Origin of the sequence: Novosphingobium resinovorum, assembly GCF_001742225.1 — a bacterium.
In the GTDB taxonomy this organism is placed as follows: domain Bacteria; phylum Pseudomonadota; class Alphaproteobacteria; order Sphingomonadales; family Sphingomonadaceae; genus Novosphingobium; species Novosphingobium resinovorum_A.
The window spans coordinates 112,674-170,344 of the sequence record NZ_CP017078.1; the positions used below are offsets into that span (position 1 = coordinate 112,674).

Here is a 57,671-nt window from a genome sequence, read left to right on the forward strand (position 1 = left end):
CTGCATATGAAATATGGGCACAGCGCTTCTCTGAAGCCTGCGATGGCTACTTCGACAGCATCGATTCTGGTCAACGAAGCGCCGCCGTCGAGATCGCGAAGAAACTCGGATACTCCGATCCGAGCGATGACGTCGAATACGATCCCAACGTCTGCAGCCGCTCGGGGATCGATAACGCCTACTGCCACTGCGGCTACCACGAATGACCCATAACATCACGGAGGTTCCGGTTAGCCGGAACCTCCCTTTTTTTGTCTGATGCCGTCCCGACCGCTGCGCGACCCCACCCGGCTCGCTCGCCTTGGCCTGTCGGCCAGGGCTACGCATCGCCGGGGCCCGCCACAAAAGGAATGGCCGCCCGAATGGGCAAGCCCATTCGCGCGGCCATCGGTCGTTTGTTCGGTGGCGAAACGGCTCAGGCTGAAGCCTGAAGCCGCTTCTCCACTTCATCCACGCCCAGCGTCTTCACCGCCTTCATGATCCGCTCAAGTCGATCATGCTGGAGCTTGAAAAGCCCCGCCTTCTCGACCGTCCCGATCGCCGCTTCCCGCACCTTCTGCTGATGCGCCTTGCGACGCTCCACCAGCTTGCGTTCCTCGGCTTCGATCGCGGCCATTTCCGCGTCCAGTGACTTCGCCATTACTCGTACCTTTCGGTCAGGCTGATCGGCTCTGAACCCGGCCACCATAACCGCTCTCACGCCATGCGAAAACCCGCGACGTACACCCCTACGACCACCTTTCGAAATTGTCCCTTCACCCACGGAGAAATCATGCGCCATCTGCCCCATTTCACCCGCGCGAAGCGCTCTATTCCCTCCGGCGTTTCCGCCTCACGGCGGCCCGGTGCCCCCCGGAAACCGGAATCATATCCGCACCAGACGAACGACGGAACAGACCGAGGCTCCAACAACGATATGTCAGCTACATTAGCACACCCTACGCAACGTGGTTGCAGGATTATGGCGTTATTACAATGGGTTGTGGCAATATTTAGTGTAATCCCAATCACTCCTATATGTAATCTCATTCACACCCATTGCTATTTATCAAATATATCAGTGGCTTGACTGGGTTTACACGGGATTACATGGACCTTTGGCACCTAAATAAACTTGCTATCCGTAGGGACCGTGGGTAGTAAATGACCGCTTTCCGCAAAAGCTCACCATCCCCTCATTCGAGAGGGTGGTTTGAAAATGAGAAGTACCCAGCGATCCGTAAGGTTCGACAAACACGATCTTGACCGGCTCGACGCGATCGCTGCCGACCAAGACAGATCCTTTGCCGATCTCGTAAGGTTCATCGTCAAGCGTCACCTGGACGGTGGCGTACTCGATAATGCCAGCCACCTCCGACTAGCGAGAGTGTGTGAGTACACACAGGCTGCCGTCGACACGATCCTGCGCGAAGAACACCCCGATCATCGAAAACTCGTCCTAGAGGAAACGACCCGTCGCATGGAGCGCTATCATGGCGCGTAAGGACGGCAAAAAAGACCGCGAAGACATTCGCGACGACGGTCGGCCCGTCCCTCTCAAACACCATTCCGCGCGCGGTGACACCCCCCGTAACAACGGCAATTTCGTGCGTGGGAGCCAGTTGCTCAACACCCAAGTCATCATGTGGCTGCAGGGCGCAAAAATGCCCTTCCTCATGTGGCTCGGAATGTTTGCCCTCTCCTACTTCACGATCCTCTCGTTCACGCTCGACGAGAACAACTTCCAGCTCATCTGCATGCGCGTGCTGTCGTGGCTTTGGGACTGGTGTGCCCTCGATCCCATGAAGCAGGCTAACCTGCAGCTTCCCGACCATACCGTGCGGCACACATTCATGGGATACGTCCCCTATGTGCCCGAAGTAGCTCTCGCCTGGCACAAGGCGATGCGCGGCATTATCGGCTCGGCTCTTATCGCCTCCTTCGCGACCATCCCGTCATCCATCTGGTACGTTGATTTCTCCCGTCGCCGGGGCGGCTCTATCATGGAAGAACGCCACGAACGCGGTGCGATGCTGGTGGACCGGGATCTGCTCTACAAGGAGATCAGCCAGCACAACCAAACCAAATTCGTCGAAGAAGCCAAAGACCTCTTCCCGGACCTGTCAGCAAAGGGTGTCCTTGCCCTACCATTCGCGGCTCGCAAGGCAGCCGGAATACACCATCCCTACCACATCGCTGGCATCCCCTACCCGCATCGGCTCGAGCAATCCCACACCATGCTGCTGGGCACCACCGGCACCGGCAAAACTACCGTCCTGCGTAAGCACCTGGAACAGATGCGTGAGCGCGAAGACAATGCCGTCGTGTTCGATCTTACCGGCGCTTACGTCGAGGCGTTCTATCACCCCGAGAGAGACACGATCCTCAATCCCATGGACGTGCGCTGCCCGGCCTGGTCGATCTTCAACGATTGCCAAACCTACAGCGAGTTCACGGCCGCAGCCGCCGCGCTGATACCCTCCGATGGCGGCTCGTCGGAACCGTTCTGGGCCCTCGCAGCGCGTACCCTCTTCATCGAAATGTGCATGAAGCTGATCGAGAAGGGACAGACCTCCAATCAGGCCCTCGCGGACAACCTGATGACCGCTGACCTCAAGCAGGTCCACCGTCATCTGCAGAAGACGATTGCGGACCCGCTGACTGCTCCAGAAGCGGCTCGCATGGCGGAATCGATCCGCGCCGTCTTCAACACCAATGCACAGGCGCTGCGCTTCCTTCCCGACGACGGTAAGCCCTACTCCATCAAGCAGTGGATCACCGGCGACAAGGCCCCCGGATCGATCCTCTTCATCACTTGCACCTACACCGACCTCGAGATGAACAAGGCGCTCCTGACCTTGTGGTCGAACCTTGCCATCCACTCGCTCATGACGATGAAAAAGACCCGCTCATTGCGGACATGGTTCATGTTCGACGAGCTGGGCGCCTTGCACCGCCTTCCTGCCATCGAAGACGGCCTTCAGACTGCCCGAAACTTTGGCGGCGCCATGATCCTTGGCCTTCACTCCTTCGACAAGCTGGTGCAGGTCTACGGCGAAGAAAACGCCCGCAATCTGTCCTCGCTCGCGCGTACCAAGCTGATGCTCGCCGCAGCCGATCTCGACACGGCCGAGCAGTGCGCCCGCTATATCGGCAATCGCGAAATTCGCCAGATGGATGAGGGCTATTCTTACGGCTACAATTCCACTCGCGACGCATCGACGCTGACGCCTCGCAAGCAGATCGAACCACTCGTCATTCCCGACGACATCATGAACCTGCCCTCGATGCACGGCTTCGTGAAATTCCCTGACGGTTTCCCTGCTGCGCGCGTCCGTCTGCAGTGGCAGCAATACCCGCAGGTCGCGGAAGGTTTCATTCGGCGTCCACCGAACAAGCCGGACGATCCAGACGGCAAGGTTCGCGGAGGTGGGGGTAAGCCGAAGGGTGGTGATGACGGTGGGCGTGGTGAATATATCGCGCTTAGCGACGAGGAAATGGCGGCGCGAGATGCGCCGATTGCGCTTGCCGCCAACATCCTTTCGCAACCCTCGGAGCAGGATCGCGAAGCACAGGAGGGACGCGATCCCAATGCGCGTGAAGCCCTTGATCGCATGGACCCTGGTGCAAGCCATTCCGCAACCACCAGAGGCGAGGCGGCCAAGGGGGATGCAGTCGACCATAACGGTCTCGACACACCAGAGCGCTCAGGCATTCGTTCCAACAACGCGGTTTCCATTCGCGATGACCAGGAGGTCGCCTCGCGATCATCACACAGGGACGTTGAGGTTGCTCGCGCTTCGAGCAACCCCTTGGAGAAGGATCTTGGCGTGCGCGAAGCGCGCGACGCAGGCGTTGGCACCGATGCATCCCAGAGCCATCACCACGATCATCCCGATCTTGGTGATTCCGGCATCGGGATGGGGGACTGACGATGCACTCCATCGCAGCAGTTCGTTCCGCTGGTGGTGCCGCCAAATACTTTACCAACGACGATTTCGTTGCCGGGGATTACTACACCAACGAGCAGGCAGGAGAGGTAAGTCAATGGGGTGGTGAAGGCCTTGCCGGCAGCGCGATCGCCGATGGCTCCGCTGTTACCCGCGAAGCGTTCGAGAAGGTTCTTTTGGGTGAGACGCCCACTGGCGAACAGATTGAGGCGAAGGAGAACCGTAGACCGGGCTACGACCTGACCTTCTCGGCGCCAAAATCTGTGTCGATCATGGCCTACATTGCCGGTGACAAGCGGCTCGTGGAAGCGTTCGCATTATCCGTCAAGGATACCATGGCCTGGGTCGAACGGAACCTCGCCGAAGGTCGCAAGACGGTCGACGGCAAGACCACCGCCGTTGCGACTGGAAACCTGGTATATGCCATGTTCCAGCACGACACGAGCCGGGCGCTCGATCCCCAGCTCCATTACCATTCGATCGTCGCCAACATGACACGCATGCCAGACGGCAAATGGCAGGCGCTCCACGCCGACAAAATCTGGTCTAACAACACCGTCATCGGCTCGGTCCAGCATTCCTACCTTCGCGGTAGGGTGGAGGAATTGGGCTATAAGGTTCGCCTCGACGGCAAGCACGGAACTTTCGAGATTGTCGATGTGCCCAAGGAGGTGATCGACGCCTTCAGCACCCGCCGCGAAGAGATCCTATTGAAGTCCGAGCAGCTCGGGATCGTGTCCCCCAAGGGCCGCGACAGCGTCACCGTTAATACGCGCGACCCCAAGCTGAACGTCGAAGACCGTGAAAGCATGGTCAAAGGGTGGGTCGATCGAGCAGAAACTTTCGGCTTCGACGGTAAGGACGTCCTTGCCACCGCTTTGCGCGCCTCTCGCGATCAACCGGAAAACCTCGCCGTCCGTGGCTACAAGGCCATGCTCGAGGTGGTGAACACCGCGCGCGAATTTGTCTCCGGCTTTCTGCGGTCCCCTGAACCACTGGTCGATGCCGGCATTGCGCGTCTGGCCCGCTCGCCTGGCGATGCCCGTGCCCAGCTCGCCGTTGCCTCGGCCGTTCGCATTCTCAGCCAGCGTGAGGCCGCTTTTCAGGTCCATCAGGTTTCCAAGACGGCTCTCGATCTTGGCCTCAAGGGCGTCACGATCGATAACGTCGAAGCGCGGATCGATCGGCTGATCAAGAATGGCGATCTCGTTTCAGGTCAGATCCAACACAAGGGCCAGATGGTTGACGCTGTCACTACGTCCGAAGCGTTGAAGATCGAGCAATCGATCCTTGATCACGTCGATGCCGGCAAAGGTAAAGGCACCTCGATCGTTGACGCTGCCAGTGCGACGTCCCGGCTTCAGGAAGCCGCCTCGCCCCGGGAACTGAATCAGGGGCAACTCGTGGCCGCGACCATGATCGTTTCCAGCGAGGATCGCTACGTCGTCGTCCAGGGCGTCGCCGGTGCCGGCAAGTCTACCATGCTGCAGACCGTTGCCGCCGTTGCTCGCGATGAGGGCAAGCAAGTCCTCGGTCTCGCGTTCCAGAACAAGATGGTCGGCGACATGCGCGAGGGCATGGTGCCCAAGCACCTCACGGCCGACGACATGGAAAAGGCCGGGGTTTCGGCTCAGACGATCGCCTCGTTCATCTGGCAGAACGAGAAATTCCTCAGCGACCCGAGCAGTCCGGGGGCGCAGCAGCGGCGGGACGAACTGGCCGGCACGATCGTCGTCGTCGACGAAACTTCCATGGTTTCCAGCGAGGATATGCTCAAGCTGATGCGCATCACCGAAGCTCTCGGCATCGAGAAGGTCGCCTTCGTCGGCGACCGCCAACAGCTATCCTCGATCGACGCGGGCAAATCCTTTGCCATGGTACAGGCCGGCGGGATCACCATGGCGCGCATGGATCAGAACGTGCGTATCAATCCAGACAACAAGCAACTCCTGACCGTAGCGGCGCTTGCCAACACTGGCCGGGCCGGTGCTGCACTGAAAGTGCTGGGCGATAATGTCAGTGAACATTCCGAACCGGCGAAACAGGCGGCCGAGACATGGTTAGCCCTCTCTGCAGAGGAACGGGCTATTACGGCTGTCTTCGTTTCGGGGCGAGAGGGACGTTCCGAGATCAATACCGAAATTCAGGAAGGATTGCGTCAGGAAGGCACTCTGAAGGGAGATGGCCTGGACGTCACTGTCCATGACCGGGTCAGCAAAGAGCGTGAGCAGTTACGCTATGCCCATCACTATACTGTCGGCCAGACCCTGACGGTGACGGGGCAAATCCGAGAAGTCGGGCTAGGGCGCGGGCAGTATCAGGTCAGCCGCATCTTCGACAACGGCAAGATCCAACTCACAGGCCCCAATGGTCGCAACTTGCGCTTCGATCCACAGAAAATCGATCCCAGCATCACCCGTAGCCGTCTCGAACTCTCCAACCTCGAAACGCTCAGAATTTATGAAGGCGATACAATCCGCTGGACCACCAACGACAAGGATCGCGGTCTGGACAATGCCGCACTGGCAAAGATCGTCTCCATCGAGGGGGGAAGCGTCACCGTCGAAACCGCGAATAACGAGCGCCTGACACTGGAGCGCGGTGATCCCATGCTCAGTAGGATCGGCCTCGCCTACGCCCTCAATATGCACATGGCTCAAGGTGTCACGGCCGATAGGGGGATCGGCGTGATGCTCTCCTATGAGCATAACCTCTCGAACCAGCGCCTTTTCAACGTCCTCGTTACTCGTGTCCGCGATGGCCTCACCATGATCGTCGACGATCGCGAGAAGCTGGAATGGCGACTGAACTCCAATCCCGGCGACAAGACCTCCTCTCTGGAAAGCACCGGGCAGCTGGACATCGATGGTGTCGATGCCAAGCAGGAAGCGGCAGACGCTGCACTTACCGCCGCTTTCGATGCGCTTGACGCAGAGAGCGGTGCCGTTGGCATGCCAAACGGCCCTGGCAGCGAAGCCATTGCTGATTTGGGCGACCTGCCCCCAATGCCCGCAGCCGATTCACACGACGGCTGCGCTGGCACTGGCAGCGATGGCAACGAGAACCCGGCCGCAGGGCGCAGTGACGTTGAGACGAGCCAGGACGGCATGTCCGATCCCGGTTCAATGGATCTGGATGACCTGCCCCCGATGGGACAATCGGAAACTGACTATTCCACCTTCGATACAAGTGCCGATCAGATCTACGACCCCGGCGCTGATGAGCCCCCTGCCCCCGCGCAGGACAAGAAAGACGCCGATCCGCTCCGGCAAGCACTGCTGGATCACCTCGAGGGGGATGGGCTCGGCATCGTCGACACCACCATTGATGACCTCACCGGCATTCCGCCGATGCCTGGCCGTGATGACGGCCAAATTCCGGGCCTGCCCGAAAAGAACCTGGGACTCGATCTATGACCAAAATCATCCCCTTTGACCGCTGTGCCTCCCTACCCTCCGCACCCAAGGGGCTGATTGATCATGGATGAAACCAAAATCGGAATGCTCATCCTGCTGGTGGTGGGATTAGGGCTACTGAAGGCTTTGGCTGGCCTCAACACAGCGCCGAAGCCTGTCTCGAAACCCTTCCTGACCAAACGTGAGGCTGCGATGCTGATCGCTTTGGAACGGGCCCTGCCACATTGCCGCATTCACGCCCAGGTGGCGATGGGTGCTTTGCTCAAGGCCCCTACAAACCCATTGCGAAAATCCCGTCACTCCGATCGCAATGCGTTCTCGCAGAAAATCGTTGATTTCGTCGCGCAGGATCGGGTGTCTGGCGCGATCCTCGCGCTGATCGAAGTCGATGATTACAGCCACAATGCGGCTCGCGATCGCGCTCGCGATGCCATGACTAGCCATGCTGGTTATCAAACAGTCCGCATTGGCCGATCTGTGCAACCCCGCTTCGAGGAGGTGCATCAGGCAGTGTCGTCGCTGCTGATGCCTCCCTTTTCAGCCAACAGCAAGGGCGGCCACAATGGGAATCGATGACCGCGACTATATGCGCGACCGCTACCGAAAGCGCAGAGGGCTAGGTGGCACCCGTTGGAATGACAAGAAGGGCCGCAGCGAACATGACGGCCTCTGGTTCTCTGAGAAGAACCAAGGATTTGACTATCAGAAGAATCGTTGGAGGCCGAAATCCAGTGGTGCGCCGAGATGGCGCAGCGCTGTCGCAAGCCTCATACCTATCCTTTGCCTTCTAACTTACGTCATTCCCATGTGGCGCGACATGAAGCGCAGCGCATGGATTCCTGACACTAACGTCGAGATCCCATTTCCTGAAAGCGGCAGCGTCACGGTCAATCGTTCCATAGATCCGCGATCGGCGACCTCGAGCCTGAAGATCGTGACGGACATGGGGAATGCCGTCATCCAACTCTATGATCCTGCGACCGACACCCATGTCATTTCCGTCTACGTTCGTCGTGGCGACGAAGTCACGATCCCTGTCCCGCCGGGCACATACCGAATGCAGGTCATCGAAGGTGACAAGTGGCACGGCCCTGAAAAATACTTTGGCAGCACAACCACGTTCGAGACCGTCAGCCGAAAAATGACATTCAGCGACGAGCATGGAAGCGGGATCGATCTTCACCGCTCGCGCGCCGGCAATCTCCACACGCGAGCCCATCTCTCAGCGCCGCAACCCTTGAAATAGAGAAATATCCGATGGGTCACCTTATTCTTGTAGTCGGGCTTGTCGGCCCAACTACCACACTACCTTATGCTCAAAAATTAGGCAGGGCGGCACTGGCATCAATGAGTCGTCGCAGGTGACAGTCGCACGCCGCCCTATTATGATGAATGGCAAGCAGGTGACCAGCGACGGCCGACCCATGTTGCACTTCCCGCGAGAATGCCTTTACCTGTCCAAGGACACACTTGTTGAGCAGATTTCCATTGTGAATACCGAATGCCCAATCAGCACATCACCATAACCCGCTCTATCGAAATAGCCGCTCGTGGCTCCATGCTGAAGAGCGCTGATGGCACGTGGACCTTTACTGGTCGAGGACACGATAGAACGCTGGTTCGATGGCGATCGGGATGCGTCGACGCTGCACCGCCTCGGCTGAGCGGCTGCAGATATGTTCGCCGAGCTCTCTACAGGGTCAACTTCATCCTATCCGGTCATATAAAGTGCTAAGCTCATCTGGATTGTCATTGGCGATACCTGTCGGTGAAGCCAGTAGCTCGGGCCACTGTTCTGACCAGTGACAGAAAGGAAGAACTGCGCCGCCCTGGCGCCATTTTACGACCTGGCGAAGATCAACATCGGCCATCAGCCACTGGGCCTGATGGGCCCGTCCAATGGCGAAAACGCCATTGTCGGGCGTGATGCAGTCAGGCGGCCCATAAACTGCCGCGGCGCCGTAATTTTCATCGAGCGAGGGGAGCCAGGGCGCGAGACCAACTGTGGGCGCCTGCACCACATAACATTGATTTTCAAGCGCACGCGCCTGCGCGCCGATCCGCACCCGCCAATAACCCTGCATATTGTCGGTTGCTGAGGGCACGAGGATGATCCTTGCTCCCGCTTCTGCCTGACGACGTGCAATCAGAGGAAATTCGGCGTCATAGCAGATGGATATGCCAACCGGGCCAAAGGGCGTGTCCAATGCTTTTATCTGCGTACCCCCTGTTATGCCCCAGATTTCCCGTTCGAAGCGGGTCATCACAATCTTGTCCTGCCAACCGACACTGCCATCGGGACAGAAGAGCCGCGCCCGGACCGTCTCAGCTCGGTGCCTGCATCGAGAAACCCGGCAGGTTGATAGCCATACGCGGGACAGCGAGTCGAAATGCGTCGGGGGGCCGTTGCAAATGCCGTCCCCCCGTTCATCCATGGAGGGATGGCAATCGGAGCAGCCGACAAACCGGAATCGGTCGGGATCGTGGCGACGCCGACATGCGCGAATGGGTCTGAATACCTTGCCTCGGTCGCGACCGGCAACGCGGACGCAGCAAAGCTGTTGGCCATTTCAAAGGCTACCCAGCGTCGGCTCAGATCATGCGTTTTAAACGCGGGAGGAAACGGTGCAGAAGCCTCCGCCTGGACGAGCTCGCCGCCATCCGGGTCTGTCCGGGTCGTCAGCGGGATCCCGCCTTGGCCGTCGGTAGGCGCCGCCTCCGTCGACATCACGATGACTTGGGCCGTTCTCGAGGATTTTTCGGTTGGACGCGCACCGGCTTCCGTCGCGCATGTTCCGCTGATCAGGGCAGCGCTTATTAGCAGTATCGCTCTCATAACGACCTCCGATTGACCAATCACGGAAGTGGAGATCGAACCGTTTCTAGTTGTCAACCGAGCCGAGCTGGGAAAGCATTTATCGACTATGCTTCGATGGGCACCATCATGTGGTTGATTGACCGACACAGCAGCGGGCTCGGTGGCGCCCGTATTCCCTTGCCCCCAACGCTTCAATCCGCGCTGATCCGCTGGTATGTCGGCGAAGGCTCACGCCAGGATGAGGATGCTGGAATCACCTTGGTGCAGCAGGCGCGCATCGGCGGCAAATGGCTTGCCTGCGACTGTCTCGGTGTCGATTGCACTCCGCCTGTTCTTACGCCGGCATTTCTATCGGAGGCTGAGACCTATTATCTGCGTCGCCTCACCAGCGCCAAACGACCGGAGCACGTCGCCATTTGCCCCTTCTTCCGTGACCAAGTCACCAACCGTATCACCCAGACCCGCAATCCGCTGACGCCGGCCGATCCCCCGGTCGGCTATTTTGAGGTGCTCCGCCCTGCGCCGGAGAAGCTGGCACAGCGCCCCGATAACGACGCGAGTGACGACCGCACGCGCAACGCGTCCATACCGCGGCTGGCAAGACTGCTCTGGCGCTTGATGAACAACGCTAGCCTGCACTTGGTGGCGCCATATTCGGAGGATACCGCCGAGCGGACGATCGGCGAGGAATTCAGGGCGCTTACGCGCGCGGCGGCAAAGATCGAGGTGGCGCCAGGCATCGAGCTGGGACGAGTGCTCTGGACACATGGGGATGCCCTGCACAGCAGAAGGGCCCTTGCCGGCATTCGCGAACTCGGCCGTCGATGGCCACGCGGACACGCTCCGCAAGGGTTTCTGGCCCTCTTTGCCAAGGCATTTCAGGGCTCGACGATCTTCCCGGCCGGTTCGGAGCCGATCGACGTTGCGAACCGCGTCCAGTCGCCCTCGGTGCGCGACAATTCGATCCAGGGGCCGTATCTCGTCATTGTTGTAATAGGACAATATCCAGAAGCTCACGGCTATGCGCCCCTGCGTGCCTATGCCCAACCCATCTATTCAGGCGTGCGGTTCATACCGGTCGAGAGCAATTTCGAGCGGGCAGTGCTGCAAGCGCTTCTCCGCTCAAGGCGCGTTCTCGCACGCGAGGGCGTCGATCTGGCTCTTGAGAAGCCGATCTTCGATCGTCTGACCCCGCTTGGGGCCTGTCGGCCGAATTTTCTTGTAGAAGCGCGCTCGCAGGCGACGGGTGAAATCCGACAGCTTGTGATCCAAGCAATGCCTCTTAACACTGGCATCGGATCGACGCCGGCTACGCAGCGGGCACTCGAGCAGATTGCCCCCGCCCTTCCGATCACCTTGAGGGATGTTGAGGATGATCAGGTTGCGCGGCTCATCGCCGAAGCGCTGCACCGACTTAACTAAGACTGCATGGCTCTACGTCCACGACAATGTCGTGGCGAAGGCGCCCACAATTCCAAGCGTTACCGGGGTCGAAAGCAGGTAGAGCTTCTGCCATCGCCACCAGGTACTAGGAATGAAAAGGAGAAGGCCGCGCCCTGTAGTGAGCGTTGCCCACGCCTGCTCGCGGTAAAGTTGGACGAGAATGAGCCCCAGGGACATGATCATCGCGAGCGCGCAGCAGACCCCTGCCGCCGCATAGAGCGCGATCCAGTTGTGAAGTTCCACGGCCGAAAGATGTGCCACGATCCACAAATCTCCACCCGCTTTGCTGGTAACAATCGACGGAAAGGTCTCGTTCCCACCATCTTCCATCGCTCACAATCACCCTTCCCTTCACGAGGGGAAGCGACCGATGATGCAGCATCGCTCCAAATTGGAGACGATTTTCGGCGATCTCGGCCTGTACTCGGCCTACCACGGTCAGGAGCCTGAGGACCGTGCCAAGCCGTCGACCACACACATCGTAAAGGTATCATGCAGGTATCAGTGCTCGTTATCCTATTTCGTGGCCGGGAACGCATCACGATTCACGACGACAGTATCAAGGCATGGTCTGAGCTTGTTCAGTTTGTCGATGCTTCCTGGAGTGACAGTCACGCTACGGCGCAAATCTGCCCGCCCACCGCAGAGGAAGAGCGCATACAACTATTCTTTTCCGAAACGGGCGCCTCCTACATTCTGGGGGAAGCCGATATTTCAGCGCTTGCAGCGCGCGTTCTGCCCATGAAAGACTGAGAGCACTGGCTCGCTTGCACGGTCGATGACGGGCGAGGCCGGTGGCAGTGAAACCGGTCTTTATTGAGGATGTTCGATGTTCGCGTGCCTTATCATTGGCGATAGCATTGGTGTCGGAATGTCACGGGCGATCAGTGACCGATATGCCGGGCAATGTGATAAGCTGGTCGAGGAGCGGGCGACGGCCAGCCAGATATTGTCCTGGCGATCCCCGAACAAGTTCTACGGGACCACCCTGCTCGCTGTCGGGTCCAATGATGAGCCGAGCCGGCTGCTGGCACTCAAACTGACCAAACTTCGCCAAAATATTCCCACCCAACGAGCGATCTGGATCCTGCCATATTCACGGACGCGCGCCTATCTCATAAACTCGATCGCGGTGAGGTTTGGCGATGAAACCCTGGACCTTGCGCGCTTCCAATCAAAAGACCGCATCCACCCTGTCGATTATCGCGAGGTTGCGGCGGTCCTTCTCCCCTAGCGCTGAGTGACCGGCGGCAAGCATTCCGCAGGCGCGGCAATCGTCTCCGATCCATGATGGAATCATCGGAAGTCTAGGTCTTGCCGAATACACCGAGCTGTAATCTCCATTGCTCCAGATGTTGCAGCGCCGGCCGCAATCCATGTGCCAACGGCCCCAGTCCGTAAAGTTGATAGGAATCCGGTGGCGGCGACGTCGTCCTCGAGACCAGACATGCCGCTTCCAGTTCCCTCAGGCGGACGGTAAGCACGTTGGCGCTGATCCTCGGTATCTCTCGGCGAAGGCGCGTGAAGCGAAGATCGTCTTTGCTCAGTGCTACCAGGATGTGCAGCACCCAACGTGCGCTCAGGGTTTGAAATATCGCGTCGGCTGCAGCGGGGTCTATCGATCGATGAACTTGGCTCTGTGACTCGATACCCATCCAATTGCTCTCTTAACAATCAAGGACGCGGCGGGACTGCGCCAGCTCTTTCGCGGAAGCCGATCCTGGTGCGGCAGGGCGGCTGGTTATCGGCTACGGAAAAAGTGCTGAGACGCGAGTGCGAGCCGCGAGAACCTTAGTTCCAACCGGGGGTTACGGGCGCCTCGGCATGTGTTCATCCGGCTGAAGGGGGACTGTTTCGGGGCGCGGGCGCACCTCTCGACGGCTGGCGCAACCCGGGTTTTGATGAACAACGTCGCATCGAAAGGCATAATAGATTTCCCTCCGTGCGTTCCGCCGAAACAAGCGTGGACCGCATCCCAAATCAACGTGCCGAGATGCGATGGCCATCGGCGTAAGTTTCATCGCTCGAATGTAATACGCACCCCGACGCCCAACCCCTCAGCCTCGGCGCGGCCAATCGTGCTTTTGGCTAAAGCCTGTTCCGCCCCCGATCGAGCCGCGCCTTGCCTCTCCATGGGCGTGCATGAACGGAAGTACGCGCTGTCCGAGACGTTAGCCGGGGAACGAAGGCTGGCACTCGCGCCATATAGTCGCGATACTCACACCCGAATTTTGCGAGCGCCGCCTTCTCCTCATGCCGGGCTAGCCGGATGTACATCACGACCAGCACGGGGAACATGGCGAGCGTCAGTAACGTCGGCCATTGCAGCAACAAACCGAGCATCACGAGGATGAACCCGATATATTGCGGATGGCGGACCCTGGCATAGATTCCCGTCGTCGCGAGCTTGTGAACTCGCTGGGCTGCGTGAAGCGGTGCCCATCCGGCCGAGATCAGCCAGAAGCCCGCGCCGATCAGCACGAAGCTGGCAAGATGGAACGGGCCAAAATGCGGGTTGACCCTCCAGCCGAACATCATCTCCAAGAGGTGGCCGGCATCGTGGCTCCACCAAGCGACGCCGGGGAAATGCGACTGGAGCCACCCCGACAGCAGGAAGATGGTGAGCGGGAAGCCATACATTTCGGCGAAGAGCGCGACGATGAACGCACTGAACGCGCCGAAGCTGCGCCAGTCGCGCCGCGTTGCCGGCTTGAAGAAGCTGAACGCAAAGAGGATGAAAACGGCGGCGTTGACCAGCGCGAGCCCCCACAGACCATAGCCATAGTCGGCGTGCGTCATCGCGACTCTCCTTCGATGCGGCCGTTGGGATTGGCCGGCAAGCCGAGAGGTGCCTGACCGGGCTCAGGGCCATGCTGATGCCCACCATGGCCGTGGTGCATGAACAGGGTAACCGCTGCTTCGAGCCCACGTGGGATGTGGAGAGGCTTCAGTGTACGGTCAGGGTTCTTGCAAAGGCACACTGGTCATGGATGAAGGAGATGATCTGGGGGATCATCCGCCAGGTATCTGCAAGAGCCTGATTTGCGAGGGGATCCTGGAGTTGGTCGATCCATGATGTGCCGTCGATGATCGTGCTTTGGCCAAGGATAGCTGCAAGCGGCAAGCCGAACTCTCGGTCAGACACGAAGGGCTTCCATGCGTCCATGTCCAGATGCATTGCAGTGAAGAAGCCATTGGCGAAGTCTTCCAGCAGGACCTCGCCGTCCTCGGTCCGCATATAGATCGGCGCATAGACCTCAGGGCACTCGGCAAGCTCGATGCAGATCTGGTTGTAGCGCTTGAGGATCGTTCGGCGTGCGGGCGCCGATCGGGCGCTTTGGACGTGTTCGCGCAGGATGCTCTTGAGCCATATGTCCGGATTGATGATGGACGGGCCGGCAGCCAACGCCGCGAGGAAGCCATCGATCGAGGAGACACCGGCGACCGGCGGATCAAGCGTATCGAGCCAGATTTCGAGCTGCTCTAATGAGAGCGTTCTGCCGGATGCGGTTTGACGTTTGAAGCTCATGCTGCCAGCGCTTCTAGCCGATCAGTCGCAGGGCGCCAGTTCCATGCCAACAGGCTGTGCAGATCGTTGATCATTACCTCTTCATTCACGATCCGTTCAAGCACATCGTTGAGCCAGGTGTAGGGATCGAGGCCATTGAGGCGAGCAGTCTGGAGAAGCGAGGCAAGCACCGCCCAGGTCCGGGCTCCTTCCTCGCTCCCCGCAAAAAGGCTCGACTTTCTGCCCTGGGCAACATTTCTCATCCCACGCTCGACGGTGTTGGTATCGACCTCGACACGCCCGTCTTCCAGGAATAGCGTCAGGCCCTTCCAGTGGTTGAGGGTGTAGCGCATCGCCTTTGCCAGATCGGATTTGGGTGAGAGCCTGGGCAGCATGTCGTCGATCTGCGTTTTGATCGTAGCCATCACCTTACAGGTTTCCGCCTGGCGGGCCGCTAACCGATCTGCGGCATTGCTGGCGCGCACCCGGGCCTCGATCGCGTAGACCTCGCCGATCAGGCCGATGATCGCGGCGGCCACCGGCGACGGGGATTTACGGTAGGCGTCCACGAACTTGCGACGGGCATGGGCAAGACAAAAGACCAGCACGATCCCTTCCGCCCCCTTGCGGACCAGCGCCTTGTAGGCGCCATAGCCGTCGACCTGGAGGATGCCCCGATAGCCGGCTAGCTGCTGGCGCGCTTCGGCATGCCCGCGGCCGCGCGCGTGAATGTATGCCACCGCCGGTCGCGCCGGGCCTGACCAGGGACCATCATCGCAGGCATGTGCCCAGAACTGCGTGATCCGGGTTCGTTTTCTTCCTTTCTCAAGGACCGGCATTCGCGTCCCGTCACAGAAAATCCGCGATTGCGCGTGGATGTACGCGAGTTGCAATTCATACAGAGATCTCAGCCACCATGCGATCTTGCGCATCCAGCGGCTTGGTAGGGCGCGATCGAGGATGGCGCCCTGTCCGGCCAGCATCTGAAGCTGCCGGTTGAGAGGGATTGACCATGCAAATCGCGCTGTGGCCATCCAGGCCAGCGTCGAGGTGGTAACCATCGAGCCCGGGATCGCACGCCGGGGCGCTGGTGCCTGAATAACCCCCTCACGGCAATTGCGGCAGGCATAGCGAGGGCGAACGGTACGAATGACGCGTACGATGGCCGGAACCCAGTCGAGGGCCTCACTGGCATCCTCTCCGATTTTGTGGAGTTTGCCTGCGCAGCAAGGGCAATCCAATGTCTGCGGATCGATCACCTGCTCTACCCGCTCAAGATGGGCGGGCAGCGCCATTATGCCGCGCTTCGCGCGCGGGCGCTTGATCACAGGCTTGTCTTCTGGCGCTTCATCGTCATTGGCCGCGACCGTCGGCGTGCTCACAAGATCGCCCAGATCCAGTTGCCCCTGATCTCCCAGAATGACGCTGGCGCGTTCCGATCGATTGCCGAATGCTTGTTGGGCCATGCCTTTGAGGAGCGAGCGCAGTTGAGCGTTTTCAGCCCGGAGTTCCCGCACAAGGGCGGCCATCTGTTCGAGATCTTCGGGAAGGTCATCGGCTCGCGAGGGCATGGCGGATTATACCACACCACCCTTGTGCCGCCACTCAAAACCGCAGATTTCAGCCAAAAACCTTAGGGCGCCTTTCCTCCTGGAACGGCAGCCTGCGCCAGTCCAGGCCCGATAGAAGTGCCACACATTGCGCCCCCGTCAGGGCAAGCGTCCCTCCTTGCAATGGGGGCCAGTGGAACCTCCCACGGTCGAGCCATTTTGTCGCCATAACCGCGCCGGATCCATCATGACGGACCAACTTGACCTTGTCAGCCGCCTTGTTGCGGAAGACAAACACATCACCGGCACAGGCATCATGGCCCAGAACATGTGTCACCAGTCCCATCAGCCGGTTGATCCCGGCCCTGAAGTCGATGGGCTGCGTCGCCACATAGATCCGCACGCTTCCATCGATCGGGATCATTCCCGGATCGCCGCCAGAACGGTGCGCAAGTGCTCCGCCTCGACGGCGCCGCAAATACGAACTGTCACATCGCGCACCACCAATTCCATGCTGGGCGGCGATGCCGGGACGGCCGGCATTTGCGCGTGCTCCTCGCCAACCACCGTCACTGGCACAAGCCGTAGTTCTTCAACGGTCCCCGCCGCTCGCGCCTGCCGGCGCCAATAATGCAGCAGGCCAAGGCCGACGCCGTTATCCCGCGAAACCTGCGCTACCGTTTTTCCGGAAGTGAAGCTTTCCGCAAGAATACGATCGCGCTCATCATCCGGCCATCGCTCGTGCCGACGCCGGACTGGCTCCAAACTAACAGTCAAACGCGAACTTGCACTGTGCGACGCACACGTCAAACCAACGTTTGGCACCGCATCAATTTCGTCAACCACTGCTCGAGCTCCTCAACGTCTCGCGCAGATCTACCCCTCAAAAACCAACCAGAATACGTGGGGTCGGGGCAGCGGTTACTGAACAGGTGCATGAGCGGGCAGGCGAGCAGGATGAGATAGGGCAGCACGCCCAGGAAGTGCGCGGTATGCTCGGTGAGGAGGAAGAAGCTGGCGACGAGCAGGAAGCCGATCAGAACGATCTTGCCGCGCTTGCGCATGCGATGGTCATGTTCGCCCATATCCCGTCCTCTTCTGGTCAACGTCCAGCCAGCATAGGCTCGAGTCCAAGGAGCAAGATATAAGTAGAGACCGAAGTCCGAAGGGCATCGCGCAAGCATGGGTAAGGTGATCGATCGGATCGGCCACCGGCGTTCGCGCGACGCAGCTGTCGGGGAGCAGCGGTCGTGCTGCGGCTTTTGCGTATAGGCGTGCGGCGTCTGCGAACCAATGCTGCGCTCACGAACTAATCGTGAGAGGCAGGCCCGCGTCCATGCACAAGAGAAAGAAACGGCACCATTCCCGCAACCAGTCCGGAGTGACCGTCCTCGAGCGTGAAGCAAGGATCGATCTGGCCAAGCGCCCGGCCGATGGTCTCGGCGTTGCCTTTCTCGGCGCATCGGGAACGGTCACAGGGTCGCGTTATCTGGTGGACGATGGTGAAACTCAGATCGTGGTCGATTCCGGCCTGTTTCAGGGACCCAGGGATCTGCGCCGCCTTAATTGGGCATCGATCCCACCCGAAGTCGCGGATGTCGGCCAGGTGCTGCTGACCCACGCCCATCTCGATCACTCGGGCGCACTACCGCGCATGGCGCGCCTGGGCTGGGACGGGACCGTCCTTGCCACGCGGGCGACCGCGGCCCTGTGCGAGCTCCTTCTTCCCGACAGCGGCCATCTGCAGGAAAAGGATGCGGAGTTCGCCAACCAGCACGGCTTCTCCAGGCACCAGCCGGCGCTGCCCCTCTACACCCAGGCCGACGCGCGTCTGGCATTGCAGCTCTTCCGCCCGATCGAGTTCGGAGCGTGGCATGCAGTCACGGACGGCATCAGGGTGCGCTACCATCGCGCCGGCCACATCCTCGGCGCGGCGTCGATCGAGATCGACTGGAAGGGGCGGACAATCCTCTTCTCAGGCGACATCGGCCGTTACGGCGATGCGGTGATGAAGGATCCCGAGCCGCCCGCGCGCGCCGACTATGTCCTGGTGGAATCGACCTATGGCGATCGGCGCCACGAGCAGGTCGATCCGACAAAGACGCTTGGAGATCATGTCGAACGATGCGTCGAGAGAGGCGGGACGGTGGTGATTCCGGCCTTCGCCGTGGGACGGGTTCAGTCGCTTCTCTATCATTTCTCGCGTCTGCGCGCGCAGGGACGCCTCCGCGACATCCCGATCTTCCTCGACAGCCCGATGGCGATCAACGCGAGCGGGCTGATGTGCGATTTCATGGACGAGCATCGCCTGGCCCGCGCCGAGTGCGAAGCGGCGTGCAGCGTCGCGCACTATGTGCGCGAAGTGGAGGAATCCAAGGAACTCACCGCCAACCCCGCTCCCAAGGTCATCATCTCGGCCAGTGGAATGGCAACGGGCGGCCGCGTGCTCCACCATCTCAAGCGCTTCGCGCCGGATGGGAAGAACCTCATCCTCTTCTCAGGCTTCCAGGCGGCGGGCACCCGCGGCGCCGCCATGATCGGGGGCGCCCGGACGATCAAGATCCACGGCGAGTATATCCCGGTCGAAGCCGATGTCGCCAACCTGACGATGCTTTCGGCGCATGCCGACAGCGACGAGCTCATGCGCTGGCTCGGGTCGCTGCAAGAGCCCCCGCGCCATGTCTATGTCACGCATGGCGAGCCGACCGGCGCCCAGGTCCTGGCGAAGCGAGTCTCGGAGGATCTGGGCTGGGCATGCAGCGTACCGGCGCTGGGTAGCTGGGGCATGCTCGCGTGAAGCCCGGGATCATCGAGGACGCCGAAGTAGAGCCTGTCGCGACGACGCTGCGGGCACACCGCCTCGGCCTGTCCGCTGCCGGAGGTGATCTGATCGCGGTCATGCGCCAAGACTGTCCCGTCTGCCGCTCGGAAGGTCTCGCGTCGCGCGCGCAGGTCGCGCTGCACGCCGGCGGGCGGGAAATCGTCGTCTCGCTGCTGCACAGTTCCGCGGAGGCTCCAGCGCCCGGCGAGATCGGCCTGTCCGAATCCGCATGGCGGCGGCTCGGCGTCAGCGAGGGCGATCCGGTCGAGATCGCGCACGCCCAGCCTCTCGCCTCGCTCGCCGAAGTGCGTCGGCGCATCTATGGCAATCGTCTCAGTGAAGGGGCTTTTTCAGCGATCATGACCGACATCGCCGAGCGACGCTATAGCGATGTCCATCTCTCGGCGTTCATCACGGCATGCTCAGCGGTCCCGCTCGATACGGACGAAACGATCAGCCTGACCAGGGCGATGGTCGATGTCGGCGAGCGATTGCAGTGGTCCGGAGCGGTCATCGTCGACAAGCATAGCGTCGGTGGATTGCCGGGCAATCGCACCACGCCGATCATCGTCTCGATCATGGCCGCGGAGGGCCTGATCATGCCCAAGACATCGTCGCGGGCGATCACCTCGCCGGCCGGCACGGCGGACACGATGGAGGTGCTTGCACCTGTCGACCTCGACGTTTCCGCCATCCGCAAGGTGGTCGAGCGCGAAGGCGGCTGCATCGCCTGGGGCGGCGCCGTCAATCTCAGCCCGGCCGACGATGTGATCATCGGCGTTGAACGAGTGCTCGATATCGATGCCGTAGGGCAGATGGTCGCCTCGGTGCTGTCCAAGAAAATCGCGGCCGGTGCGACCCATCTGGTCATCGATATCCCGGTCGGGCCGACCGCCAAGGTACGCGGAACCGATGCCGCCGATACGCTCGAGCGCGCGCTGAGCTCGGTCGCCCAAGCCTTCGGGCTTCGCACGCGCGTGATGCGCGGCCCCGGCGCGGAGCCGATCGGACGGGGCATCGGCCCGGCGCTTGAGGCGCAGGATATCCTTGCCGTCCTCCAGGGGCAGCCGGGCGCCGAGGATCTCGCCCACCGGGCCTGCGAGCTGGCGGGAGGACTGCTTGAGCTCGCTGACGCGGCCCCGGCCGGCGAAGGCTATGCGCGTGCGCGGGCGTGTCTCGAAAGCGGCGGGGCCTGGGCCAAGTTCCAACGTATCTGCGAAGCGCAGGGCGGCATGCGGGCTCCACCGGTCGCCCGGTTTCAGCAGGATATGATCGCTCCCTATAGCGGCCGCCTGGTGAGTATCGACAATCGCAAGCTCGCGACGGTCGCGAAGCTCGCCGGCGCGCCGGTGGCCAAGGCCGCTGGCGTCGCACTGCAGTGTCGGCTGAACCAGATGGTGGATGCCGGGGCTCCCTTGTGTAGCATTCATGCCGAGAGCCCGGGCGAGCTCGACTATGCGGCGGCCTATGCCGTGAGCGACGGGCCGATCTTCGGGATTGAAGCGCTATGAACCGTCCCGTCCTGTTCGCGCTGCCTGGCAGCGAGGCCCTGGCACAGCCGCTATCCGCCGCGCTCGATGCAGAGGTCGGCACGATCGAGCATCGTCAGTTTCCTGACGGGGAAACCTATCTCAGGGTCGGAAACGACGTCAGCGACCGCGAGGTCATCCTGCTGTCCAGTCTCGATCATCCGGACGCCAAGCTGTTGCCGCTGCTGTTCGCAGCCGACACCGCGCGCGATCTTGGCGCTCGCAGGATCGGGCTCGTCGCCCCTTACCTCGCTTACATGCGCCAGGACATACGCTTCCATGCCGGCGAGGCGGTGACGTCGCGAACCTTTGCTGCGATCCTGTCTCGCCATCTCGACTGGCTGGTGACGGTCGATCCGCATCTCCATCGCTACCATGAATTGTCGGAAATCTACCGCATCCCAACCCAGGTTGTTCATGCCGCGCCGTTTTTGGCCTCGTGGATCAAGCGCAATGTCGCTCGCCCGCTGATCATCGGTCCGGACCTGGAAAGCGAACAGTGGGTCTCGCAGGTGGCGGCCGATGCCGATGCTCCGTTTCTCGTGTGCGAGAAAATCCGATCCGGCGACCGTCACGTCACCATCTCGATTCCGAATGCCCCAGCGTTTCTCGATCGCCAGCCGGTGCTGGTCGACGATATCGCCTCATCCGGTCGGACCCTCACCGAGGCGGCGCGCCAACTGGTCGGCATGGGGTTCGCGCGACCGGATTGCGTGGTCGTGCATCCGCTTTTTGCCGGCGATGCAGCGCAGGTTCTGGGTGGGCTTGTCGAAAGGATCGTCAGCACGAACGCGGTTGCACATGCGTCGAATGATATAGACGTCATGCCAGCGATCGCGGAGGCCGTTCGCCACCGGATTGAATGGCGTGCTGCGCGTCAGTTCTAAGACGGAAATGAACGCCCGGCAAACGCTGTGCGCGTCCTCATCCATTGACCCTAAACGAGTCCGAACCAATCTCCTGAGATCTCCCTTTCGGAGAAAATCGCGGCAGGGAAGGAGGATATGTCGTGTCGCACACACGCTCGTTCATCGATCCCCTCGACGTTGCTGGGCACCTGAAGCTTGAGCCCGAAGTAAAGCGCGCCACCCTGCTATCCTGGGCGTCCGATCGCGCAGCCGTCAAGGGCCAACCCGCCCCCCTCGCCCGCCGGGCGCCAGTAACCCGCTGCCGGTCGACGATGTGATGGAAGCGTAGCGATGGCTCGATCGCGCCGAGGGCGGCGCGGGCAACTCGCATGCATCGTCCGGAGCAGAGACCCGGCAATGAGCCGCAGCGACCGCGGCATTGGTGTGAGCGGAGTAGCCGAACCCTCACAGTTTCGCTGTCCTTCGCCGTTTTGCCTCGCCAAATTTTTACTCTTGACCTGGGACCATAGTCCAACGTGCAGAGAAGTATCCCTTGAAGCGCTGCCCTCGCGGCACTGCGTATTGATCGATCTCGGGGGCTATGGGGAACAAGCGCGTCGTGCATATCGTCGATGACGAAGAGACAATACGAAAAGCACTAAGTTTCACGTTGCGGACCGCAGGGTTTGCCGTAGAAGCCTACGCTTCGGGGCCGGAGTTTCTGTTGAGCGCAGAGGACGCCGAGAAAGGCTGCGTGGTTCTCGACATGCACATGCCCGACATGGACGGCCTGCAGGTTCAGGCGGAGCTGACGCGACGCGGTATCGACATGCCCGTCGTGGTGCTGACGGGCAATGGCGATCCTACGCTCGCCGTACAGGCGATGAAGGCGGGCGCTGCCGACTTTCTCGCCAAACCGGTCGAGAAGGCCGCATTGCTCGGCGCGATCGACCGCGGCTTCAGCTGGCTTGAGAGTATAGCCCGTCGTGCCTCCGAACAGGCCGACGCTCTTTCGAAAGCCGCGAGACTGACGCAGCGCGAACGGGCCGTTCTGAGAGGAATTTCGCGAGGCTATCCAAATAGCCTTATCGCAGATGAACTCGGCGTCACGTCGCGCACGGTCGAGCTGCATCGGGCCAGTCTGATGATCAAACTCAACGCGCAAAGCCTGCCCGACCTGTTGCGGATCGCTTTCGCCGTCGACCTGCACGAATCGACCGAAAACGGGCACCCCTAAAATTCTCGGCCGTGCGATGCCGGATGCTATGCGGATCGGGCCGCGGCCAGTTCGGCGATGATCGGACAATCCGGCCGCTCGTCGCCTTGGCAGCGCTCGGCCAGGTCGATTAGCGTGTCGCGCAGCGCCGTCAACGCCTCGGCTTTGCGCTGAAACTCATCGGCGCGGGCAAGGGCAAGCCGCTTCACCTCCGCGCTGGCACGGCCGGTATTGGCCCAAAGGCTGAGCAACGTGCGGATCTCCTCGATCGGGAAGCCGAGATCGCGGGCATTGGCGATAAACCGGAGGCGATGGAGGTCGCGCTCGCCATAGTCACGATAGCCAGCACCCCGACGCGCCGGCGCCGGGATGAGGCCGATCTTTTCATAATGGCGGATCATCCGCTCAGAGACGCCGCTCTGCCGTGACGTCTCGCCGATGTTCACAGTGCTTTCCGGTTGAGGCGCAGCGCGTTGGTGACCACGCTCACCGAAGAGAGCGCCATCGCCGCCGCCGCGATAATGGGCGAGAGCAGAATACCGAACAGCGGATAGAGCGCACCCGCCGCTACGGGCACGCCCGCGACATTGTAGATGAAGGCGAAGACGAGATTCTGGCGGATGTTCGACATGGTCGCTTGGCTGAGCCGCCGCGCCCGGACGATGCCAGTCAGGTCGCCCTTGAGCAGCGTGACGCCAGCGCTCTCGATCGCGACGTCGGTGCCGGAACCCATGGCGATGCCGACGTCGGCGGCGGCCAACGCGGGGGCGTCGTTGACACCGTCGCCGGCCATGGCGACGACCCGCCCCTCGCGCTTGAACCTGGCGACCACGGCGCTCTTCTGATCGGGCAGCACCTCGGCTTCGACCTCGTCGATGCCCAGGCGTCGGGCGACCGCTTCCGCGGTCGTGCGGTTGTCGCCGGTCAGCATGACCACGCGAATGCCCTCCGCCTTGAGCGCGGCGAGCGCTTCTGGTGTCGTGGCCTTCACCGGATCGGCGATCGCGAAGGCGCCGCCGACTGTGCCGTCGACCCCGATGAAGATCGCGGTGGCGCCATCCCGGCGCAGCGCGTCGGCCTGGCTGGCGAGCGCATCGGTCGCAACCCCTTCGTCGGCAAGGAACTGCGCATTGCCGAGGACGATGCGCCGCCCTTCGACCGTGCCGAGCGCGCCGCGCCCGGTCGGCGAGTCGAAGTCGATGACGTCGCTCGTGACGATGCCGCGATCCTTCGCGGCCTCGACGATTGCCAACGCGAGCGGATGCTCGGACGCCCGCTCGACCGAGGCGGCAAGACACAGCAGCTCGGCTTCGTCGAAGCCGGGCGCCGGCACGACCTGGGTGACGGCAGGCCGGCCTTCGGTCAGCGTGCCTGTCTTGTCGACGACGAGAGTGTCGACCTTCTCCATATGCTCGAGTGCTTCGGCATTTTTGATGAGAACACCGAGCCCGGCGCCGCGGCCGACCCCGACCATGATCGACATCGGCGTTGCCAGCCCCAGTGCGCAGGGACAGGCGATGATCAGCACGGCGACCGCCGCCACCAGCCCATAGGCGAAGCGCGGCTCGGGACCCCAGATGCCCCAGGCGATGAACGCGACGGCCGCGACCGCGATGACCACGGGCACAAACCAGCCCGACACCTGATCGGCCATGCGCTGGATCGGCGCGCGCGAGCGCTGCGCCTCAGCGACCATCTGGACGATGCGTGCGAGCATGGTATCGCGGCCGACCTTGTCGGCGACGATCACCAGCGCACCGGTCTGGTTGAGCGTGCCGCCGATCACTGTGTCGGCCTTTGCCTTGGTGACGGGCATGGATTCGCCGGTGACCATCGACTCGTCGAGCGAGGAGCGGCCGTCCTCGACTACGCCGTCGACCGGCACCTTCTCGCCCGGCCGCACCCGCAGGCGGTCGCCCACCGCAACCAGATCAAGGCTGATTTCCTCTTCGTTCCCATCAGAACCGATCCGGCGCGCGGTCTTTGGTGCAAGGTTGAGCAGCGCCTTGATCGCGCCCGAGGTGCGTTCCCGCGCGCGCAGTTCGAGCATCTGGCCGAGCAGCACGAGGACGGTGATCACCGCGGCCGCCTCGAAATAGACGGCAACCATGCCGTCCTCGCCGCGGAAGGCCGGCGGGAACAGCTGAGGCGCGAGCGTCGCGATGACGCTGTAGATCCAGGCGACCCCGGTCCCCATCGCGATCAGGGTGAACATGTTGAGGTTGCGGGTCTTGAGCGAGGCCCAGCCACGCTCGAAGAACGGCCAGCCCGCCCAGAGCACGACAGGCGTCGCCAGCACGAACTGGATCCATACCGAGGTCGACATCGGCACGAGGCGATGGATCGCGGGAAAGACATGCGCGCCCATCTCGAGGATCAGCACCGGGAGAGCCAGCACGAGGCCGACCCAGAAGCGCCGCGTGAAATCGACTAGCTCGTGGCTGGGGCCGCTGTCGGCGGTCACGGTCGCGGGTTCGAGCGCCATGCCGCAGATCGGACAGGACCCGGGATGGTCCTGGCGGATCTCGGGATGCATCGGGCAGGTCCAGATCGTGCCTTCGGGCGCCGCGACCGGCGGCGTCGGCGGGCCGAGATAGCGCTCGGGATCGGCGATGAATTTGGTCCGGCAGCCCGCGCTGCAGAAATGATAGCTTTCACCGCTATGCTCGGCGTGATGCGCCGTGGTCGCCGGGTCGACGGTCATGCCGCAGACCGGGTCCTTGACGCCGGTCGCCGCTTTAGCGGTGCCGTGGCCGCCGCAGCAACCGCCGCCATGCGCCGCTCCATGTGTCTCGTTCATCGCCTCGCTCCTTTCGACGCCTGACGATCTAGGGTCTGACACCGTGTCAGGGTCAATACGTAATCGCCTAAGCGGCCAAATCGGCGGGCCCGTTCGCTTGGCCGCCATCAGGCCGGGGAGCACGCCGTCGGCATTGGGCTGGGTATCGTCGATGCCATCGAGCCGCTGCACGGTCAGGCGGAAGGCGAGCCGCATGAGACCCGTGCTGTCGGCCATAATCGGCGATTACCAGGCGCCAATCCGGGCGCAGCATGGCAAGCATGGCGGCACGCCACCGCTTCTCCCGCGCCCACAGGCGGATCGCGCGATCATAGTCTTTCGTCGATCCAGTCCCGCGCGGCGGGGTGTACGATTGCATTGGCTTCTCCCAACGCGAGGCGTTCGAAACGATAAACTACATCGACATGGGTGGCGACAGTGTCCCCAGCCAGGCGACCAGCCCGAGAATGACGATCGCAAGACCGCCTTCGACGACGAGGCTCGCGCGCAGCAGCGCCTGCGCCCGTGGCGCGTCCTCTTCCTCGATCGCCTGCGCAAGTGCCGGGGTCAGGCGATAACGGTTGAGCGCGGCCAGGCCCAGCATGCCGGCGAAGAGCAGCAGCTTGGCGATGAGCAGCAGGCCGTAGGTCGACTGACCGAGCGAGGCGATGTTGCCCGGGCCGACCAGAAACCAGCCGTTCACCGTCCCGGTCAGGATCAGCAGGGCGACGATGATCGTGCCGACGAGGGAGAAACCCCGCAGGGCTTCCTCGGCCAGTGTGACCTGGTCCATGTCTTCAGCGGCGACATCATCGGTTGCGAGCCTGGGAAGAACCAGCGCGAGGAAGGCGGCAAGCGCGCCGACCCAGGCGCCGGCGGCGAGCAGATGGATGAGATCGGCCCCCAGTTGCAGCCAGCCCGCCTCGCCTTCGCCGGCCGCGCCATGCCCGCTCCAGGCGAGGGTCGCGAGTGCGACCGCGCCTGCCAGAGTGGAGGCGATGAAGGCAGGACGGGATTGCCGGCGATAGAAGGGGATGGAGAGCAGAAGAACGAGGAGCGCGACGAGGCGCGCCTTCAGCGCCGTTCCCATGGACGTGCCGTTGAACAGCTCTGCGACCATGGAAAGATCAGGCTGGGTGAGCGGCAGCCCGGTCATGGCCGCTGCCTGCAACGCGAACCCCAGCGCCGACAGCAGGAGGGCGAGACAGGCGAGACCGGCCACCATTGCTACCATCGGCAGATGCCGCTGTACCGTCCGGCCGCCGCCGGGCGCATAGAGCGCGAACAGCGGCAGGCCGAACAACAGGCCGAGATCGACGTAGAGCGCCCAGCGGACGGCGACGAGTGCCACGTCGTTCATGGCGTCACTTGACGGTAAAGGCGAGATTGCCCTGGATGCGGTGCGTGTCGGTCGAGACGACGTGCCAGGCGACCTGATAGCTGCCCGCCATGAGCGGCTTGGCGAGCGTCAGCACGAGCGTCTTGTCGCCTTCGACGGACGTCTTGAAGCCGGTTACCGCCATGCGGTGGTTGGGCATGCCGGGCATGCCGGTCATCACGATCTCGGCGCCCGACAGCTTCGGCATCAGACCTTCACTGAAGGTGAGCGTGATACGCGAAGGCGCCGAGACGCTGGCGTTCGCGGCGGGCGTCGAGGACACAAGCTTGGGATGCGCGTAGGCCGGAGCAGAAACACTCAGGCCGACGGCGGCGATAACTGCGAGAGGCGAAAAGAAACGCATTGGAACATTCTCCTGTAGATCCCATGAGACAATACGCAGCCCGAGCCCCCACCCCTCGCAATTATTCTTTTCAATCTACAGCAAGGGTTCCTGGACCATCGTGCGTATTGAAGGATGAAGACGGAGAAGCACCATGGATGAACTTGACCACCTGCTCTCGCGGTTGCGCGATGCGCCTCTCGATCCCAGGCTCGGCGGCCTGGAAAGCCGGGTCATGGCGGAAATAGCGCGCATCCGGGCCATACCAAGCCTTGGCGCTATGACGTTCGGCATCGCGGCCGCAACCGCGCTGTTCATCGGAATTGCCGGCTCGGCAGTTCCGACACGGTCTGCTGATGCCAAACCGCTATCGCCCTTCGATGCTCGGCTCGCGCTTGCGCCCTCGACGCTGCTGAGCTCGCAGTGATGCGCGACCGCCGCCGGCTCCTGCTCCTCGTCCTGGTGACCTTCGCCGCGGCGATCGCTGGCGTTGTCATTGGCCGCGTCTATGTGGTTCCAGTGCGCCCGGTCGAAAATGAGCTGCACGAGCTGCTCCATCGCGATCTGAAGCTGAATTCAGCGCAACACAGCCGACTCGAGACAATCGAGAAGAACTACGCGATCCGGCGTCAAGCGCTGGAGGCCGAATTGCGCGCCGACAATGCGCGTCTCGCGGAAGCGATCGAAGCGGAGCATGGCTATGGCCCGCAAGTCGCAACTGCGGTGGATCGCTCGCACCAGGCCATGGGCGCGCTGCAGAAAGAAACACTTGAGCATATCTTCGCGATGCGGGCCGTGCTGCGCCCGGATCAGACGGACAAATTCGACGACGCCGTGGTGAAAGCGCTGACGGCCAAATCCGAATGACCGCGTGCCTCCCCGACTGCTCGGACGGGGAGCTCGCGGCTCTGGCGCTTGGAGGCCGGCAAGCGGCCTATGGCGAGCTGGTCCGCCGGCATCAAGGTTGGGTTCACCGGCTCGTGCGCAGCCATGTCGGATCTATGGATGAGGCATTGGATGTCACCCAGGCGAGCTTCGTCGCGGCCTTTGCCGCACTCAACCGCTATGACGTAACCCGACCCTTCCAGGTCTGGATGTCCCGGATTGTCATCAACAAATGCCATGACTGGCGGCGTCGGCGAGCGGTTCGAAATTTCTTTGCCCTAGCCCTACCGCTCGGCGAGGCGGACGGCGTCGCCGACGACGCACCGCTGCCCGATCAGGCGATCGGGGCCGAACAGCAGCTCGCGCAAGCAATGAAAGCGATTGCTGCCCTGCCGTCTTCCCTCAAGGACACGCTTATTTTGCGGACGATCGACGAGAAATCGGAAGCCGAAACCGCCGAGATCCTCGGCATCTCCCAGAAGGCCGTCGAGACCCGCCTCTACCGCGCCCGGGCGCGCCTCGCGGAAAGTTTGAAGAAAGTTTGAGGGGCAGGCGGGTGGGCTGCGTATTTCCAATAGGTCCGCCCTCTTTCCGCAAGCTGAGACAAACCGAATGATTTCTGCCCTCGACCGCCGCCAGTTCCTTCGCGGCGCGGCCCTCGCCGGTGGTGGCGCCGCATTATCAGCCTGGCTGCCTGCCTGGGCGCAGACCATCTCGCCGGGGATGCGACCGACGCTACCGACCGTGTCGGGCGAAGACATCACGCTGACCATCGCCCGGCAGTCGATGAGCATCGACGGGCGCCAGTTCCGCGCAATCGGTCTCAACGGCACGGTCCCCGCCCCGCTGATCCGGCTGCGCGAAGGCCAGCGCGTGCGGCTCAACGTCGTCAATCAACTCGAGGAGGACAGCTCGATCCACTGGCACGGGCTGATCCTGCCGGCCAATATGGACGGCGTGCCGGGCGTGTCTTTTCCGGGCATCAAGCCGGGATCGAACTACCTCTACCAGTTCCCCGTCGTGCAAAGCGGCACCTACTGGTATCACAGCCATTCGGGCCTGCAGGAGCAGGAAGGCCATTACGGCCCGATCATCATCGACCCCGCCGGTGCCGATCCGGTCGCCTATGACCGCGAGCATGTCATCGTGCTCGCCGATCACAGCGCACTCTCGCCGCAGGCGATCTTCCGGCGTCTCAAGGTCAACCCCGGCCATTTCAACTTCCAGCGCCAGACGCTGGCCGGGCTGCTCTCGGGCAAGGACCAGCCACTCAAGGACCGGCTCGACTGGGGCCAGATGCGGATGGACCCCGCCGACATCTCCGATGTCACCGGATCGACCTACACCTATCTCGTCAATGGCCATGGTCCGATGGACAACTGGACCGCGCTCTTCACCCCGGGCGAGCGGGTGCGGCTGCGCGTCATCAATGCGTCGGCGATGACCACCTTCAACGTCCGCGTACCCGGCCTGCCGCTCAGCATCGTCCAGGCCGACGGGCAGAATGTGGTGCCCGTCACCGTCGACGAGTTCCAGATCGGTGTCGCCGAGACCTACGACGTCGTTGTCAACCCAGGCGAGGACAAGGCCTATACTCTTGTCGGCGAGGCCATCGACCGCTCGGGTATGGCGCGTGCCACGCTCGCGCCGCGCGCCGGCATGGCTGGCGAGGTGCCTCCCTTACGCAAACGGCCGCTCGCCGACATGAAGGACATGGGCATGGACATGTCCTCGATGCCGGGCATGGAAGGCATGGACATGTCGGGCGGCGCTATGCGGGGCGTCGATCCGACGGCCGAGAAGAACGCGTCCGCGCGCCTCGCGACCGGCGCGGCGGCAGCGATGGCGACCATGGACAACAGCGCCATGGCGGGCATGGACCATTCGGGGATGGATCATTCCGCGATGAGCGGGATGGATCATGGATCGATGGCCGGCATGGACCACGGCGCGATGGGCGCCGATGGCCAGATGGCGGGCATGGATCATGGCGGGCACGCGATGGGTTCGATGAAGATGCGCGACTTCTCGAACGCGCCGCAGGTGAAGCGCGATCCGAGCGTCCAGACCATCTCGCCGATGCCCGTCGACCGCACCGGCGAGCCCGGCCAGGGCCTCACCGACGTCGGCCACAAGGTGCTCGTCTACAAGGATCTGATGGCGCTCGAGCGCAATCCAGACGTGCGCGCGCCGAGCCGCAGCATCGACATCCACCTCACCGGCAACATGGAGCGGTTCATGTGGTCGTTCGACGGCGAGAAAATGTCGGACCATCACGAGCCGATCCCGTTCATCGAAGGCGAGCGGGTGCGCGTCAATCTCATCAACGACACGATGATGGGGCATCCGATCCACATCCACGGCCATTTCTTCGAGCTGGTGACCGGGCATGGCGACCATGCGCCGCGCAAGCACACCGTCATCGTCCAGCCCGGCGGCAAGGTGAGCTGGGACTTCACCGCCGACGCGGTCGGGGACTGGGCCTTCCACTGCCATCTCCTCTACCACATGCATGCAGGGATGATGCGGGTCGTGAGCGTGCGTCCGAAGGGAGACGCGCAATGACCCGCATCCTCACGCCGCTGGTGAGCGCGATCGCCCTTCTCGCCGCCGCACCCGCCTTTGCCCAGGATCATTCGATGCACGACATGCCCGGCATGGCGCCGCCGGGCGGGGCGCGGCCGGCGCAGGAGAAAAAGAAGGACAAGGCCGCCGCGCCGCGCCCCAAGCCCACTGCCAGGCCGCGCGCTCAGAAGCCAGCGCCGGACACCATGCCGGCAATGGACCATTCGCAGCACCAGACCACTCCCGCGGCGCAAGCAAATGCGGCCGGTCAGCCGCAATCCACGTCTCCCGCAATGCCGGAGATGCCGGGCATGGACCACTCCCAGCATCAGGACGGCGCGATGCCCGACATGCCCGGGATGGACCATGCGCAGCATGGCCAGACAGCGACGCCGGGAACGCCCGCCATGCCCGGCATGCAAATGACCGGCACCGCACTTCCGGCCGGCAATGCGCCCCCGCCGCCGCCCCCAGGCGACCACTTCGCCGATCGGGATTTTCCCGGCGGCGAGATGGCGCGCTCGCGCGACATCATGATGAAGGACAGCGGCGGCAACAATTTCGGGCAGGTGCTGCTCAACCTGTTCGAGTATCAGGCGCATAGCGGCCGCGATGGCTATCGCTGGGATGGCGAAGGCTTTTACGGCGGCGACATCAACCGCCTCTGGCTCAAGAGCGAGGGCGAAGGCGAGTTCGGCCGCGGCATCGACAGCGCCGAGGTGCAGGTGCTCTACAGCCGGGCCATCGACCCCTATTTCAATCTTCAGGGCGGTATCCGCCAGGACTTCGGCCGCGGGCCCGACCGCACCTACGCGACGATCGGCGTCGAGGGCCTGGCTCCTGGCATGTTCGAGGTCGAAGGCGCGCTGTTCCTCTCGACCAAGGGCGATGTTCTGGGCCGGGTCGAGGGCTATTACGACCAGCGCATCACCCAGCGCCTGATCTTGCAGCCGCGCGCCGAGGTCAATTTCGCCGCGCAGGATATTCCGGAGAACGACATCGGTTCGGGGCTGGTCAACATAGAGCTCGGCGCGCGCCTGCGCTACGAATTCAGCCGCCAGTTCGCACCTTACATCGGCGTTTCCTATCTGCGCAAAGCCGGAGACACGGCGCGGCTGTCGAGGCTTGCGGGCGAGGACGTCCATGCCACCAGCTTCGTCGCCGGCGTTCGCTTCTGGTTTTAGCATCAGGACGGCTGATGGCGGGGGCGAACAAGAGAGCGGGGCGTTACACTCATACCCAGGTCGGCCGGCGCCGAGCGAAGGAGATACGCCATGGACCATTCGTCCCACATGAACACCCGGAAGATGGGTGCCTATTGGAGCCTTGCCGTTCAGACCGTCATCAGCGGCGTCATCATGTATCTGGTGATGTTCGTCATGATCGACGGGCTCGACAGCTTCTACAACAACCTCAACATGCTCTACATGACGCTGATGATGGTCGCACCGATGGTGGTGCTGATGATCCTCGCCATGCGACACATGTTCGTGTCGAAGGCCGCCAACATCGCGCTGATCGCCGCGTCGCTGGTCGCCTTCTTCGGCAGCTTTGCACTCATCCGCACCCAGACCACGATCGGCGACACGGCCTTTCTGCGCTCGATGATCCCGCATCATTCCGGGGCGATCCTGATGTGCCAGGAAGCAAAGCTCAGCGATCCGGAAGTCATCCGGCTTTGCGAAGCGATCAAGCGCTCGCAGCGGCAGGAAATCGACGAGATGAAGGCCATACTCGCGCGGCGCTGAGTGGCACGGTCGGGCTACGCCCGGATACGTGCGCCCGGCCAGGTATGTGAGCCGGCCGATGGTCGACACGAGGCGCGGGGCGGACGAGATTGCCAGGGAGGTGGTGCGGCTTGCGCCGTTGTTCCTGCGACAGGCTGGCGGCCATGTCCTGACGCTGCTCGATCCTGCCGGGATCGTGCTGAGCTATAATGAAGAAGGCGAGCGTGCCGAATGCTGGCCCCTCGATCGCGTCCTGGGACAGCCCCATGACCTGTTCTACCCGCCCGACGAGATTGCGGCCGGCCGCCCGTGCGCAGACCTGGCGGCCGCCCTTCACGAAGGCACGCTGGAGCGCGAAGCGTGGCGGGTCTGCGAGAACGGAGCGGAGTATCTCGCGCGCCTGACGATCAGCGCCCTGTTCGAAGGCGACGCACATCGAGGCTTTGCCTGCATCAGTCGCGATGTCACCGACGAGGCGGCGGTCCGGGCGTCAATCGAGACCCGCGAGCAGCATCTCCAGTCGATCCTGGCGACCGTCCCCGATGCGATGATCATCATCGACGAGACCGGCGACATCACGTCGTTCAGCGCGGCCGCCCAACGCCTGTTCGGCTATTCGGAAACCGAGCTCGTCGGCCGCAACGTCTCCTGCCTGATGCCCCAGCCCGATCGCGACCGGCATGACGAATATATCGCGCATTATCTCCAGACCGGCGAGCGCCGGATCATCGGCCTCGGCCGCGTCGTGGTCGGCCAGCGCCGCGACGGCTCGACCTTCCCGATGCAGCTGTCGGTTGGCGAGGCCGGTGAAGACGGGCAGCGGTTGTTCACCGGCTTCATCCGGGATCTCACCGCCAAGGAGCAGGATGAGCTCAGGCTCAAGGAACTGCAGGCAGAGCTGGTCCATGTCTCCCGGCTGAGCGCGATGGGCACGATGGCCTCGACCCTCGCGCATGAGCTCAACCAGCCGCTTGCCGCGGTCGCGCTCTATCTCGAGACGATCCGCGACATGCTCGACGAGCGGGACGACGAACCCTTCGTGTCGCTACGGTCGGTGATGGATGATGCGGCACAGGAAACGCTGCGGGCCGGCCATATCGTCCGGCGCCTGCGCGATTTCGTCGCCCGCGGCGAGGTCGACAAGAGCCTCCACGATCTGCCGCAGGTTGTCGCCGAGGCGAGCGAGCTCGCGCTGGTCGGTGCACGCGAGCGCGGCATCCGCAGCTTCTTCGCGGTCGATCCCGCCGCGACGCCGGTTCTCGTCGACAGGGTGCAGATCCAGCAGGTGCTGGTCAACCTGATGCGCAACGCCATCGAGGCGATGGCGGCGTGTCCTGTTCGCGACCTCAAGGTAGCGACCAGGTTGCGCCCTGACGGGCTGATCGAGGTGACCGTGGAGGATACCGGCCCCGGCATCGCCGACGAGGTCCGGGAGCAGCTCTTCACGGCGTTCAAGTCGACAAAGGCCGACGGCATGGGCCTCGGCCTTTCGATCTGCCGGACCATCATCGAAGCGCATGGGGGCCGTATCTGGATGGAGCGCCCCGACCGCGGCGGCGCGCGCTTTCATTTTACCTTGATCCATGCGCGGGCGGAGGAGGAACATGGGGGATAGACGCGTCATCCATCTGGTCGACGACGAGGAGAGCATCCGCAAGGCGGCGAGCTTTGCGCTCAAGACCGCGGGCTACGACGTCGTGACCTATGCCTCGGGCGTGGAGTTTCTCAAGGAGGCGAAGTCGGCGGCCGTCGGCTGCGTCATCCTCGACGTGCGCATGCCCGAGATGGACGGTCTCGAGATTCAGGCCGCCATGGCAGCACGCGGGGTCAATATGCCGGTCATCGTCCTGACCGGCCATGGCGACGTGTCGGTTGCGGTGCAGGCCATGAAAGGCGGCGCGGTCGACTTTCTCGAGAAGCCCTTCGAGAAAGCCGCCCTGCTCGGCGCCGTCAGCCGCGCGTTCGCGCGTCTCGACGATGTCGACCTTCGCACTCTGGAAACCTCTGAAGCCGGCGTGCGGGTCGCTGCACTGACGCCCCGGGAGCGTGAAGTGCTGGAAGGGCTGGCGAACGGCCTGCCCAATAAGACGATCGCCTATGACCTGGGCTGTTCATCGCGAACGGTCGAGGTCCATCGCGCGAGCCTGATGGCCAAGCTCGAGGTCCGCAATTTGTCCGAAGCCCTGCGGATCGCCTTTGCCGCGGGCATGGGCCGCAAGCCGAAGTGACTGCGACCTCTACGTAGCGACGGGACGAGGCGCGATATGCGATCGATGGTGCAATCGTCACACGGGTGTCCGCTTCTCGCAATGCCATCGGTCCGTTCCACTCAGCATGATGGCAGATACACCATCCTCGTCTCCGACGACGATCCCGGCGTGCGGCGTGGCCTCCAGCTGCTGCTGAGATCGCGCGGCTATGCCGTGTGGGGATATACGACCGGCCACGCGCTGTTGGCCGACCCCCGCGCGAAGGAGGCAGACTGCGTCATCCTCGACTATCGCATGCCCGACATCGACGGATTCGCGATGCTGCGTCACCTTCGCGAGATCGGATGGTCGGGACGCGCGATCATGATCTCAGGCTTTCATGACACGCTGCTGGCCTCGCGGGCCGCTGAGGCGGGCTTCGATCATGTTCTCGCAAAGCCGCTGATCGGCAGGGCTTTGCTCGAAGCGTTGGACCGGCACCGCATCGAGACGCTTCGAAAGCATTGAATTGTGGCGGCCGGCCCCCGGCAGCCTCAGCCCGGCGCGATGTGGAAAGCCGATCTGCGCCGTCAAAGCCAGTGGCTACGTTTGAACCGGATGTAGAGCCCAATGCAGACCGCAGCGATGACGCCGAGGATGACGAAATATCCCCATTGCGTCTTCAGTTCGGGCATATTCTCGAAATTCATGCCGTAGATTCCGGCAATCGCGGTAGGCACCGCGAGGATCGCAGCCCGGGCGGCAAGCTAACGGGTGATCGCACCTTGGCGCTGCTGTTCGAGCAGGTGACTCGCCTCGAACACCGAGATCAGGATGTCGCGGATGCCGGTGATGGCGCTCTCAACCCTGAGCATGTGATCGTCGAGCTTCGAAATCTGGTGGCCGTTGTCGGCACCTTCCATGGCAAGCGGGTGAAGGCCGTAATTCCCGGCGATGTCGGCAAGTTCTGTTTCGCTGGGCTGGGACATTTTGATCCACACGAAGTCATCCTTGCCGACGTGCTCGCACGCCGGATCGATCAGGGTCGCCGGCCGTAGCCGTTTGCCATTGTGACAAAGAACGGCGGCGGCGACCGGAAGCCGTGTGCCTCGCCTATTGAGACGCGCGCACAAACACTCGTCATTCTTCAAGCCCAATCGCAGGAAGAAGAAGGCGGCGCGCAGCAATTCGAGCGAGAGCTTATAGAAAATGCGGCGGAGCGTTGGGTTTCGCAGAAGGCCGCTCCCGTTCATGACGCGCGTGGCTGGGCGGCGCGCTGCCACATCAAGGGCACGCAGACTGCGAAGGTCTGCGCACCCTTGATTGGCGACCGCGAGGGTTTTCCTCTCTTGCGATGGTACCAAGCGATTGCCCGTGTGGCGCCTCTGCAATCGTGTCGGATGACTATACCTAAGTATCGGATAACGGCGCTGACGACAGGGTTGCCGGGCCCCGGTGAGGCGCGTCGCACCGCGCGGAGACGAAAGCTGGAAGACGGAAAAGCTCAACTGTCGAAAGCGACCGAGCGCGCGAGCGCTTCCTGGGACTGCAGAAAGGCGAGCCGCGATTGCAGCGCCGCCTGGACAACGCCGAAAGCGTCACCCCCCAGAGTCACGCGCAGCGGCGGATGGTCGCTGGTTGCGACATCAACGATCCCTTGCGCGATCTTTTGCGGGTCGAGCGTGTAGAGCTCGTTTCCGGCGGTCTCGAACATCTTGCGGATATGGCCGGCGGGCGTATCGCGATACGCGGCGATCTCGCTGGCGAATTGCAGATTGTGGCTGAAGCTGGTGCGCGCCCCGCCCGGCTCGATCAGTGTCACGAACAGGTTGAAGGGTTCAAGCTCCTGGCGGAGGCATTCGCTGAAGCCCTCCAGGCCCCATTTGGCCACATGATAGAGACTGCTCGTCGGAAGCGAGCCCTGACCACTAGCGCTGGAGATCTGGATGATCCGGCCGCTCCCGCGCAGCCGCATGGCGGGGACAAAGGCGCGGGTGATGTGGATGGGCGCCATGAGATTGAGCGCGATCTGGCCTTCGACCTCGGCGTCCGACATCTCTTCGGTGGCGCCGATCACGCCGCCGCCGGCGTTGTTGACCAGAATATCGACGGGTCGACGCGCCTGCGCCCGGGCCACGACCGCAGCAATATCGTCCTTGACCGTGACGTCGAGCGCTTCGACGCGCAGCTGGCTCGGATATTTCGCCGCGAGATCATCGAGGCTTTCGGGCTTGCGGGCCGTCGCGGTAAGGTCGTCGCCAGCGGCCAGGATCAGTTCGGCCAGATGGCGGCCGATGCCGCTGGACGCGCCCGTGAGAAACCAGTGATTGGACATATGTTACTCCATATATTACCAACTGGTAGGTAACTTGAAACCTGGAATGCGTCAATGCTTGGAGGTGTGATGAAGCAACGAACCCGGCGGAATGCCGCACAGAGCCGCGAGACGCTCCTGGCTGCAGCGACCGAGGAGTTCGCGTCCCATGGGCTGGCGGGCGCGCGGATCGACCGGATTGCGCAGGCGGCGGGTATCAGCAAGCCGATGCTCTACACCTATTTCGGGGACAAGGAGGCGCTCTTCGATGCCGCGCTGACGCAGGAAGTGATGGACGCGGCGCAGGCCGATCGCTTCGATCCCAATGATCTTGAGGGTTATGCGGGGCGCACCTATGACTTGCTGGTCGAACGCCCGCGCCTGTGGAGGCTGCTGACCTGGCATCATTTGGAGCGTGGCCAGGATGTTCTGATGCTCCCGGCCGGCGAGGTCCTTCTCGGGGAGAAGCTGGACGGGATCGCAGCGGCGCAGGCCGAGGGGCGGATCGTCGCCGACTTCACGCCCCTGGAGGTCGTCCGGCTTGTCGCCGCCCTCACCCAGCTCTGGTGCATGACCGGAGCTGCACGCGACGCTGCCGAGCACGCGGCGCGCCGGGCGACGATCATGCGGGCGGTGGGGCGACTGCTGCGCGTGTGATCGTGCGAGGCGCGAGCTGCACGCCCGCGCGCCGACCGGGACACAGCAAGCATTTTTCGCAACCTGCCGTACTGCCCAGCGGCAAAATCAGGGCGGCTCATGCACAAGCCGGCCCGTCGGCTCCGCGGATGCGATCGACGTTCGAGGACTGCGCCGCCACTGCCGAACCGGATTGGATCATCGCCAAGTGACCCAGTGGCTGCGCGACGATCTCAGGTCGCCGGACTCGTCGCACGACGTTTCGTCAGGAGTCGTTTCATCTGCCTCAAAAGGCGAACCTGCGGCTCAATCCGGAAGAAGGCGCGACACATCCAGGAAACGAGGATCAAATGCGGTCCGCATCGGTATTACTTTCCCTGGCGCGTGCAAGCTCAGCAAAGGACTAATGTTCCCGGAGCATCTCTAGCGCTATACCTAGGTATATCACGCCGACACCAATAACATGTGATCATGCCGCTTCGCATTCTTGCCGGCCAAATGTCCCGATCATCAAATCGAAGCGTGCGAGGCTGTATTACGATATGATATTCTATCTCCTATCTCAGCAGCTTTGCAAATGAGCGCTCGCAAAAATATCTCTTCAGTCATGAGGGTTCGACGTCTGGCGTGCGTATTATAGCTATATCTATATCTAAATTTCACGAGAATAAGGTATTGGAAAAACAGGAAAAATACTGTTGACCTGTATATACAACTGATGTTGTCTGTGGCTGTTCTAAAACGTCAGGGGGATTGCACATGACCATCAGGATGGCCCTGCTCGGCAGCGCCGCCATCGTCGCGGGCTACGCCGCGCCGGCTCTCGCTCAGGCCGATCCGACACCGCAGCCAAAAGCACAAGTCCTGGGGGATGACAGCGACATCGTCGTTACCGGCTCACGAATCCGTCGGCAGGATCTGGCCGGGGTTGGACCGGCCACCGTGGTCACCGCCGAGCAGATCCAAAATACCGGCATCGTCAATATCGAAACCGCCTTGCAGCGTTTGCCGGCCAATGCCGGCTTCGCGGGCAACCAGACATCGGCCTACTGGACCAACAACGGTTATGGCACTGCTCAGGTCAATCTGCGCGGCCTCGGCATCAAGCGCACACTCGTGCTCCTCAACGGCCGACGCCTCGTCGCGGGCGGCACCGGCGCCAATTCCTCACCCGATCTCAACATGATCCCGGTCGTGGCGCTGGCACGCACCGATGTCCTCAAGGATGGCGCGTCCGCTATCTACGGGGCCGATGCCATGGCCGGCGTGGTCAACCTTGTCACGCGCACCGATTATGAAGGCCTGGGTCTCAGCGTCCGACAAGGCATTACCGAGCGCGGCGACGGCTCCGATCTCACCGCGGACCTACTTTGGGGCATTCGCAACGATCGTGGCGGGTTCATGGCAGCAGTCACCTACCAGAAGACCAGCGCCGTCAACATGGCCTCGCGTGCGCCCTGCTCGCTCGCTGAAACGACGCCGGGCTCGCTGAGCTGCGTCAACAGCGCCTCGACGATCGGCGGACGCGCGGTGCTGCCCAACGGCCAACAGATCAACTTCAACCAGGTACCCGGAGGGAACGGGAACTTCTACGAGCCTTACAGTCCCGCCAAGCACAACTTCAACTCGAACCCGTTTCTCAATGCGGTCAGCCCAGTCGAGCGCGTCAGCACGGCCTTCTTCGCGGACTATGCGCTGACCGACGGTATCCAGGCGTTCGGCGAGTTCCTCTATACGTTCCGCAAGTCGAATCAGATCGCGACACCCGGCACGCTGCGCAATCTCTCGATACCAGCCAGCAATCCGACCAATCCGACCGGCCAGAACCTGGTCCTGGCCCAGCGCCGCCTCGCCGAACCCGGCGCGCGCCACTTCTTCCAGGAGACCGATACCTGGCAAGGCACCTTCGGGCTGCGCGGCAAGCTGGCGAACGACTGGGCCTGGGAAGTCGCGGGCAGCTTCGGGCGTAACACGGCCGTCGACGGCTCGACCAACATCGCCAATCTCGAGCGCGTCGCGAACACGCTCGACAGGAGCAAATGCTCCAGCACGGCGGGCGCGGCCATCCCCTGCGGTGACTATCTTGGGTTCGGAGACCTGACACCTCAGGTTCTGGATTATATTCTGTTCACCTCGCGCGATCGCGGAGGCAACGAACTCGGCACGGTCACGGCTGACCTCAACGGCGATCTCTTCTCCCTTCCAGCCGGCGCGGTGTCCTTCGCCACCGGCGTGGTCTATCGGCGCGAAAAAGGCTGGCGCGATCCCGACCCGTTGACGGTGCTCGGCGTGGCGAACGTCAATCAGCAGGATCCTATTTCGGGCTCGAGCACCGCCAAGGAAGCCTATCTCGAGCTATCGGTGCCGGTGCTTGCCAACACAGCTTTCGCCAAGGCGCTCACGCTCGATGGCGCAGTCCGCTACTCAGACTATAATCTCTTCGGGAGCGACTGGAATTACAAGCTCAGTGCCGACTGGGTAGTCAATGACAGCATCCGTCTGCGCGGCACTTATGGGACGGGCTTTCGCATTCCCAACGTGCCGGAGCTTTTCGGCGGCGTCTCGGAAGGCAATCTGACCACGACCGATCCCTGCTCGCGCTACACCTCCAGCGGCAACGTGACCTTGATCGCCAATTGTCAGGCGTCCGGTGTGCCGGCCAACTATACGCAGCTCGGCACCACGATCCTCACCACAGTGGGCGGTAACCAGAGCCTTCGGCCCGAAAGCTCCACGACCTGGACCGTTGGTACGGTGATATCGCCGCGCGGCATCATCCCAGGGTTGTCGCTGACGGCAGACTGGTTCGACATCAAGATCAAGGACGCGATCCGGGCCATTCCCGGCTCGACCAAGCTCGCAGTCTGCTATGCGAGCCAGAACCTGTCGCACCCGTTCTGCAGCGACTTTACGCGCAGCGCGCTGACCGGCGAGGTCACTTACCTCTCCGCCCAGCCCATCAACACCGGCCGCGAGGAGATGAATGGTCTCGATCTGGGTCTGGTGTACAGTGGTGCGGTGGGCGAGGTGAAGATCTCCTTGGATCTCAACATGACCTATCTCAACAAATATGTCGTAAACCCCTTCCCCGGCGGCGCGCCGATCTATTTCGACGGGTTTATCGGGGGCGGCAATGGCGGCTATCCGAAATGGCGTGGTTATGGCGTGCTGACGGCGGAAAAGGACGGCATCAGCGCGACCTGGTCGACACAATGGATCGGCAAGGCGACCGACTTCAACGCATCGGCCGGCGACATCGGCTACCGCACGCCGAACGTCTTCTACCACAATCTTCAGCTTGCCTTCGCGATCGACGAGAAGACACGTTTCCAGATCGGGGCCGATAATCTGTTCGACCGCAAGGCGCCCTATATCCAGAGCTTCACCGATGCCAACACCGACACGATGACCTATGATCTGCTCGGACGGCGCTTCTACGCCGGCTTCCGAACCGCGTTCTGAAGGGCAGCACATGGCAATTCGCTGGCCTTTGGTCATCCGCCGGACGCACAAGTGGCTGGCCCTGATCGTCGGCGTCCAGGTTCTGCTCTGGACGCTGACCGGCTTCTATATGGTGGCCGTCCATATCGACATCATCCATGGCGACGATCTGGTCCGCCCACCGGTCGTCGCCCCCATCGACCTTGCGAGCTTCGTCCCGCCGGCGCGGATTGTTCAATCGGCTCCCGACGCGTCCGAGATCCGCCTGCAACGGTTCATGGATCAGCCCGTCTGGCGCGCGCAGACCCCGGCTGGTCCAAGACTCTTCGATGCAGGTTCGGGACAGCCCATCCCCGATTTGAGCGAGGCACAAATCCGCGCCGCCGCTCGGCGCATCTACAGCGGCACCGGGGACATCGTCGCAGCCCGGCTGCTGACGACGGCGCCACTGGAAATGCAGGCGCGCAAGCCTCCCTATTGGCAGGTCGAATTCGATGCCTGGAACCGGCCAACCCTGTATCTCTCTCCGCAGACCGGTGAGCTGATCTCGCGCCGCCATGCGCTGTGGCGCGTGTTCGATTTCGCGTGGATGCTGCACATCATGGACTATGACGATCGCTCCGACGTCAACAATCCGCTGCTGCGCGTGGCGACCTGGAGTGCCCTTGCCATGGCGCTGGCCGGGGCTTGGCTGCTGCTTTGGTCGTTCCCGCGGCGCAGGAAGAAGAAGGCATGAAGAAAATCCGGTTCACCCCGCTCTTTTTTCGGCGCATCCACAAATGGGTCGGCCTGATCCTGGGCGTGCAGTTTCTCCTTTGGGCTCTGAGCGGCTCGATGATGGCCTTGCTCGATCAGGAGAAGGTCGGCGGACACAGTGCGCAGGCCAGCCATCAGCACGCCCTACCTGCCGGTGACTATATTGCGCCGGCAAAGCTCGCTCTTGATGGTCCCGTGCTCGGCATCGCCTTGCGGTCCCTTGCCACACGCCGCGTCTACGAGCTTCGATCCACCACGGGCACGCGGCTAATCGACGCGACGAGCGGCGCCCCGGTTCGGGTCGACGAGCAGGTCGCGCGCGACGTCGCGACGATGGTGAATGAAGCACCGATCCGCAAGGCAACGTTGCTCGCCGAACCGAATGTGGAAGCGCGCGAGCACGAAGGCACCATGTGGCGACTGGATTTCGCGGACGCAGAGAACAGCAGCGCCTACATCTCCGCCGACACCGGCCGATTCCTGGTCATGCGCGGCGACACATGGCGCACCTGGGATTTCTTCTGGATGCTCCACAATATGGACTATGTGAACCGCACCAGCTTCAATCACCCGCTGATCGTCTTCGTTGCGTTCGGTACTTTGTGGCTGTCGGGGACGGGCTTCTACCTGCTGTTTAAGAGCTTCAGTCGCGCCGACGTGCGATGGTTGCGGCGCAGGCGCAAATCGGCCGTCAAGTTGGGCGCGGGCTGATCGCTAGGTCCCAACAGAAAAAGCCGCCGATAGCTCGAACCGATTGCCCGGGTGCGTGAGCCAAGCGTGCGATACGAGACGTCCGCGACTCCAGGTTCTGCGCGTCATCATTAGCACTGGTTCTCCTTCAGCGAGGCCCAGCATTGTTCGCATGGCTGTATCCGGCATCGCCGCGCACACCCGGTGCTCTACTCGCTCGAGCGGGGCAACACGTGTCAGATATTCATTCGGCGTCGAGGCGCTGAAATCCCTCTCTCCGTAGCGTGGCGCAGCAGATGCCAGCACAAAGCGCTCCTCGACCTGAATTGGGAATTCGGTCTCGTGATGGACGATAAGCGAATGGAAGAGGCGCGTGCCCAAGCCGACTTCCAGCAGAGCTGCCCTTTCCGCATCAGCCCGTATCTCGATATTATAAATGACGCGCGCGCGATAGGCGTGGCCCCTGCCGCGCACCTCCTCCGCGATGTTGCGGATCTCGATCAGCTGCCCGATCGGCCGGGGCTCGGCGACAAAGCTGCCCCGCCCCGCCCGCCGTACCACGACACCGGCCGATTGCAGTTCCCGCAACGCCCGGTTTGCGGTCATGCGCGAGACTTTGAACGTCTCGACGAGCTCGGCCTCTGACGGCGTCTGGTCGCCGGGCTTCAGGCGACCTTCCCGGATGTCCTCGAAAATGCTGTCTTTGATCGCCACATAGCGAGGTTGCTTCTCCGCACCGGCAGCGTCGACCGCGGGTTCGCCCACAGAAGCAGCTTTCGTCCGGGGAGCGGATGCGCGGCTATGGGGGCGAGCGGGAGCATGCATCAAATGACTATACAGGTGGGGGCGAGCAAGTCCCAGTCATTCAAACAGGAAATCACCAGCGAGAGCCGAGGCGTGCGTGATCAATGCCGCGCGAAGACCTTCTGGCCCGAACTGCCGAACGACACCACCGCATAGGGTTGGCGGGCGGCGCCTGCCACTTCCATGCCCTCCGAGCCGATCGGCATCCCCGCCACCGCAATGCCTCTGACGCCTACGGGACGGGTTGCCAGCAGGCGCTTGATATCGGCGACCGGGACATGGCCCTCGATCAGATAGCCATCAACCATCGCGCTGTGGCAGGATGCCAGCGTGCCCGGCATGCCGGCCCTCCGCTGAAGCGCCCCGCGCGACGCATCGTCGCGCATGACGACCGTGCGGCCCAGCTTCGCGCGAAGCGCCTGGGCCCACTTCTCACAGCATCCACAACCCGGGTCCCGGTGGACGACGACATCATTCGCCGCAAGCGCTGCGCCGGGCAGGGCGAGGAACAGCAAGGCGGCAGAAAGACGGGTCTTCATGAACGGCTCCCGGAAGCATGCGATAGGGTTCCTAATGATCTATACGCATTGATGCCCCCTACCCCTCATCACGCTGAAGATTTCACGATGGCGCGCGGCCTCCAGGCGAGCGGCAAGGACACAAGCAGCGCCAGCGACAGACCACCAATCCCCCACAAGACTAAGTGCTGCGCCCCGGGAGCGACGACGGCGATCGCCAGCGGCGCGAGCGCCTGCCCGATGCTGGCGGCGGAATGCTGGAGACCGAGCTTCAGACCCGAAGGGGCTGCCGCACCGCTGATCCAGAAGCTGGTGACCAATCGAAGGGTTGCCGAGCTCCAGCCGGCAGCAACGATGATCCCACTGAGTTCGGCCATGCTCGCGGCGACAGGGAACAGGAAGAGCGCCGCAGCCAGCAGGCCGAGCGTCAGCCCCGCAAGCCGCCTCGGCATGGTCACCAGCCAATCGAGCCTCGCATGGAAGATCTGTGCTGCCAGCATGCCCAATCCGCAGAGACTGAGCATCCAGGCGATCTCTTCGCGGCTCAGCGAAATGACGCTCCGCGTCACCAGGAGATTGACATGCATCGCCGCCAGCCCGCCGCCCGCGACGATCGTGACGAAAAGCAGGATGAGCGTCGCGCCGAGCGTCGGCGCGGGCAGGTCTCCGCCATCGATGCAAGGTGCACACCAGCGCGGCAGACGCACGGCGCAAAGCGCCGCCCCGACGGCACCGATGCCGAAAGCGAGGATCATGAGGGGAGCGCGGGGCAGGATCGCGGCCGAGACCTCCGCCACCAGCGGACCGGCGAGATCGCCCAGAAACAAGAAGGCGGTCAGCCAGGTGAAGCGCCGCGCCTGGTCCGCGCGCTCGTTTGCGGCAAAGCTCGCGCAGAGCAAGCCCAACGGTATGATGGCGGCCGACGCCATCCCCGCCACCAGGCGCAATGCATAAAGCTCAGGCAGCCCGACGAGGCCGATCGGCGCGGTCACCAGGGCGAGGATGACCAGCGCTGCGCGCAACATCGCCCGATAGTCGACCCGGTCCGCGATCCAGCCCCAGAGCGGCGCCGCCAGCAAGGCTGCCAGGGGATGGACCGCGGTCAGGCTCGCGACATGAAAATCATGAGCGCTTGACGATAGCGCGCCACGAGCCGGGTCGACCAGTGCCGGAAGGAAGGCGAGAATGGCCGTCTGTCCCGCCGACGCCGCAGCCGCCGCGAGCAACAAGACGAAAAAGGAGGCCGGCCAGCGACCGTTGGCTTGCGATCCAGCCTTGTCACGCGGCGCGTTCGCGGTCGACCCCTCGAGTGGCCATCCGCGGATCACCACCAGGCGCGCAAGCCGATCACCAGCCTGTGTTCGGAAGGCCCTTCCCCGCGCAGGCGACGGAAATCGGCCGTGCCGTCAAATGCGCGCTCCCAGACGAAGCCGATATAGGGCGCGAACTTGCGCGACACCTCGTAGCGCAACCGTCCGCTCAGCTCGACATTGCTGAAGCCGCTGCCGAGCTGCCGATCGCTCGACCGCTTCGAATAGATATTGGTCTCCACCTGCGGCGTAAGGATCAACCGATTGGTGAACAAGACCTCATAGGACGCCTTGGCGCGCGCCGCGAGACGCCCATCGGTTCCTACATAGCCGGTGAGCTGGACGTCGAACCAATAGGGCGCCAGTCCCTCGACGCCGGCGGCCAGCCAGGTGGTCGCACCCTTGCCGAGATCCTGCCTGACCCCGAGCAGCGTGCCCCAGAACGGGTTCTTGCTGTGCCACCACAGCGCCTCGACGCTGCTCTCCGGATCGAGACGTTGGTCGCGGGAGTTCTTGAGCCCCTGGCTGCGCAGCCAGAGCTTGTCATTGTCCTGACCCTTGGTGACGAGCACGGTCCAGCCCACGCCCTGACCCTCGTTGCCGCTGGTGAACTCAAGCTCATCGACAAGTATCTTGGGGATTGAGAGCTTGTCGGCCATCTCATAGCCCGGCAGCGTCGAGTTGCGGTAGCCGTCGGCATAATCGTCCGAGTTGCGCGCGTCCGGCGGGGCCTGGCCGCCCTGCATCGAGCCCATGTCCATCGTGGCGCCGTTACCGGACGCCTTCGTGTCGGTCATATCCATGCCCGGCATGTCCATGCCCGCATGGTCCTGAGAGCCTTGCGCGGAAGGGGTGTGCTGAGCGGGAGTGGCCGTTTGGGCAGGGGTGGCGGCGGGCGACGGGGGCGAGGCATCCTGCGCGAGGGCGGGAGCCGTGATCGCCGGCGCCAGGAAGAGGGCAGCGCCAAGAGCGATGCCGCGCGAGGGGAAAATCCGGATCATGCGACCACCACCTCCCGGAACATGCCGGCCGCCATGTGATAGAGCAGATGGCAGTGGAAGGCCCATCGGCCCATGGCGTCGGCGGTGACGCGGAAGCTCACCCGCTGGGCGGGCTGGACCACGACCGTATGCTTGCGGACCTGGAAGGCGCCGTCCGGGCCTTCGACATCGCTCCACATGCCGTGCAGATGCATCGGATGCGCCATCATCGTGTCGTTGACGAAGGTGACGCGCAGCCGCTCGTTTGGCTTGAAATGAAGCGGCCTGGAATCGTTGAGCTTGATGCCGTCGAGCGACCAGATGAACCGTTCCATATTGCCCGTCAGATGCAGCTCGATGTCGCGCTCGGGCTCGCGCGGGTCGGGATCGCCGCCCGGCGTGCGCAGATCGGCCAGCGTCAGCACGCGCCAGCCGCGCCCGCGCAGCCCGGCGCCGGGATCGTCGAGATTGGTGCGCGGATAGTCGACGCGCATGTCGGTATTGGCGCCATATTCGGTGCGGGCGTGCCGTGCCCTGGCCGGCATCTCGGTCATGCCGTGCCCGGCATGCGCGTCGCCTCCCATTGCGCCCATCGTCGCCATCGCGCCCATCATGTCGACCGGCTCGAGCCAGGTCCGGGCATCGAGCGGCGGCACGGCTGCCGCCATGCCCGGGGCCGGTGCGATCGTGCCACGCGCATAGCCGCTCCGATCGATCGCCTGCGCGAAGATGGTGCGGGCGCCGCCCTCGGGCATGGTGAACTCGACGTCGTAGGTCTCGCCCGGGCCGATCCGGAATTCCTCGACCGTGACCGGCTCGACCGGCTGCCCGTCGGTCGATACGACCGTCAGCTCGACCCCGGGGATCCGCACGTCGAAGAACGTCGCCGTCCCCGCGCCGACGAAGCGCAGGCGCACGCGCTCGCCGGGCGCGGCGATACCGGTCCAGTTGCCGGCGGGCGGCGCGCCGTTCATCAGATAGGTGTAGGTCGCGGCAGAGACATCGCTGTAGTCGGTCGGGTTCATCCGCGAGCTGTTCCACATCCGCCGCCGCTCGAGCGCCTTGCCCAAGCCCATGGTGCCGACATCCTTGAGGAAATCGCCGGCGGTCGGCTGCGCAAAATTATAGTAGCTGCTCTGCTTCTTGAGATTGAGGAAGATCTGCAGCGGCGGCTCGTCCGACCAGTCGCTGAGCACGATGCAATAGTCGCGATCGGGCGCCCGCGCCGTCGGCACCTGTTTTGGCTCCACGATGATCGCTCCATAGAGTCCCGTCTGCTCGGCGAGCGTGTGAGCGTGATACCAGTAGGTTCCGCTCTGGCGGACCTCGAAGCGATAGGTGAAGGTCTCGCCCGGCGCGATGCCGGCAAAGCTGATGCCGGGCACGCCGTCCATCTCCGCCGGCACGATGATGCCGTGCCAATGGATGCTCGACATCTCCTTGAGGCCGTTGCGTACGCGCAGCGTGACCGTGTCGCCTTCGCGCAGGCGCAGGACCGGCGCGGGCACGCTGCCGTTCACGGCGGTCGCGATACGGCGTTTGCCGGTGAAGTTGACCGGCAGCTCGGCGATCTCGAGGTCGAACTCGGTCCCGCTCAGCTCAGCGGGCAAGGTTGGTGCGGATCGCGCGAGAAGCGCCGGGGCGAAACCGGCGACCGCGCCGCCGATCGCCAGCCCCTGGACGAAACGGCGCCGCGCGATCGGCCGGATATGTAAGGGAGACATGAACTGTACTTTCGCGAAGTCGGCTTCAGGCGAGGTCGAGGACGATCCGGCCCTCGATGTCGCCATGATGCATGCGGGAGAAGACGTCGTTGATGTTCTCCAGCTTGTCTGCATGGACCGTGGCCTTGACCTTGCCCTCGCCGGCGAACGCCAGTGCCTCGAGCAGATCGAGCCGCGTGCCGACGATCGAGCCGCGCACGGTAATGCCGTTCAGCACGGTGTCGAAGATCGACAACGGGAAGTCGCCCGGCGGCAGGCCGTTGAGCGCGACCGTGCCGCCGCGCCGGACCATGCCGAGCGCCTGCTGGAACGCCTTGGGCGAAACGGCGGTCACCAGCGCCCCGTGCGCGCCGCCAATGGCTTTCTTGAGCGCTGCCGAAGGGTCCTCGTTGCGCGCGTTGACCGTCAGTGTGGCGCCAAGGCGTGTAGCGAGGTCGAGCTTGCTATCGTCGATGTCGACCGCGGCCACATTGAGACCCATGGCTCGGGCATATTGCACCGCCATGTGGCCGAGCCCGCCAATGCCGGAGACGACCACCCACTCGCCGGGTCGGGCCTCGGTGGCCTTCAATCCCTTGTAGACGGTGACGCCCGCGCAGAGGATCGGCGCAATGTCGAGGAAGTCGACATTGTCGGGAAGGTGACCAACATAGTTGGGATCGGCGAGGACATATTCGGCAAAGCTGCCATTGACCGAATAGCCGGTGTTCTGCTGTTCGTGGCAAAGCGTCTCCCAGCCACCCAGGCAATGCACGCAGTGCCCGCAGGCGGTGTAGAGCCAGGGCACACCGACCCGGTCGCCTTCCTTCACATGGGTGACGCCGGCACCAACGGCGGCGACATGCCCGACGCCCTCATGGCCAGGAATGAAGGGCGGGTTGGGCTTGACCGGCCAGTCCCCTTCTGCCGCGTGCAGGTCGGTATGGCACACGCCGGTTGCCGCAATCTTGACCAGGACCTGCCCGGGGCCGACCGTCGGGATCGGCGCGTCCTCGATGACCAGGGGCTTGCCAAATTCGCGGACGACCGCCGCCTTCATGGTTTTCGCCATGTCCGTTTCTCCTTTTAAGCGGGGGGTCAGAATAGGCCGAGCGCGTGCTCGTCATAGGAGACGAGCAGATTCTTGGTCTGCTGATAATGATCGAGCATCATCCGGTTGTCAACGGCGGAGCAAAAGTCGGCCATTCGGCGGCGTAAAACCAGGCCACGGTGTTACATGCCGGGGGGAGTGGCGTGAGGGCGTAGCCCGAAGGCCACTCCCCCCGGCATTGGCTTGATTTTCAGGGTCTGGTTTTGGCCTTTCGGGCCCGGCTGTGAGCGAGGCGATAGCTTTCGCCGTTCATCTCGAGGATGCTGACGTGATGGGTCAGACGATCGAGGAGCGCGCCTGTGAGGCGCTCGGATCCGAAGGTTTCAGTCCATTCGTCGAAGGGCAGGTTGCTGGTGATCAAGGTGGAGCCGCGCTCATAGCGCTGGGAGATCAGCTCGAACAACAGTTCGGCACCGGTCTTGGAGAGCGGTACGAAGCCCAGTTCGTCAATGATGAGCAGCTTGTATCCGGCCATCTGCTTCTGGAAGCGCAGGAGACGCCGCTCGTCGCGCGCCTCCATCATCTCGCTGACCAGCGCCGCCGCAGTGGTGAAGCCCACCGACAGTCCTTTCTGGCATGCTGCCAGCCCGAGCCCCAAAGCTACGTGCGTCTTGCCGGTGCCCGATGGCCCCAGAGCGATGGCGTTCTCACGCCGCTCGATCCACTCGCAGCGCGCCATCTCGAGCACCTGCATCTTGTTGAGCCTGGGGATAGCGGCGAAGTCGAAGCTGTCGAGGCTTTTGACGGCGGGGAAGCGCGCGGCCTTGATGCGCCGCTCGACCATACGACGCTCCCTGTCGATCATCTCCATCTCGACGAGACGGGCGAGGAAGCGGATATGATCGACGCCTTCAGCGGCACATTGCCGGGCGAGCTTGTGATGCTCTCGCAGGCACGTAGGCAGCTTGAGTGCCTTGAGATGGTGAGCGAGAAGAATCTCCGGTGCCTGATCGCTCATGCGGCCTCCTGCCTGTCGGACAGCAGGCTCATATAGGCTCTGGCAAAGGTCTTCTCGACCGTCGTGCGTGGCAGGAAGGGATAGACGTCCAGGTCCAGCCTGGGCGGCACGCGTTCGACCCGGCACAGGACCAGGTGCCTGACGGCATCGAAGCCGATGGCGCCAAGGTCGATGGCCTGTTCCACCGCCGCCTGGAGATCGGCGATGGTGAACGTTTCCAGCAGGCGCAGCACCTGTACATATTCGCGCCTGCCATGTTTGTGCATGCGCCCTTCCATCAACCGCTGGAGCGTCCCGAACGCTTCGGGCAGGTCCCAGCCCTGCAAAGGGGCCGCCTGGTCGAATGCGTTGATCTTCTGCTCAATCAGCGGGAGATAATGGAGCGGGTCGAAGATAACCTCCTCGCGGGCATGGCAACGCGGGTGACGGGCGATGACCTCGCTGCGGCATCCGATCACCACCGCATCGACATAGGCCCTGATCCAGACTTCCTGATGGCCCCAGGCCACCGGAACCGAATAATCGTTGGTCCTGTAGCGCACCAGGGATTGCGAGGAGACCCGCCCCCCGGTCTGATCGCAGGCCTCGAAGGGTGTAGCGGGCAGAGGCTGCATCGCCGCCAAATCGCGCTGCAAGCGCTCACCGATCGTCTCGCTCTCCCCGCGCACCTTGTCCTGCTGGCGCCTGCGGCATTGCTCCTCCAGCCACAGGTTGAACGCCTCCCAGGTCGGGAACTTCGGGATCGGCACCATGAAATTGCGGCGGCAGTAACCAACCAGCCCTTCCACATTGCCTTTCTCGTTCCCCTTGCCCGGGCGGGCATAGCGGTCGCGGATCACGTAATGCGACAGGAAAGCGCTGAACAGCGTGGCACGCTTGCGCGTGCCGTCTGGCAGGATCTTCGCCACCAGGCAGCGATCGTTGTCATAGACGATCGAGCGCGGCACCGCGCCGAAGAACGCGAAGGCATGGACATGTCCGTCCACCCAGGCCTCCGCCACCGCCGCCGGATAGGCTCGCACATAGCAGGCATCACTGTGCGGCAGATCGAGCGCGAAGAAGTAAGCCTTTTGCTCCACCCCGCCGATCTCCACCAGCGCTTCCCCGAAATCGGCCTGCGCATCTCCCGCCGGGTGCGCCAGCGGCACGAACATCTCCCGGCTGCGTTGCTCGCGCTCCCGGATGTAATCCTTGATGATCGTATAGCCGCCGGTAAAACCATGTTCGGTGCGCAAACGGTCGAATACCCGCTTCGCCGTATGGCGCTGCTTGCGCGGGACACCGCGATCCCCCTCAAGCCATCCATCGATGATCCCCACAAACCCGTCCAGCTTCGGGCGCTGCGGTGCAGACTGACGCCGGTAACCCGGCGGCGATGAAAACGACAGCATCTTGCGCACCGTATCGCGCGACACATTGAAACGCTTCGCCGCCGCCCGTTGGCTCATGCCATCCGCGCAAGCCAAACGGACCTGAAGATAAAGTTCCACGCTGTAGATCCCCACACCTCCCTGACTTGGCAGAAAGGCTTCAAGGTGGACGACTTTTACGCCGCCCGCAGCAGGACTATCCCGCCGCTAGCGTGGCCGAATATTGCTCCGCCGTTCTCAGCAGCGCTTGAGCTGGGAATATACGGTTCTCGCCGCGCCACAGCAGCCGAACCTTGTCGTTCCGGGGAATATTGGCATTGAGGAGCAACAGTTCCTGAGCAAGCTCTTCCCGGATGGCGCTTGAAAATGCACGCGCATCCGCCGTCAGGTTCAATCCTGTGTAATATGCTTCTCGCCGCGCATCGAAGTCCTTGGGAAGATCGTCATCGGGATTGCGGTATCGGTCCGCCCCGACAACCCAGATTTCCTTAGAACGGATGCGATCGCGCAGTTGCGCGAGGACACAAAGCTCATAACTGATCCGGTTTACGCGCCCCTCTTCATCAATGACGGAACTGCGCCATCTCGCCGGAATGACCTCGTCGACCGGCACTGCGTGCGGCGGCACGTAGCGGCATCCATCATCCACTTTGCTTCTGATCCAGTCCAGGGCCGCCAGCACCGGACGCCACACGGCGTTGTTCGACCGGAACTCCAGTGCCGAAAGCAGGCTTGGCAGCATACGGCGATAATGATTGGCCCATGACCTCCGCATCACCTTGTAGATCCGCCGATCCAAGGCGCCCTTTGCCTGGCTTTCCTTGATGATCGCCGCCAGTTTGTCCTTGCCGGCGATTGGGAAAATGACATCGCAGATGCGCCCGGATGGATCGTCGATCGAAGCGCTGGCAATCTCGACCAGGAGTCGCTCCTTGCCATAGACCCGCTCGATGTCTTTCGCGATATCGCCCACCACCTTGCGTTTCGAGCGCGATCCGATCTTATGGACCGTCTCGATCAGCAGGTCGACCATCGCATCCGTAAGCTGAGCTTCCCGCGCCATCAGATAAACGGCATAGAGCCCGAGCTGGCGCGCCGGTACATGCCGGCGCATCTCCGAGGCTTTCTCGCCGGCAACCCGGCGAACGATCTGATCGACCCATGCCTTGCCCGTGACCGATAGGAAATCTCGGGGAAGAGCAAGCCGTTGGATAAAGGCGAGTTTGGCGGTCACGCCAAGAATGTTTTCGAGCGTCGCCTGACCTGCATCCCCCTTCATCGTGTTGAAGCCGGTCGGGCCATCGGGATCGGCGAGCGAGGCTTCCAGCAAGGCGACCGCATCCGGCGCAAGCCGATCGCGGACTCGGGCCAACAGGGCCTCCAGATAGAGGTGTCGTTGCGAACGGACGAGGCGTTCCAGCTCCTTGCGCGACGGCCCATAGATACGGCGGTCGCGGCACCACAGGAAAACATGCTCGAGCATGGCATTGATCGGCTGCCCGCCCGCACAAAGATCGTCGGAAATCCACCTCGACAACGCCCTGCGATCCGTCTGCGTCATACGGCGGAACCCGAGATGCCGCAAAATCTCCGCGCAATGCCGGCGGGCGGTGCGCCCGGAAAAATCATAGTGGTTCACGGATTTGGCATCGAGACCAAGTTGCTCCGCCAGATACAAGACACCGTCGGAGGGTATCGACGCATGATCCGGCACAAAGAAGCCATGCCCGGCGAAAAATCTAAGCTGAACCGCCAATCCCAGTCGTGCCGTCTCCGCTTTGCCGGTCACGAACGCGATGTCCGAAAAACTCAGGCTCCAGGAGCCGATCAGATCCCCACTCGAAACGCCAAGGCTCATAACGCCGCTCCCTTATCGGAGCGGAACGTCGTTCCTCGCATGGGCGATCGTCAACAACAACCAGCCCGTTCCCGACGTGTTCTCCAAGATGACCAAAATCGCAGCTTCGGGCCGACTGGGCCAACAAGGGTGAGGCCGAAAATGCTCTGAAACGCGCCATCTTCTTCCACCGGATCGGCCGCATCCGTGATCACGCCCTGCAAGCCCAGACCCATCGGGCGAGCGCGCTCAACCTCGTCGCCGGTGCTATCGTCCTGTGGAACACGACCTACCTGCAAGCCGCCCGCATGCATCTTGCCAGTCTAGGCCGGTCGATCCCGCCGGACCTGCTGCAACACCTTTCGCCGCTCGGATGGCAGCACATCAACCTCACCGGCGATTATCTTTGGACCGACCCCGATGCGCCATCGCCGGCCCTCAGGCCGCTTCGCCAGATGCACGCTGTCGAAGGCCCGGCGAAACCTTAGCGTATATCTGGGTCCGTTCTATGTACCGCCCCCTAACAACAGCATCTTCTGGACCTGGACCCGATCAAAATCGTACAAAGTCGAGCTCAGCGCCTGGATCATCTACTACGAGCCCAGCAAGATCCGCGACACACGCGGAGCCTTTGGAACGCCGATTGGCATCGCAGCTCGGCTCAAGCGCCGAGAGGCGCGAACAAATCCTCCAGTGTGGTCTCGTCCAACACTGTATGGGCTGTGTCGCTCTCAGCTTCGAAAAGGGCATCAGCCAAGGCTTGCTTGCGCTGCTGCATGTCGAGAATTCTCTCTTCCACTGTGCCAGCCGCCACGAGCCGATGGACAAATACGGGCTTGGTTTGGCCGATCCGATGGGTCCGGTCCATAGCCTGACGCTCGACGGCCGGATTCCACCAGGGATCATAGAGGATCACGGTGTCGGCTTCGGTAAGCGTCAGTCCAACCCCGCCCGCCTTGAGGCTCAGGAGGAAGACCGGCGCACCTCCGTTCGCGAATGCATCGAGCACCGATGCGCGGTTCCTCGTCTTTCCGGTCAGCGACAGGTACGCAATTCCTGCCTCGGTCAGATCGCGCTCGATCAGATGCAGCATCTCCACGAATTGCGAGAAGATCAGCACCCGGCGACCTTCCGCGACAAGTTCGCTGACAAGTTCGCGCAATCTTGCGCGCTTGGCGCTGTCAGTGACGGACTGTGCGGCCTCGGTCTTGACCAGGGCCGGATCACAGCAGACCTGCCGCAGCTTCAGGAGAGCGCCGAGCACGGTGATGCGGGAAGCTGCCAACCCCTTCGTTCTGATGGCCTCGCGCACGCGGGCATCCATGACACTACGCACAGTTTCATAGAGTGCCTGCTGCGGCTTGGGCAGTTCGACCCGCTCGAGTATCTCGGTTTTGGAGGGCAGTTCTGCTGCGACCTGTTCCTTCGTCCGGCGCAGCAGGAACGGGCGCAAGCGCCGGTTGAGGCGGGCTTGCGCGCTGGCGTCGCCATGTTTTTCAATGGGTGTGCGGAAAAGCGTCTGAAACTGCTTGCGATCCCCGATGAGCCCCGGGTTGACCCAATCCATGAGTGTCCAAAGATCCTGAAGCGAGTTTTCGAGAGGCGTGCCGGTCAGCGCAAGGCGCCCCTTGGCCGGGATTTCGCGCAAGGTCTTGGCCATCTGCGAGGCTGGATTCTTGAGGGTCTGGGCCTCATCCAGAATGACCAGAGGCCAATCATGGGCGGCCAGCCATTCACGATCGCGGGCAAGAAGGGGGTAGGTTGTGACGACGAGATCAGCTTCCAATGCAGCTGCGCGGTAAGCGGCACGATCGTTGCCGTGCAAGACCACGAGACGCAGGCCGGGCGTGAATTGTTCGGCCTGACTGCGCCAAGTGTGCACGAGGCTGGTGGGTACGATCAGCAGCACCGGGCCTGGTGCTTCAGCCTCTCGCCTCGCCTGCAGGAGTGCAAGTGCCTGAACCGTCTTGCCTAGCCCCATGTCATCGGCGAGCACGCCGCCGAAGCCAGCCTGAAGCAGCGCTGCCATCCAGGCAGCGCCATAGGCCTGATAATCGCGCAGTTGCGCCCTCAGCCCGGCCGGTGATGAATAAGCCTCGACCTCGGTGAGAGCGTGGAGGCTTCGCGCCAGTGGCAGGATTCCGACGATGTCGGAAAAGCGCACATCGCTACCTGCAAGGGCTTCTTCAGCCAGTTTGACCAGCCCGGCATCCGTAGGGTGCATCGCGCCCAGTTCCACCTGATGCGAAAGGAACATGTGGAGCAATGGTGCAATTGGGCTGAGGTCCACCGCGACATACCCTTGCTTGCCACGATCAAGGTAGACGGGCTGGCTCGCGAGGTGCTGTGCCAGCACATCCACGTCCGGCACGTGATCCCACTCTCGGGACTGTTCCAGGAATGCGGCAATCAAGGGCGCGACATCGATGGCCTTGCCCCCAATCTCGGCCTGAAAGCCAAACGAAAACCAGTCATTTCCCTGAAATGCTGCGCCCGGGGCATTCAGCGTCGAGATCGACAGCGAGGCAGTTTCTCCAGCAAGACGGTAAGGCCATTTGCGACCCTCGACTATGTCCCATCCCTCGCGGCGCAATGCCGGGACCACCTCGAATGCGAAATCGATCGCATCATCGAGCCGGGAAACATCCATGAGGGAAGTGCTCAGCTCGCCATCGGCAAAGACGAGGTCACAGTCCATCATGCGTTCGCCGGACCAATGCGTCTCGAGCTCTTCGACCGGGATCGCACCGGCTTCCATGAGCCGCGTCAGGCAGGCTTCCTCCCACTCATGGTCGCGCAGCAGGGTGACCACCTCTCCATCATGCATGATACGGGGATCGGGGTCATAAGCGGAAACCTCCTGACCCTCGTACACGAACGTCAGGGTGATCGTTGGCAGCTGCAGCGTAGCGCCCCAGCGGCGCGAGTTTTCCCGCGCAGTTTCCGCGCCCAGAACCAGGCGGGCATGGCGTGTCTTGGGAGCGCGCGTCATCTGGCGGACGGTGTGCGGGCGCGGCAAGACAAGGTCGGCCATACGATCAGGCAATGCAGCGCCAATTACCTCTGCGTGTTCGGCTGAAACAAGAGGCGCTGCTTCGATTAGACGTAAGGCCTCCAGCTTCACTGGCTGCGCTAGCGCACCGATGCGGCCTTCGTTGATATCAATCCAGAATGTAGCCCCTTCGAACCCTCGCAATTGCAGGGGTGCGCCCGACGGGTCCACAAAACCGAGCTGTTGGGTGCCATCCAGTACGAGACGCCAAGCCAGCCTGACGGCGGGCCGGTCTTCAGACCAGGTGAGGCACGCTTCGGGAGAAGCTTCATGGAGCAGCCTGCCCGTGTCGCAAAGCCGCCGGATCAGGCTGATTGCCTGTTCGCCCTTGGGGAGCAGAAAGTCCGGCAGACCCGGTCCAAAGCCATAGCCGTAGCCATAGCGTGCGTCCCAGATTCTCGCCTGCGCCAGCGCAGGGATCAGTTCCAGATCAACCGGACGGATGAAAGCGGGAACAGCATTGCTGCGGATGGCAGTGAGGACATCATAACGGCGCATGCTCTTGTTCAGCGTATCGCCTGCCGCTGCCATCCGCCCTTTGTAGATATCTACCCGAAGCTGCGCGCCGGTGGGCTCGAGAACATAAAGCAGCCGGTCATTGATATTGTTCGGATATTCTTCGGGCCGGTCAGGTATTGGTGCGGCCGTGGTGGCATTTTGCCTGACACGTGCGAGCCAGGCTTCAACTGGTGCGGCCAGACTGACGGCATTTTTGTGCTGCGCTGCAGCCAGGTAAATCAATGCTGCGGCGACATGTTTGCAATTATGGCCCATCGGGCAAGAGCAGGCACCGAAGACGGCATCGCCATGCAAGGCGATGTGCTGATTGTAGGCCTGGCCGCGCCCGTTCGAGATGCGGCTTACAACAGCGCCGCCTCGTTCGGTCTCGACCTTCATGACCAGCCCGCGATCAACATAATCCTGGGCGCGCTTCAGTGTCGATGAATCGAAATGATCGCTCAACCGGATACGCATACCGTCTCATTAGCCGGACGGTAGCATGGCGCATAGCCTTGGCTGGACGATCAGGAGTGGTCGCCGGCGCATGTTGACATGAGCAGGGCGCTCGCTGTTATATACATGACATATCATGTTAAATTGACATTTTTTACATGATATGGCATATGCTCTGTATGTCCCGCGCTTCCAAAGCCGCCAGCAGTCTCCCGCCCCAAAGCCAGCGCGCCATCGCGCAGCTGGGCAAGGGCATTTCAATTGCTCGCCGTCGTCGCAAGCTACCGCAGCGA

Annotated in this window: 53 protein-coding genes and 2 pseudogenes (2 of these 55 cut by a window edge); 27 read left to right on the forward strand and 28 right to left on the reverse strand. The window is 62.6% G+C overall.

What is annotated here, in order from left to right; translation table 11 throughout:
- On the forward strand, positions 1-206 hold the 3' portion of the coding sequence (locus BES08_RS30000) for a hypothetical protein (RefSeq protein WP_051587083.1). Its footprint begins 70 nt before the window's first position; only the last 206 of its 276 coding nucleotides appear in the window; its start codon lies off the left edge, out of view; it ends in the stop codon at positions 204-206.
- Positions 207-415: 209 nt separating this feature from the next.
- On the opposite strand, the gene BES08_RS30005 is transcribed toward BES08_RS30000, so the two are convergent.
- Both BES08_RS30005 and BES08_RS33500 read right to left on the reverse strand, forming a co-directional pair.
- Entirely contained in the window at positions 416-640 is a 225-nt protein-coding gene (locus BES08_RS30005) for a hypothetical protein (RefSeq protein WP_036528676.1), read from the reverse strand.
- 477 nt (positions 641-1,117) lie between these two features.
- Positions 1,118-1,351: a hypothetical protein gene (locus BES08_RS33500; RefSeq protein ID WP_155986419.1), complete on the reverse strand. Its 234-nt coding sequence runs from the start codon at positions 1,349-1,351 to the stop codon at positions 1,118-1,120.
- A 121-nt stretch (positions 1,352-1,472) separates the two neighbouring features.
- Between BES08_RS33500 and BES08_RS30015 the strand changes: the two genes are divergently transcribed.
- The 4 genes from BES08_RS30015 to BES08_RS30030 all read left to right on the forward strand — a co-directional run bounded on the left by BES08_RS30015 (position 1,473) and on the right by BES08_RS30030 (position 8,591).
- Positions 1,473-3,911: a type IV secretion system DNA-binding domain-containing protein gene (locus BES08_RS30015; RefSeq protein WP_036528677.1), complete on the forward strand. Its 2,439-nt coding sequence runs from the start codon at positions 1,473-1,475 to the stop codon at positions 3,909-3,911.
- A 2-nt stretch (positions 3,912-3,913) separates the two neighbouring features.
- Complete coding sequence (mobF, locus tag BES08_RS30020) at positions 3,914-7,345, forward strand: MobF family relaxase (protein WP_069710293.1); 3,432 nt, start codon at positions 3,914-3,916, stop codon at positions 7,343-7,345.
- A 63-nt stretch (positions 7,346-7,408) separates the two neighbouring features.
- A complete protein-coding gene (locus BES08_RS30025; RefSeq protein WP_069710294.1) occupies positions 7,409-7,921 on the forward strand; it encodes a DUF2726 domain-containing protein in 513 nt (170 codons plus the stop codon).
- Entirely contained in the window at positions 7,908-8,591 is a 684-nt protein-coding gene (locus BES08_RS30030) for a hypothetical protein (RefSeq protein ID WP_069710295.1), read from the forward strand. Before BES08_RS30025 ends, BES08_RS30030 begins: the two co-directional genes overlap by 14 nt.
- A 460-nt stretch (positions 8,592-9,051) precedes the next feature.
- Here the strand turns inward: BES08_RS30030 and BES08_RS32445 are convergent, their stop codons facing one another.
- Complete coding sequence (locus BES08_RS32445) at positions 9,052-9,780, reverse strand: nitrilase-related carbon-nitrogen hydrolase (RefSeq protein WP_081799055.1); 729 nt, start codon at positions 9,778-9,780, stop codon at positions 9,052-9,054.
- A 509-nt stretch (positions 9,781-10,289) separates the two neighbouring features.
- Between BES08_RS32445 and BES08_RS30035 the strand changes: the two genes are divergently transcribed.
- Positions 10,290-11,585 carry a DUF8535 domain-containing protein gene (locus BES08_RS30035; protein ID WP_036526792.1) on the forward strand — a complete coding sequence of 432 codons (1,296 nt, stop codon included), beginning with the start codon at positions 10,290-10,292 and terminating at the stop codon, positions 11,583-11,585.
- 12 nt (positions 11,586-11,597) lie between these two features.
- Here the strand turns inward: BES08_RS30035 and BES08_RS30040 are convergent, their stop codons facing one another.
- Entirely contained in the window at positions 11,598-11,936 is a 339-nt protein-coding gene (locus tag BES08_RS30040) for a hypothetical protein (RefSeq protein WP_338043888.1), read from the reverse strand.
- Positions 11,937-12,098: 162 nt separating this feature from the next.
- Between BES08_RS30040 and BES08_RS30045 the strand changes: the two genes are divergently transcribed.
- Together BES08_RS30045 and BES08_RS30050 are read left to right on the forward strand one after the other, a co-directional pair.
- Positions 12,099-12,359 (forward strand): hypothetical protein, encoded by a 261-nt coding sequence (locus BES08_RS30045; protein ID WP_051586913.1) that lies wholly within the window; start codon positions 12,099-12,101, stop codon positions 12,357-12,359.
- Between the two features lie 76 nt (positions 12,360-12,435).
- The gene (locus BES08_RS30050; protein WP_036526729.1) at positions 12,436-12,840 is read left to right on the forward strand and encodes a hypothetical protein; all 405 of its coding nucleotides are present in this window, start codon (positions 12,436-12,438) and stop codon (positions 12,838-12,840) included.
- A gap of 73 nt (positions 12,841-12,913) precedes the next feature.
- Here BES08_RS30050 and BES08_RS32450 read toward each other — a convergent pair whose 3' ends face one another.
- From BES08_RS32450 to BES08_RS34400, 7 genes are all read right to left on the reverse strand, one after another.
- Positions 12,914-13,261 carry a winged helix-turn-helix transcriptional regulator gene (locus BES08_RS32450; protein WP_081799056.1) on the reverse strand — a complete coding sequence of 116 codons (348 nt, stop codon included), beginning with the start codon at positions 13,259-13,261 and terminating at the stop codon, positions 12,914-12,916.
- Positions 13,262-13,694: 433 nt separating this feature from the next.
- Positions 13,695-14,405, reverse strand: a complete 711-nt coding sequence (locus tag BES08_RS30055) for a methyltransferase family protein (protein ID WP_051586914.1) — start codon at positions 14,403-14,405, stop codon at positions 13,695-13,697.
- Positions 14,406-14,553: 148 nt separating this feature from the next.
- The gene (locus BES08_RS30060; RefSeq protein WP_036531284.1) at positions 14,554-15,135 is read right to left on the reverse strand and encodes a UPF0149 family protein; all 582 of its coding nucleotides are present in this window, start codon (positions 15,133-15,135) and stop codon (positions 14,554-14,556) included.
- Positions 15,132-16,685 (reverse strand): IS66 family transposase, encoded by a 1,554-nt coding sequence (gene tnpC / locus BES08_RS30065; RefSeq protein ID WP_069710296.1) that lies wholly within the window; start codon positions 16,683-16,685, stop codon positions 15,132-15,134. The genes BES08_RS30060 and tnpC overlap by 4 nt, the downstream gene beginning before the upstream one ends.
- Positions 16,686-16,734: 49 nt before the next feature.
- Positions 16,735-17,088: an IS66 family insertion sequence element accessory protein TnpB gene (tnpB, locus tag BES08_RS30070; RefSeq protein ID WP_036531136.1), complete on the reverse strand. Its 354-nt coding sequence runs from the start codon at positions 17,086-17,088 to the stop codon at positions 16,735-16,737.
- The gene (locus BES08_RS30075; protein WP_081799271.1) at positions 17,085-17,510 is read right to left on the reverse strand and encodes a transposase; all 426 of its coding nucleotides are present in this window, start codon (positions 17,508-17,510) and stop codon (positions 17,085-17,087) included. Before BES08_RS30075 ends, tnpB begins: the two co-directional genes overlap by 4 nt.
- Positions 17,471-17,749: a DUF2933 domain-containing protein gene (locus BES08_RS34400; protein ID WP_069710297.1), complete on the reverse strand. Its 279-nt coding sequence runs from the start codon at positions 17,747-17,749 to the stop codon at positions 17,471-17,473. The genes BES08_RS30075 and BES08_RS34400 overlap by 40 nt, the downstream gene beginning before the upstream one ends.
- Positions 17,750-18,000: 251 nt before the next feature.
- Here BES08_RS34400 and BES08_RS30085 point away from each other — a divergent pair, with 251 nt between their 5' ends.
- The 4 genes from BES08_RS30085 to BES08_RS30100 all read left to right on the forward strand — a co-directional run bounded on the left by BES08_RS30085 (position 18,001) and on the right by BES08_RS30100 (position 23,099).
- Positions 18,001-19,461, forward strand: a complete 1,461-nt coding sequence (locus BES08_RS30085; protein WP_197524565.1) for an MBL fold metallo-hydrolase RNA specificity domain-containing protein — start codon at positions 18,001-18,003, stop codon at positions 19,459-19,461.
- A complete protein-coding gene (locus tag BES08_RS30090; protein WP_004212749.1) occupies positions 19,458-20,996 on the forward strand; it encodes a thymidine phosphorylase family protein in 1,539 nt (512 codons plus the stop codon). Before BES08_RS30085 ends, BES08_RS30090 begins: the two co-directional genes overlap by 4 nt.
- Positions 20,993-21,901, forward strand: a complete 909-nt coding sequence (locus tag BES08_RS30095; RefSeq protein ID WP_004212748.1) for a ribose-phosphate pyrophosphokinase — start codon at positions 20,993-20,995, stop codon at positions 21,899-21,901. The genes BES08_RS30090 and BES08_RS30095 overlap by 4 nt, the downstream gene beginning before the upstream one ends.
- Positions 21,902-22,463: 562 nt before the next feature.
- A complete protein-coding gene (locus BES08_RS30100; protein WP_007683376.1) occupies positions 22,464-23,099 on the forward strand; it encodes a response regulator transcription factor in 636 nt (211 codons plus the stop codon).
- 26 nt (positions 23,100-23,125) lie between these two features.
- Here the strand turns inward: BES08_RS30100 and cueR are convergent, their stop codons facing one another.
- The 4 genes from cueR to copC form a co-directional block, all read right to left on the reverse strand.
- The gene (gene cueR, locus BES08_RS30105; RefSeq protein ID WP_004212744.1) at positions 23,126-23,524 is read right to left on the reverse strand and encodes a Cu(I)-responsive transcriptional regulator; all 399 of its coding nucleotides are present in this window, start codon (positions 23,522-23,524) and stop codon (positions 23,126-23,128) included.
- Positions 23,521-25,878 (reverse strand): heavy metal translocating P-type ATPase, encoded by a 2,358-nt coding sequence (locus BES08_RS30110; RefSeq protein WP_030089527.1) that lies wholly within the window; start codon positions 25,876-25,878, stop codon positions 23,521-23,523. The genes cueR and BES08_RS30110 overlap by 4 nt, the downstream gene beginning before the upstream one ends.
- A 394-nt stretch (positions 25,879-26,272) precedes the next feature.
- Positions 26,273-27,217, reverse strand: a complete 945-nt coding sequence (copD, locus tag BES08_RS30115) for a copper homeostasis membrane protein CopD (protein ID WP_069710298.1) — start codon at positions 27,215-27,217, stop codon at positions 26,273-26,275.
- A 4-nt stretch (positions 27,218-27,221) separates the two neighbouring features.
- Positions 27,222-27,599, reverse strand: a complete 378-nt coding sequence (gene copC / locus BES08_RS30120) for a copper homeostasis periplasmic binding protein CopC (protein ID WP_007683372.1) — start codon at positions 27,597-27,599, stop codon at positions 27,222-27,224.
- Between the two features lie 133 nt (positions 27,600-27,732).
- Here copC and BES08_RS30125 point away from each other — a divergent pair, with 133 nt between their 5' ends.
- The 9 genes from BES08_RS30125 to BES08_RS30165 all read left to right on the forward strand — a co-directional run bounded on the left by BES08_RS30125 (position 27,733) and on the right by BES08_RS30165 (position 35,472).
- Entirely contained in the window at positions 27,733-28,005 is a 273-nt protein-coding gene (locus tag BES08_RS30125) for a hypothetical protein (protein WP_004212738.1), read from the forward strand.
- The gene (locus BES08_RS30130) at positions 28,005-28,445 is read left to right on the forward strand and encodes a periplasmic heavy metal sensor (protein ID WP_007683368.1); all 441 of its coding nucleotides are present in this window, start codon (positions 28,005-28,007) and stop codon (positions 28,443-28,445) included. Before BES08_RS30125 ends, BES08_RS30130 begins: the two co-directional genes overlap by 1 nt.
- Positions 28,442-29,008 (forward strand): RNA polymerase sigma factor, encoded by a 567-nt coding sequence (locus tag BES08_RS30135; RefSeq protein ID WP_015449250.1) that lies wholly within the window; start codon positions 28,442-28,444, stop codon positions 29,006-29,008. The genes BES08_RS30130 and BES08_RS30135 overlap by 4 nt, the downstream gene beginning before the upstream one ends.
- A 67-nt stretch (positions 29,009-29,075) precedes the next feature.
- Positions 29,076-31,028, forward strand: a complete 1,953-nt coding sequence (locus BES08_RS30140; RefSeq protein WP_069710299.1) for a copper resistance system multicopper oxidase — start codon at positions 29,076-29,078, stop codon at positions 31,026-31,028.
- Positions 31,025-32,212, forward strand: a complete 1,188-nt coding sequence (locus tag BES08_RS30145) for a copper resistance protein B (RefSeq protein ID WP_015449252.1) — start codon at positions 31,025-31,027, stop codon at positions 32,210-32,212. The genes BES08_RS30140 and BES08_RS30145 overlap by 4 nt, the downstream gene beginning before the upstream one ends.
- A gap of 90 nt (positions 32,213-32,302) precedes the next feature.
- Positions 32,303-32,776, forward strand: coding sequence for a DUF305 domain-containing protein (locus BES08_RS30150; protein WP_015449253.1), 474 nt, complete (start codon positions 32,303-32,305; stop codon positions 32,774-32,776).
- 58 nt (positions 32,777-32,834) lie between these two features.
- Positions 32,835-34,370 (forward strand): PAS domain-containing sensor histidine kinase, encoded by a 1,536-nt coding sequence (locus tag BES08_RS30155; protein ID WP_030089528.1) that lies wholly within the window; start codon positions 32,835-32,837, stop codon positions 34,368-34,370.
- A complete protein-coding gene (locus BES08_RS30160) occupies positions 34,360-34,983 on the forward strand; it encodes a response regulator transcription factor (RefSeq protein WP_015449255.1) in 624 nt (207 codons plus the stop codon). The genes BES08_RS30155 and BES08_RS30160 overlap by 11 nt, the downstream gene beginning before the upstream one ends.
- 81 nt (positions 34,984-35,064) lie before the next feature.
- Positions 35,065-35,472, forward strand: coding sequence for a response regulator (locus BES08_RS30165; protein ID WP_016743851.1), 408 nt, complete (start codon positions 35,065-35,067; stop codon positions 35,470-35,472).
- 62 nt (positions 35,473-35,534) lie between these two features.
- On the opposite strand, the gene BES08_RS34410 is transcribed toward BES08_RS30165, so the two are convergent.
- The 3 genes from BES08_RS34410 to BES08_RS30175 form a co-directional block, all read right to left on the reverse strand.
- Complete coding sequence (locus BES08_RS34410) at positions 35,535-35,693, reverse strand: CorA family divalent cation transporter (protein WP_254908007.1); 159 nt, start codon at positions 35,691-35,693, stop codon at positions 35,535-35,537.
- Positions 35,694-35,711: 18 nt separating this feature from the next.
- A complete protein-coding gene (locus BES08_RS34415) occupies positions 35,712-36,197 on the reverse strand; it encodes a hypothetical protein (RefSeq protein WP_016743853.1) in 486 nt (161 codons plus the stop codon).
- Positions 36,198-36,448: 251 nt separating this feature from the next.
- Positions 36,449-37,279 carry an SDR family oxidoreductase gene (locus tag BES08_RS30175; protein WP_015449257.1) on the reverse strand — a complete coding sequence of 277 codons (831 nt, stop codon included), beginning with the start codon at positions 37,277-37,279 and terminating at the stop codon, positions 36,449-36,451.
- 69 nt (positions 37,280-37,348) lie between these two features.
- On the opposite strand from BES08_RS30175, the gene BES08_RS30180 reads away from it, so the two are divergent.
- From BES08_RS30180 to BES08_RS30195, 4 genes are all read left to right on the forward strand, one after another.
- Positions 37,349-37,915, forward strand: a complete 567-nt coding sequence (locus BES08_RS30180; protein ID WP_036526738.1) for a TetR/AcrR family transcriptional regulator — start codon at positions 37,349-37,351, stop codon at positions 37,913-37,915.
- Between the two features lie 738 nt (positions 37,916-38,653).
- Positions 38,654-41,356, forward strand: coding sequence for a TonB-dependent receptor domain-containing protein (locus BES08_RS30185; RefSeq protein WP_015449259.1), 2,703 nt, complete (start codon positions 38,654-38,656; stop codon positions 41,354-41,356).
- A 10-nt stretch (positions 41,357-41,366) separates the two neighbouring features.
- Complete coding sequence (locus BES08_RS30190; protein WP_036526740.1) at positions 41,367-42,071, forward strand: PepSY domain-containing protein; 705 nt, start codon at positions 41,367-41,369, stop codon at positions 42,069-42,071.
- Entirely contained in the window at positions 42,068-42,802 is a 735-nt protein-coding gene (locus BES08_RS30195; RefSeq protein ID WP_031342995.1) for a PepSY domain-containing protein, read from the forward strand. The genes BES08_RS30190 and BES08_RS30195 overlap by 4 nt, the downstream gene beginning before the upstream one ends.
- A 3-nt stretch (positions 42,803-42,805) precedes the next feature.
- On the opposite strand, the gene hutC is transcribed toward BES08_RS30195, so the two are convergent.
- The 9 genes and pseudogenes from hutC to BES08_RS30240 form a co-directional block, all read right to left on the reverse strand.
- On the reverse strand, positions 42,806-43,495 hold the full coding sequence (gene hutC / locus BES08_RS30200) for a histidine utilization transcriptional repressor HutC (RefSeq protein ID WP_230588639.1): 690 nt from the start codon (positions 43,493-43,495) through the stop codon (positions 42,806-42,808).
- A gap of 191 nt (positions 43,496-43,686) precedes the next feature.
- Positions 43,687-44,124, reverse strand: a complete 438-nt coding sequence (locus BES08_RS30205; protein WP_004213035.1) for a DUF411 domain-containing protein — start codon at positions 44,122-44,124, stop codon at positions 43,687-43,689.
- 68 nt (positions 44,125-44,192) lie between these two features.
- Positions 44,193-45,434 carry an MFS transporter gene (locus BES08_RS30210; protein ID WP_015449261.1) on the reverse strand — a complete coding sequence of 414 codons (1,242 nt, stop codon included), beginning with the start codon at positions 45,432-45,434 and terminating at the stop codon, positions 44,193-44,195.
- Positions 45,428-46,414: a copper resistance protein B gene (locus tag BES08_RS30215; protein ID WP_015449262.1), complete on the reverse strand. Its 987-nt coding sequence runs from the start codon at positions 46,412-46,414 to the stop codon at positions 45,428-45,430. Before BES08_RS30215 ends, BES08_RS30210 begins: the two co-directional genes overlap by 7 nt.
- Positions 46,411-48,117 carry a copper resistance system multicopper oxidase gene (locus BES08_RS30220; RefSeq protein WP_015449263.1) on the reverse strand — a complete coding sequence of 569 codons (1,707 nt, stop codon included), beginning with the start codon at positions 48,115-48,117 and terminating at the stop codon, positions 46,411-46,413. The genes BES08_RS30215 and BES08_RS30220 overlap by 4 nt, the downstream gene beginning before the upstream one ends.
- Before the next feature lie 25 nt (positions 48,118-48,142).
- On the reverse strand, positions 48,143-49,168 hold the full coding sequence (gene adhP / locus BES08_RS30225) for an alcohol dehydrogenase AdhP (protein WP_004212676.1): 1,026 nt from the start codon (positions 49,166-49,168) through the stop codon (positions 48,143-48,145).
- 229 nt (positions 49,169-49,397) lie between these two features.
- Positions 49,398-50,165, reverse strand: a complete 768-nt coding sequence (gene istB / locus BES08_RS30230; RefSeq protein ID WP_036531279.1) for an IS21-like element ISSsp5 family helper ATPase IstB — start codon at positions 50,163-50,165, stop codon at positions 49,398-49,400.
- Positions 50,162-51,655, reverse strand: a complete 1,494-nt coding sequence (istA, locus tag BES08_RS30235) for an IS21 family transposase (RefSeq protein WP_081799279.1) — start codon at positions 51,653-51,655, stop codon at positions 50,162-50,164. The genes istB and istA overlap by 4 nt, the downstream gene beginning before the upstream one ends.
- Positions 51,656-51,794: 139 nt before the next feature.
- Positions 51,795-53,393, reverse strand: a pseudogene (locus tag BES08_RS30240) (DUF4158 domain-containing protein); the annotation flags it as partial.
- A gap of 122 nt (positions 53,394-53,515) precedes the next feature.
- Between BES08_RS30240 and BES08_RS32480 the strand changes: the two are divergent.
- A pseudogene (locus tag BES08_RS32480) lies at positions 53,516-53,860 on the forward strand (Tn3 family transposase); the annotation flags it as partial.
- A 173-nt stretch (positions 53,861-54,033) separates the two neighbouring features.
- On the opposite strand, the gene BES08_RS30250 reads toward BES08_RS32480, so the two are convergent.
- The gene (locus tag BES08_RS30250; protein ID WP_083274943.1) at positions 54,034-57,399 is read right to left on the reverse strand and encodes a DEAD/DEAH box helicase; all 3,366 of its coding nucleotides are present in this window, start codon (positions 57,397-57,399) and stop codon (positions 54,034-54,036) included.
- Positions 57,400-57,557: 158 nt separating this feature from the next.
- Between BES08_RS30250 and BES08_RS30260 the strand changes: the two genes are divergently transcribed.
- Positions 57,558-57,671: the 5' portion of a helix-turn-helix domain-containing protein gene (locus tag BES08_RS30260; RefSeq protein ID WP_156800077.1), read on the forward strand. The gene runs 228 nt beyond the window's last position; only the first 114 of its 342 coding nucleotides appear in the window; it begins with the start codon at positions 57,558-57,560; its stop codon lies beyond the right edge, outside the window.

Coding starts and splice junctions, on each gene's coding strand:
- BES08_RS30250 (WP_083274943.1), bottom strand. CDS start 57,399: ATGCGTATCCGGTTGAGCGATCATTTCGATTCATCGACACTGAAGCGC.
- BES08_RS30140 (WP_069710299.1), top strand. CDS start 29,076: ATGATTTCTGCCCTCGACCGCCGCCAGTTCCTTCGCGGCGCGGCCCTC.
- BES08_RS30045 (WP_051586913.1), top strand. CDS start 12,099: ATGCAGGTATCAGTGCTCGTTATCCTATTTCGTGGCCGGGAACGCATC.
- BES08_RS30060 (WP_036531284.1), bottom strand. CDS start 15,135: ATGAGCTTCAAACGTCAAACCGCATCCGGCAGAACGCTCTCATTAGAG.
- tnpC (WP_069710296.1), bottom strand. CDS start 16,685: ATGCCCTCGCGAGCCGATGACCTTCCCGAAGATCTCGAACAGATGGCC.
- BES08_RS30135 (WP_015449250.1), top strand. CDS start 28,442: ATGACCGCGTGCCTCCCCGACTGCTCGGACGGGGAGCTCGCGGCTCTG.
- BES08_RS32445 (WP_081799055.1), bottom strand. CDS start 9,780: ATGGATGAACGGGGGGACGGCATTTGCAACGGCCCCCCGACGCATTTC.
- BES08_RS32450 (WP_081799056.1), bottom strand. CDS start 13,261: ATGGGTATCGAGTCACAGAGCCAAGTTCATCGATCGATAGACCCCGCT.
- BES08_RS30130 (WP_007683368.1), top strand. CDS start 28,005: ATGCGCGACCGCCGCCGGCTCCTGCTCCTCGTCCTGGTGACCTTCGCC.
- mobF (WP_069710293.1), top strand. CDS start 3,914: ATGCACTCCATCGCAGCAGTTCGTTCCGCTGGTGGTGCCGCCAAATAC.
- copD (WP_069710298.1), bottom strand. CDS start 27,217: ATGAACGACGTGGCACTCGTCGCCGTCCGCTGGGCGCTCTACGTCGAT.
- BES08_RS30025 (WP_069710294.1), top strand. CDS start 7,409: ATGGATGAAACCAAAATCGGAATGCTCATCCTGCTGGTGGTGGGATTA.
- BES08_RS30155 (WP_030089528.1), top strand. CDS start 32,835: ATGGTCGACACGAGGCGCGGGGCGGACGAGATTGCCAGGGAGGTGGTG.
- BES08_RS30085 (WP_197524565.1), top strand. CDS start 18,001: ATGCACAAGAGAAAGAAACGGCACCATTCCCGCAACCAGTCCGGAGTG.
- BES08_RS30035 (WP_036526792.1), top strand. CDS start 10,290: ATGTGGTTGATTGACCGACACAGCAGCGGGCTCGGTGGCGCCCGTATT.
- BES08_RS30160 (WP_015449255.1), top strand. CDS start 34,360: ATGGGGGATAGACGCGTCATCCATCTGGTCGACGACGAGGAGAGCATC.
- BES08_RS30215 (WP_015449262.1), bottom strand. CDS start 46,414: ATGATCCGGATTTTCCCCTCGCGCGGCATCGCTCTTGGCGCTGCCCTC.
- BES08_RS30005 (WP_036528676.1), bottom strand. CDS start 640: ATGGCGAAGTCACTGGACGCGGAAATGGCCGCGATCGAAGCCGAGGAA.
- BES08_RS30175 (WP_015449257.1), bottom strand. CDS start 37,279: ATGTCCAATCACTGGTTTCTCACGGGCGCGTCCAGCGGCATCGGCCGC.
- BES08_RS30055 (WP_051586914.1), bottom strand. CDS start 14,405: ATGACGCACGCCGACTATGGCTATGGTCTGTGGGGGCTCGCGCTGGTC.
- BES08_RS30190 (WP_036526740.1), top strand. CDS start 41,367: ATGGCAATTCGCTGGCCTTTGGTCATCCGCCGGACGCACAAGTGGCTG.
- BES08_RS34415 (WP_016743853.1), bottom strand. CDS start 36,197: ATGAACGGGAGCGGCCTTCTGCGAAACCCAACGCTCCGCCGCATTTTC.
- BES08_RS30180 (WP_036526738.1), top strand. CDS start 37,349: ATGAAGCAACGAACCCGGCGGAATGCCGCACAGAGCCGCGAGACGCTC.
- BES08_RS30050 (WP_036526729.1), top strand. CDS start 12,436: ATGTTCGCGTGCCTTATCATTGGCGATAGCATTGGTGTCGGAATGTCA.
- BES08_RS30125 (WP_004212738.1), top strand. CDS start 27,733: ATGGATGAACTTGACCACCTGCTCTCGCGGTTGCGCGATGCGCCTCTC.
- istB (WP_036531279.1), bottom strand. CDS start 50,165: ATGAGCGATCAGGCACCGGAGATTCTTCTCGCTCACCATCTCAAGGCA.
- BES08_RS30145 (WP_015449252.1), top strand. CDS start 31,025: ATGACCCGCATCCTCACGCCGCTGGTGAGCGCGATCGCCCTTCTCGCC.
- adhP (WP_004212676.1), bottom strand. CDS start 49,168: ATGGCGAAAACCATGAAGGCGGCGGTCGTCCGCGAATTTGGCAAGCCC.
- BES08_RS30150 (WP_015449253.1), top strand. CDS start 32,303: ATGGACCATTCGTCCCACATGAACACCCGGAAGATGGGTGCCTATTGG.
- BES08_RS30165 (WP_016743851.1), top strand. CDS start 35,065: ATGCCATCGGTCCGTTCCACTCAGCATGATGGCAGATACACCATCCTC.
- BES08_RS34400 (WP_069710297.1), bottom strand. CDS start 17,749: ATGGGCGAACATGACCATCGCATGCGCAAGCGCGGCAAGATCGTTCTG.
- BES08_RS30195 (WP_031342995.1), top strand. CDS start 42,068: ATGAAGAAAATCCGGTTCACCCCGCTCTTTTTTCGGCGCATCCACAAA.
- BES08_RS30030 (WP_069710295.1), top strand. CDS start 7,908: ATGGGAATCGATGACCGCGACTATATGCGCGACCGCTACCGAAAGCGC.
- BES08_RS30110 (WP_030089527.1), bottom strand. CDS start 25,878: ATGAACGAGACACATGGAGCGGCGCATGGCGGCGGTTGCTGCGGCGGC.
- BES08_RS30185 (WP_015449259.1), top strand. CDS start 38,654: ATGACCATCAGGATGGCCCTGCTCGGCAGCGCCGCCATCGTCGCGGGC.
- BES08_RS30015 (WP_036528677.1), top strand. CDS start 1,473: ATGGCGCGTAAGGACGGCAAAAAAGACCGCGAAGACATTCGCGACGAC.
- BES08_RS30220 (WP_015449263.1), bottom strand. CDS start 48,117: ATGTCTCCCTTACATATCCGGCCGATCGCGCGGCGCCGTTTCGTCCAG.
- tnpB (WP_036531136.1), bottom strand. CDS start 17,088: ATGATCCCGATCGATGGAAGCGTGCGGATCTATGTGGCGACGCAGCCC.
- BES08_RS30205 (WP_004213035.1), bottom strand. CDS start 44,124: ATGAAGACCCGTCTTTCTGCCGCCTTGCTGTTCCTCGCCCTGCCCGGC.
- BES08_RS30095 (WP_004212748.1), top strand. CDS start 20,993: ATGAACCGTCCCGTCCTGTTCGCGCTGCCTGGCAGCGAGGCCCTGGCA.
- BES08_RS30040 (WP_338043888.1), bottom strand. CDS start 11,936: ATGGAAGATGGTGGGAACGAGACCTTTCCGTCGATTGTTACCAGCAAA.
- BES08_RS30100 (WP_007683376.1), top strand. CDS start 22,464: ATGGGGAACAAGCGCGTCGTGCATATCGTCGATGACGAAGAGACAATA.
- copC (WP_007683372.1), bottom strand. CDS start 27,599: ATGCGTTTCTTTTCGCCTCTCGCAGTTATCGCCGCCGTCGGCCTGAGT.